Annotated in this window: 54 protein-coding genes and 4 tRNA genes (2 of these 58 only partly in view); 26 read left to right on the plus strand and 32 right to left on the minus strand. The window is 64.4% G+C overall.

The window, feature by feature from the left end; genetic code table 11:
* The 3 genes in view from KBX18_RS02480 to KBX18_RS02490 are tightly spaced (at most 52 nt apart) and all read right to left on the minus strand, a layout consistent with a single transcriptional unit that may run on beyond the window.
* Positions 1-17 carry the 5' portion of a hypothetical protein gene (locus tag KBX18_RS02480; RefSeq protein WP_005287512.1) on the minus strand. Its footprint begins 460 nt before the window's first position, so 17 of the gene's 477 nt are visible here — the first part of the coding sequence; its start codon is at positions 15-17; its stop codon lies off the left edge, out of view.
* 2 nt (positions 18-19) lie between these two features.
* A complete protein-coding gene (locus KBX18_RS02485) occupies positions 20-241 on the minus strand; it encodes a helix-turn-helix transcriptional regulator (protein ID WP_005287509.1) in 222 nt (73 codons plus the stop codon).
* Positions 242-293: 52 nt separating this feature from the next.
* Entirely contained in the window at positions 294-875 is a 582-nt protein-coding gene (locus KBX18_RS02490; protein ID WP_255994684.1) for a TetR/AcrR family transcriptional regulator, read from the minus strand.
* A gap of 43 nt (positions 876-918) precedes the next feature.
* On the opposite strand from KBX18_RS02490, the gene KBX18_RS02495 reads away from it, so the two are divergent.
* Complete coding sequence (locus KBX18_RS02495; RefSeq protein WP_255994685.1) at positions 919-2,136, plus strand: alpha-amylase family protein; 1,218 nt, start codon at positions 919-921, stop codon at positions 2,134-2,136.
* 183 nt (positions 2,137-2,319) lie between these two features.
* On the opposite strand, the gene KBX18_RS02500 is transcribed toward KBX18_RS02495, so the two are convergent.
* The 4 genes from KBX18_RS02500 to KBX18_RS02515 all read right to left on the minus strand — a co-directional run bounded on the left by KBX18_RS02500 (position 2,320) and on the right by KBX18_RS02515 (position 7,320).
* A complete protein-coding gene (locus KBX18_RS02500) occupies positions 2,320-3,252 on the minus strand; it encodes a hypothetical protein (RefSeq protein WP_255994686.1) in 933 nt (310 codons plus the stop codon).
* Between the two features lie 281 nt (positions 3,253-3,533).
* Positions 3,534-5,033, minus strand: a complete 1,500-nt coding sequence (locus tag KBX18_RS02505; protein WP_255994687.1) for a succinic semialdehyde dehydrogenase — start codon at positions 5,031-5,033, stop codon at positions 3,534-3,536.
* A gap of 56 nt (positions 5,034-5,089) precedes the next feature.
* Complete coding sequence (locus KBX18_RS02510; RefSeq protein ID WP_255994688.1) at positions 5,090-6,472, minus strand: M20/M25/M40 family metallo-hydrolase; 1,383 nt, start codon at positions 6,470-6,472, stop codon at positions 5,090-5,092.
* A gap of 8 nt (positions 6,473-6,480) precedes the next feature.
* On the minus strand, positions 6,481-7,320 hold the full coding sequence (locus tag KBX18_RS02515; RefSeq protein WP_255994689.1) for a class A beta-lactamase-related serine hydrolase: 840 nt from the start codon (positions 7,318-7,320) through the stop codon (positions 6,481-6,483).
* A gap of 41 nt (positions 7,321-7,361) precedes the next feature.
* Between KBX18_RS02515 and amn the strand changes: the two genes are divergently transcribed.
* From amn to KBX18_RS02535, 4 genes are all read left to right on the plus strand, one after another.
* Entirely contained in the window at positions 7,362-8,783 is a 1,422-nt protein-coding gene (amn, locus tag KBX18_RS02520; RefSeq protein WP_005287494.1) for an AMP nucleosidase, read from the plus strand.
* Complete coding sequence (locus KBX18_RS02525) at positions 8,780-9,727, plus strand: Sir2 family NAD-dependent protein deacetylase (RefSeq protein ID WP_255994690.1); 948 nt, start codon at positions 8,780-8,782, stop codon at positions 9,725-9,727. Before amn ends, KBX18_RS02525 begins: the two co-directional genes overlap by 4 nt.
* Positions 9,728-9,852: 125 nt before the next feature.
* A complete protein-coding gene (locus tag KBX18_RS02530; protein WP_255994691.1) occupies positions 9,853-11,214 on the plus strand; it encodes a glycosyltransferase 87 family protein in 1,362 nt (453 codons plus the stop codon).
* On the plus strand, positions 11,174-11,698 hold the full coding sequence (locus KBX18_RS02535; protein ID WP_255994692.1) for a gamma carbonic anhydrase family protein: 525 nt from the start codon (positions 11,174-11,176) through the stop codon (positions 11,696-11,698). The genes KBX18_RS02530 and KBX18_RS02535 overlap by 41 nt, the downstream gene beginning before the upstream one ends.
* On the opposite strand, the gene KBX18_RS02540 is transcribed toward KBX18_RS02535, so the two are convergent.
* Positions 11,654-12,733: an ROK family protein gene (locus tag KBX18_RS02540; protein WP_255994693.1), complete on the minus strand. Its 1,080-nt coding sequence runs from the start codon at positions 12,731-12,733 to the stop codon at positions 11,654-11,656. The genes KBX18_RS02535 and KBX18_RS02540 overlap by 45 nt on opposite strands.
* 30 nt (positions 12,734-12,763) lie before the next feature.
* Entirely contained in the window at positions 12,764-13,555 is a 792-nt protein-coding gene (locus tag KBX18_RS02545) for an NAD-dependent deacylase (protein WP_005287480.1), read from the minus strand.
* Between the two features lie 55 nt (positions 13,556-13,610).
* Here KBX18_RS02545 and KBX18_RS02550 point away from each other — a divergent pair, with 55 nt between their 5' ends.
* Entirely contained in the window at positions 13,611-15,290 is a 1,680-nt protein-coding gene (locus tag KBX18_RS02550; protein ID WP_255994694.1) for a DUF885 domain-containing protein, read from the plus strand.
* Positions 15,291-15,309: 19 nt separating this feature from the next.
* Here the strand turns inward: KBX18_RS02550 and KBX18_RS02555 are convergent, their stop codons facing one another.
* Positions 15,310-16,323, minus strand: coding sequence for an AbrB family transcriptional regulator (locus KBX18_RS02555; RefSeq protein WP_255994743.1), 1,014 nt, complete (start codon positions 16,321-16,323; stop codon positions 15,310-15,312).
* Positions 16,324-16,352: 29 nt separating this feature from the next.
* Between KBX18_RS02555 and KBX18_RS02560 the strand changes: the two genes are divergently transcribed.
* Positions 16,353-17,111, plus strand: coding sequence for a TSUP family transporter (locus KBX18_RS02560; protein ID WP_255994695.1), 759 nt, complete (start codon positions 16,353-16,355; stop codon positions 17,109-17,111).
* A gap of 43 nt (positions 17,112-17,154) precedes the next feature.
* On the plus strand, positions 17,155-17,454 hold the full coding sequence (locus KBX18_RS02565) for a hypothetical protein (RefSeq protein WP_255994696.1): 300 nt from the start codon (positions 17,155-17,157) through the stop codon (positions 17,452-17,454).
* Here the strand turns inward: KBX18_RS02565 and KBX18_RS02570 are convergent.
* Positions 17,429-18,910 (minus strand): amino acid permease, encoded by a 1,482-nt coding sequence (locus tag KBX18_RS02570; RefSeq protein WP_255994697.1) that lies wholly within the window; start codon positions 18,908-18,910, stop codon positions 17,429-17,431. The genes KBX18_RS02565 and KBX18_RS02570 overlap by 26 nt on opposite strands.
* A 54-nt stretch (positions 18,911-18,964) precedes the next feature.
* Positions 18,965-21,208, minus strand: a complete 2,244-nt coding sequence (locus KBX18_RS02575) for an ATP-dependent RNA helicase (protein WP_255994698.1) — start codon at positions 21,206-21,208, stop codon at positions 18,965-18,967.
* Between the two features lie 97 nt (positions 21,209-21,305).
* Between KBX18_RS02575 and KBX18_RS02580 the strand changes: the two genes are divergently transcribed.
* A complete protein-coding gene (locus KBX18_RS02580) occupies positions 21,306-22,091 on the plus strand; it encodes a hypothetical protein (RefSeq protein ID WP_255994699.1) in 786 nt (261 codons plus the stop codon).
* On the opposite strand, the gene KBX18_RS02585 is transcribed toward KBX18_RS02580, so the two are convergent.
* Positions 22,088-22,672, minus strand: a complete 585-nt coding sequence (locus KBX18_RS02585) for a sugar O-acetyltransferase (protein WP_005287457.1) — start codon at positions 22,670-22,672, stop codon at positions 22,088-22,090. The genes KBX18_RS02580 and KBX18_RS02585 overlap by 4 nt on opposite strands.
* A gap of 24 nt (positions 22,673-22,696) precedes the next feature.
* Between KBX18_RS02585 and KBX18_RS02590 the strand changes: the two genes are divergently transcribed.
* The 8 genes from KBX18_RS02590 to KBX18_RS02625 all read left to right on the plus strand — a co-directional run bounded on the left by KBX18_RS02590 (position 22,697) and on the right by KBX18_RS02625 (position 27,427).
* The gene (locus KBX18_RS02590; protein WP_255994700.1) at positions 22,697-23,401 is read left to right on the plus strand and encodes an SDR family oxidoreductase; all 705 of its coding nucleotides are present in this window, start codon (positions 22,697-22,699) and stop codon (positions 23,399-23,401) included.
* A gap of 16 nt (positions 23,402-23,417) precedes the next feature.
* Positions 23,418-24,092, plus strand: a complete 675-nt coding sequence (locus KBX18_RS02595; RefSeq protein WP_005287451.1) for a LysE family translocator — start codon at positions 23,418-23,420, stop codon at positions 24,090-24,092.
* A 118-nt stretch (positions 24,093-24,210) separates the two neighbouring features.
* Entirely contained in the window at positions 24,211-24,417 is a 207-nt protein-coding gene (locus KBX18_RS02600) for a hypothetical protein (RefSeq protein ID WP_255994701.1), read from the plus strand.
* Between the two features lie 24 nt (positions 24,418-24,441).
* Positions 24,442-25,044 carry a hypothetical protein gene (locus tag KBX18_RS02605; RefSeq protein ID WP_255994702.1) on the plus strand — a complete coding sequence of 201 codons (603 nt, stop codon included), beginning with the start codon at positions 24,442-24,444 and terminating at the stop codon, positions 25,042-25,044.
* Positions 25,041-25,361: a heavy metal-binding domain-containing protein gene (locus KBX18_RS02610; RefSeq protein WP_005287446.1), complete on the plus strand. Its 321-nt coding sequence runs from the start codon at positions 25,041-25,043 to the stop codon at positions 25,359-25,361. Before KBX18_RS02605 ends, KBX18_RS02610 begins: the two co-directional genes overlap by 4 nt.
* Entirely contained in the window at positions 25,361-25,633 is a 273-nt protein-coding gene (locus tag KBX18_RS02615; protein ID WP_255994703.1) for an RNA-binding S4 domain-containing protein, read from the plus strand. Before KBX18_RS02610 ends, KBX18_RS02615 begins: the two co-directional genes overlap by 1 nt.
* A 3-nt stretch (positions 25,634-25,636) precedes the next feature.
* Positions 25,637-26,491, plus strand: a complete 855-nt coding sequence (locus KBX18_RS02620) for a VOC family protein (protein WP_255994704.1) — start codon at positions 25,637-25,639, stop codon at positions 26,489-26,491.
* Positions 26,492-26,500: 9 nt separating this feature from the next.
* Positions 26,501-27,427, plus strand: coding sequence for a hypothetical protein (locus KBX18_RS02625; protein WP_255994705.1), 927 nt, complete (start codon positions 26,501-26,503; stop codon positions 27,425-27,427).
* A gap of 28 nt (positions 27,428-27,455) precedes the next feature.
* Here KBX18_RS02625 and KBX18_RS02630 read toward each other — a convergent pair whose 3' ends face one another.
* From KBX18_RS02630 to KBX18_RS02665, 8 genes are all read right to left on the minus strand, one after another.
* Positions 27,456-28,577 (minus strand): HNH endonuclease signature motif containing protein, encoded by a 1,122-nt coding sequence (locus KBX18_RS02630; protein WP_255994706.1) that lies wholly within the window; start codon positions 28,575-28,577, stop codon positions 27,456-27,458.
* A 97-nt stretch (positions 28,578-28,674) separates the two neighbouring features.
* On the minus strand, positions 28,675-29,727 hold the full coding sequence (locus KBX18_RS02635; protein ID WP_255994707.1) for an alpha/beta hydrolase fold domain-containing protein: 1,053 nt from the start codon (positions 29,725-29,727) through the stop codon (positions 28,675-28,677).
* On the minus strand, positions 29,727-31,667 hold the full coding sequence (locus KBX18_RS02640) for a M13 family metallopeptidase (protein ID WP_255994708.1): 1,941 nt from the start codon (positions 31,665-31,667) through the stop codon (positions 29,727-29,729). The genes KBX18_RS02635 and KBX18_RS02640 overlap by 1 nt, the downstream gene beginning before the upstream one ends.
* Positions 31,668-31,677: 10 nt before the next feature.
* Complete coding sequence (locus KBX18_RS02645) at positions 31,678-35,175, minus strand: arabinosyltransferase domain-containing protein (protein ID WP_255994710.1); 3,498 nt, start codon at positions 35,173-35,175, stop codon at positions 31,678-31,680.
* On the minus strand, positions 35,172-37,178 hold the full coding sequence (locus KBX18_RS02650) for a galactan 5-O-arabinofuranosyltransferase (protein ID WP_255994711.1): 2,007 nt from the start codon (positions 37,176-37,178) through the stop codon (positions 35,172-35,174). The genes KBX18_RS02645 and KBX18_RS02650 overlap by 4 nt, the downstream gene beginning before the upstream one ends.
* Before the next feature lie 51 nt (positions 37,179-37,229).
* The gene (locus tag KBX18_RS02655; protein ID WP_255994712.1) at positions 37,230-37,994 is read right to left on the minus strand and encodes a decaprenylphospho-beta-D-erythro-pentofuranosid-2-ulose 2-reductase; all 765 of its coding nucleotides are present in this window, start codon (positions 37,992-37,994) and stop codon (positions 37,230-37,232) included.
* Positions 37,995-38,034: 40 nt separating this feature from the next.
* Entirely contained in the window at positions 38,035-39,450 is a 1,416-nt protein-coding gene (locus tag KBX18_RS02660; protein WP_255994713.1) for an FAD-binding oxidoreductase, read from the minus strand.
* Positions 39,451-39,466: 16 nt separating this feature from the next.
* The gene (locus KBX18_RS02665) at positions 39,467-39,685 is read right to left on the minus strand and encodes a hypothetical protein (RefSeq protein ID WP_005287412.1); all 219 of its coding nucleotides are present in this window, start codon (positions 39,683-39,685) and stop codon (positions 39,467-39,469) included.
* A 41-nt stretch (positions 39,686-39,726) separates the two neighbouring features.
* On the opposite strand from KBX18_RS02665, the gene KBX18_RS02670 reads away from it, so the two are divergent.
* Positions 39,727-40,572, plus strand: a complete 846-nt coding sequence (locus tag KBX18_RS02670) for a plasmid pRiA4b ORF-3 family protein (RefSeq protein ID WP_255994715.1) — start codon at positions 39,727-39,729, stop codon at positions 40,570-40,572.
* Positions 40,573-40,596: 24 nt separating this feature from the next.
* Complete coding sequence (locus KBX18_RS02675; protein ID WP_255994716.1) at positions 40,597-41,055, plus strand: GtrA family protein; 459 nt, start codon at positions 40,597-40,599, stop codon at positions 41,053-41,055.
* Positions 41,056-41,073: 18 nt separating this feature from the next.
* Here the strand turns inward: KBX18_RS02675 and KBX18_RS02680 are convergent, their stop codons facing one another.
* Complete coding sequence (locus tag KBX18_RS02680) at positions 41,074-41,991, minus strand: glycosyltransferase (protein WP_005287402.1); 918 nt, start codon at positions 41,989-41,991, stop codon at positions 41,074-41,076.
* Positions 41,992-42,080: 89 nt separating this feature from the next.
* On the opposite strand from KBX18_RS02680, the gene KBX18_RS02685 reads away from it, so the two are divergent.
* Complete coding sequence (locus KBX18_RS02685) at positions 42,081-43,001, plus strand: hypothetical protein (protein WP_255994717.1); 921 nt, start codon at positions 42,081-42,083, stop codon at positions 42,999-43,001.
* A gap of 186 nt (positions 43,002-43,187) precedes the next feature.
* Here KBX18_RS02685 and KBX18_RS02690 read toward each other — a convergent pair whose 3' ends face one another.
* Both KBX18_RS02690 and KBX18_RS02695 read right to left on the minus strand, forming a co-directional pair.
* Entirely contained in the window at positions 43,188-44,006 is an 819-nt protein-coding gene (locus KBX18_RS02690; protein ID WP_255994718.1) for an ABC transporter ATP-binding protein, read from the minus strand.
* 10 nt (positions 44,007-44,016) lie between these two features.
* The gene (locus KBX18_RS02695) at positions 44,017-44,865 is read right to left on the minus strand and encodes an ABC transporter permease (RefSeq protein WP_255994744.1); all 849 of its coding nucleotides are present in this window, start codon (positions 44,863-44,865) and stop codon (positions 44,017-44,019) included.
* 118 nt (positions 44,866-44,983) lie between these two features.
* Here KBX18_RS02695 and KBX18_RS02700 point away from each other — a divergent pair, with 118 nt between their 5' ends.
* Positions 44,984-46,246, plus strand: a complete 1,263-nt coding sequence (locus KBX18_RS02700) for an aminotransferase class V-fold PLP-dependent enzyme (RefSeq protein WP_005287390.1) — start codon at positions 44,984-44,986, stop codon at positions 46,244-46,246.
* A gap of 11 nt (positions 46,247-46,257) precedes the next feature.
* Here the strand turns inward: KBX18_RS02700 and KBX18_RS02705 are convergent, their stop codons facing one another.
* On the minus strand, positions 46,258-47,217 hold the full coding sequence (locus KBX18_RS02705; protein WP_255994719.1) for an NAD(P)H-quinone oxidoreductase: 960 nt from the start codon (positions 47,215-47,217) through the stop codon (positions 46,258-46,260).
* Positions 47,218-47,265: 48 nt separating this feature from the next.
* Here KBX18_RS02705 and KBX18_RS02710 point away from each other — a divergent pair.
* A tRNA-Ser gene (locus KBX18_RS02710) sits at positions 47,266-47,353 on the plus strand.
* 65 nt (positions 47,354-47,418) lie between these two features.
* Here KBX18_RS02710 and KBX18_RS02715 read toward each other — a convergent pair.
* Genes KBX18_RS02715 through KBX18_RS02725 form a run of 3 tightly spaced genes read right to left on the minus strand, consistent with a single transcriptional unit; the run spans position 47,419 to position 49,300 of the window.
* The gene (locus tag KBX18_RS02715) at positions 47,419-47,802 is read right to left on the minus strand and encodes a phage holin family protein (protein WP_005287384.1); all 384 of its coding nucleotides are present in this window, start codon (positions 47,800-47,802) and stop codon (positions 47,419-47,421) included.
* Positions 47,803-47,832: 30 nt separating this feature from the next.
* A complete protein-coding gene (locus KBX18_RS02720) occupies positions 47,833-48,246 on the minus strand; it encodes a hypothetical protein (protein ID WP_005287382.1) in 414 nt (137 codons plus the stop codon).
* Between the two features lie 22 nt (positions 48,247-48,268).
* Complete coding sequence (locus KBX18_RS02725; RefSeq protein WP_255994722.1) at positions 48,269-49,300, minus strand: histidinol-phosphate transaminase; 1,032 nt, start codon at positions 49,298-49,300, stop codon at positions 48,269-48,271.
* A 78-nt stretch (positions 49,301-49,378) separates the two neighbouring features.
* Here KBX18_RS02725 and KBX18_RS02730 point away from each other — a divergent pair.
* The 4 genes from KBX18_RS02730 (at position 49,379) to KBX18_RS02745 (ending at position 51,129) form a co-directional block, all read left to right on the plus strand.
* Positions 49,379-49,468, plus strand: a tRNA-Ser gene (locus KBX18_RS02730).
* A 1-nt stretch (position 49,469) separates the two neighbouring features.
* Positions 49,470-49,545, plus strand: a tRNA-Arg gene (locus KBX18_RS02735).
* Between the two features lie 83 nt (positions 49,546-49,628).
* Positions 49,629-50,993 (plus strand): magnesium transporter, encoded by a 1,365-nt coding sequence (mgtE, locus tag KBX18_RS02740; protein WP_255994723.1) that lies wholly within the window; start codon positions 49,629-49,631, stop codon positions 50,991-50,993.
* Positions 50,994-51,053: 60 nt separating this feature from the next.
* Positions 51,054-51,129, plus strand: a tRNA-Arg gene (locus KBX18_RS02745).
* Positions 51,130-51,226: 97 nt separating this feature from the next.
* Here KBX18_RS02745 and KBX18_RS02750 read toward each other — a convergent pair.
* The 4 genes from KBX18_RS02750 to KBX18_RS02765 all read right to left on the minus strand — a co-directional run.
* Entirely contained in the window at positions 51,227-52,132 is a 906-nt protein-coding gene (locus KBX18_RS02750; protein ID WP_005287360.1) for a glycine betaine ABC transporter substrate-binding protein, read from the minus strand.
* A 203-nt stretch (positions 52,133-52,335) separates the two neighbouring features.
* Entirely contained in the window at positions 52,336-53,217 is an 882-nt protein-coding gene (locus tag KBX18_RS02755; protein WP_255994724.1) for a proline/glycine betaine ABC transporter permease, read from the minus strand.
* The gene (locus KBX18_RS02760) at positions 53,217-54,482 is read right to left on the minus strand and encodes a glycine betaine/L-proline ABC transporter ATP-binding protein (protein WP_255994725.1); all 1,266 of its coding nucleotides are present in this window, start codon (positions 54,480-54,482) and stop codon (positions 53,217-53,219) included. The genes KBX18_RS02755 and KBX18_RS02760 overlap by 1 nt, the downstream gene beginning before the upstream one ends.
* A gap of 146 nt (positions 54,483-54,628) precedes the next feature.
* Positions 54,629-55,602: the 3' portion of a prephenate dehydrogenase gene (locus tag KBX18_RS02765; RefSeq protein ID WP_255994726.1), read on the minus strand. The gene runs 70 nt beyond the window's last position; 974 of the gene's 1,044 nt are visible here — the last part of the coding sequence; its start codon lies off the right edge, out of view; its stop codon occupies positions 54,629-54,631.

Genomic DNA, 55,602 nt, shown 5'->3' on the forward strand with positions numbered 1-55,602 from the left:
GTGTCGCCGATGTTCATGGTCAGCTCCTTTGCTGGTCACCGAAGACTTCCTCAACCGTTTTGCCGAGTTCGCGGCAAATGTCGAGCGCCAGGTGAACCGAAGGGGAATAGTTTCCTTTTTCGATGTTGGCTACGGTCTGCCGGGAGACACCGACGCGTTGGGCAAGCTCGGCTTGCGAAAGCTCGTGCCAGCGCCGCCATTGGCGGACCATGTTCGGGTGTGGATCTATGTCGCGCGACATTTTCTAACCGTAAATAATCCCATTCAGAATGTCAAGGAAACTTTACAAACTGCTAACCCCAGTCGCCGAGCGCGCCCTCCAACGCGCCCAACGCTGCATCGATGATCGGCCGCCGTGCATCCTCCGGGCATCCCGCATCCGCCCAATCGAGGCACACAGCCTCCACGAATCCGAAGAACCCGGATACAGCGACAGCTGCGCGTTCACCGTCCGCGCCCACCAGCGCCCGCAGCTTATCGACGCCCGTATCCCGCCCCTCAATCCTCACAAACTGGACCTCCTGCGGCGTATCCCCACGCACCACCGCCGCCCACGCCAGCGGGTGAGCGGCAACGTGATCGAGGTAGACCTGAGCCGCCGCCCGGACCTTGTCGCGTGTCGACGTATTCGGTGGCAGCCCCTCGACCGCCTCCGCTACCGCCGCATCCAGCTCCTCTTCCCGCTGGGCAACCACAGCCGCGTACAGTCCCGCCTTCGAGCCGAAGTGGTGGAAAATCAACCCGACCGAGACGCCCGCGGCCTGGGCTATGTCCTGGGTGGATACCTCGGAGTAGCTGGAGGAGGCGAACAGGGGGCTGGCGACATCGATAAGCGTGTGGCGTCGTTCTGCGACGCTGAGCCGCGTGCGTGTCATGAAAACCACTATACTGAGTGGCGCTCAGTAGGAAAGGAGTCCCATGCTGGAGAACACGATCTGGTGGCACGTCTACCCGCTCGGCGCACTCGGTGCGCCCATCCGCGACCGCGCCGGCGACGATGCCGCGCCGCGTCTGCGTGAGCTTGAACCGTGGCTCGACTACCTCATTGAGCTCGGCTGCGACGGCCTGCTACTCGCCCCGATTTTCGAGTCCGTGGGGCATGGCTACGACACCCTCGACCACTACCGCGTCGACGCGCGCCTGGGCACGAACGAGGACTTCGATTGGCTCATGTCTGCGTGTCGCGAACGCGGCATCAAGGTCATGCTCGACGGCGTGTTCAACCATGTCGCCGCCACGCACCCCGCCGTCGCCGCTGGTCTGGCAGGCTCGACTTCCTGGGAAGGCCACGACGAGCTGGCCACCCTCCACCACGATGACGAGCGCGTCCGCGACATGGTCGCTGACATCATGAAGTTCTGGCTCGCGCGCGGCATCGCCGGTTGGCGTCTCGATGTCGCCTACTCCGTCCCACCCGCCTTCTGGGCCGACGTGCTCGCGCGGGTGCGCGCCGACTACCCCGACGCTCTGTTCCTAGGCGAGGTCATCCACGGCGACTACGCGCAGATCGCGTCTTCCGGCACTCTCGATTCGGTCACCCAGTACGAACTGTGGAAAGCCATCTGGAGCTCGCTTTACGACGAGAACTTCTGGGAACTCGACCACGCCCTTTCCCGCCATACGACCGTGAGCGAATCAATGGTGGCCAACACCTTCGTGGGCAACCACGACGTTGACCGCATCTCGAGCAAGATCGGCCAGGACAAGGCCATCGTCGCGCTGGCCATCTTGATGACACTGCCCGGCATGCCCTCCATCTACTACGGCGACGAGCAGGGCTTCGAAGGCATCCGCGGGGAAGGCTGGACCGCCGACGACTCCGTCCGCCCCGCCCTCCCCGCCAACCCTTCTGATCTGTCGCCGCTGGGTTCATGGATCTTCAACGAGCACCAAGCCCTCGTTGGGCTGCGCCGCCGCCACCCGTGGCTCACCCGCGCGTCCATTGAGGTGCTGGACAAGACCAATGAGACCATTAGCTACCGCGTGAGCGCGGGCCCCAATGCTGACATCGACTCGGGTTCCGCCGGCCCCACCGAGCTCCAGGTCGACGTGTGGTTGCAGCCGGCCCCCGGTGTGCGCATCCGTGCGTGCGAGCACGGGGAGACCGGTGAGACCCTCTACGAGTGGGCAGCTTAGACCCCGGGCGTCGCCACTGCGGAAAAGTTGACAAGCTTGGGATCGATCCGTATCGCGAAAACGCCCTGACCTGGTGCTTTGTTCCTAGGCAGAAATCGAGTTTGTCAACTTTTCCGCAGGCTCCATTGTCGTCGAGCCCGTGCCCTCGAGACTTAGCTCGGCCCTGCCGATTCGGCGGCTGTTCTAGGCAGCCATTCTCGAACGCACGGCATCCCTCAAGTGTTGCGGGATATCGGCGAGGGTGCCTGCTGTCACCCTGATCACTAGCCATCCGCGGAGAGCGCATTCGATGCCTATGCGCGAGTCCTTATCCCTTTGGGTCCGTTCGAGGTGGTGCTCACCGTCGTACATCAAGGCAATCTTCAGATCAGGGAGAGCGAGGTCGAAGACGGTGATGAGGCGGGATTCGTCGTAAAGCGGAAGCTGCTCTACGAGGAAAACCTGCAGCTCTTTGCACACAGCGACGCTTAGCAACCGCATCTCGGTCTCCTTCGGGGAATCGGCGAACCGGCTGGAATGGCCAATCAAAAGGGCGAGCCACCGCCTGTTTAATCTGCGTGCCGCTGCATCGACAACATCCTCGAGTCTGACACCGAGATGACGACGAGCCATGTCGAGCACTTGAATGCACCGCACCTCAACCGCTGTCAATCCCTCGACGTGCAGGACCCGCCATGAATGCAGGCCAGAACGGATATGGCGAATAGCCTCGACGACCGCATCCGCGGGCGGTGAGATCCGAACGTCAAGTCCGCGGTACGTCACGATCCACGGCACGGTCCCGCTGAGATGAGAAACGTGCGGGGTGAAAGCGGTGGCCGCCTGTTTCGTGCGAACCGGACCCGCGAGGGTCGTGTCGCAGTGGTCAGCGAAGAATGGGAGACCGAAAACGGCTAGTGCGCTGAGCCCGGATATCGAATGATTGGGCCGTTCCAATGCCATGGCGAGTGCTCGGGCAGCGGCAGGGGCCCGGTAAACAATTCGACGGGGGTGGTCCCACGACTGCGATTCAGCCAAGTCGAGCGGGCGACCGAGAGTTGGGTCGATCGCGTAGGTGGATGTGACGGTCAGGCCCTCGCCGGGTTCACGGAACCCCCGGCGAACGGCGGAAGACACATCCATCCCATTGAAAGCGTGCAGGGGTTGGTCTCTGAGCGAAGAGGGGTAGCGCGGGTTTCTCATGTCCTGTTGGACTGCGGTAACTGTTCGTTCGGTTCCCTCCCTTCGGCTGGGAGTGCGGAAAAGTTTACAAACTAGAACCAAGTTCAGACACCCAAAAGGCTATGACCAGCGCGTTTGTTTCTAGACCGAAATCCAGTTTGTCAACTTTTCCGCAGGCGCCGCTGAACGCCCGCCCGCCCACGCGGGCCCTGCCTCACCGCAGGGCCCCAAACCACTTACCGCAGCACGTCGCGCCCGTACTTCAGCGCCATGGTGAGCAAGTTGGCCCACTTCTCGGGGGCCAGCCCGTCTGGCCCGGCGATGGAGACGATGCGCTGTTCAGCGACGGTGCGGGCTTCGGTGAACTTGAGCAGGCCGTCGTCACCGTGGCGGCGGCCCACACCGGAGCGCTTCCAACCGCCCATGGGCGCACCGATGGAGGACCAGCCTGCGGCGTACCCTTCGTTGATGTTCACGGTGCCGGCTTCGAGCTGGCTCGCGATCTCGCGGGCTGTCGCGGGTCTGCCCCACACGGACGCGTTCAGGCCGTATTCGGTGTCGTTGGCGCGGCGGATGGCTTCTTCGTGCGAGTCCACAACCTCGATGTAGACGACGGGGCCGAAGACCTCTTCGCGGTGGAGGCGTGCGTCTTCGGGCACATTGAGCAACACGGTGGGGGCGTAGAAGTTCTCACCGAGGTCGGGCAGGCGCTTGCCGCCGGTGGCCACGGTTGCGCCCTTGGACACGGCATCCTCAACGAACGAAGCGACGGTGTCGGCCTGGTCGGAAGAAATCAGCGAACCCATGTCGATATCCCAGTCGTGGCCTGGGCCGATGCGCATCTTCTCGACGCAGCGCACAAACGCCGGGATGAACTTGTCGGCCACGTCGCGGTGGACGTAGATGCGCTCGATAGAAATGCACAGCTGGCCGGTGTTGGAGAAGCAGGCGTGGCGCACGCCGGAGACGACCTTGTCCACGTCGGCGTCGGAGGTGACGATGAGCGGGTTCTTGCCGCCGAGCTCACCGGAGAAGCCGATGAGTCGCTCGCCAGCCTGGGAGGCGAGCTTCGCGCCGGTGTCGGAGGAGCCGGTGAACATGAGGTAGTCGACCGAGTTGACTAGCGCCTGACCCACCTCACGGCCGGAACCAGGCACGACGGTCAGCACATCTTTGGGCAGGCCGGCTTCAGCAAGCAGTTCGGCGGCGCGCAGGGAGGTCATCGGGGTCGACGAGTCCGGCTTGAGCACGACGGTGTTGCCCGCCATGATCGCCGGGATCGCGTCAGAAATGGCCAGGACGAGCGGGTAGTTCCAGGGCGCGATGATGCCGACCACGCCGACGGGCGCGTGCTGCACCTGCGTTTTCGTCGCGATTGGCAGGGCGACCTTCGCGCGGTCCGGGGAGAGCAGTTTCTCCGCGCGGTAGGCGTAGTGGCGCGCGGTCAGCGCGTTGTCCAGCACTTCTTCGAAGGCGGCGCGGCGGTTTTTGCCGTTTTCGTCCTGGATGATGTCCAGGAGTTCCTTTTGGTGCTTGAGCACGAGGTCGTGGTAGCGCAGCATGATTTTCTTGCGCTCTTTGACTGCGGTGGCGGCCCATTCGGGCTGCTTGGCGCGGGCGCGCTCGACGGCTTCGAGTGCCGTGTCGGCGCCGTAGTAGTTGGTGGTGCCCACGATCGTGCCGTCGGCGGGGTTTTTAATGGTGATGGTCGTGTTGTTGTTCACGCTCGTCGTCATAACCCCCAAATCTAGTGCACCTGGCGGCGACGGTACAGGTAGTTTGCGCCAAAAAATTACTTAGCGACGTCTCCGCCCACCCCGACAAACCTGCGCACCAACGAGCGGTATGCCGCCGCAGTTAGGGCGACGTCTTCCACGTCAATGTACTCGTCGTGGGAGTGCAGCTGGTCGAGGACTTCGCCGAAACTGCGCTCGCGGGCGTGCAGCGCGAACCCGTAGCCGACTCCGCCGAGGCGCCGACCAAAGCGCAGGTCGGAGCCTCCTGCGGCGATGGTGGGTACGACGGGGACGCCGGGGAAGAACTCGTCAAGCGTATCGACGATAGCGTCGTAGAGCGGGCCCTCCGTCGGCGACACCGTGGCATCTTCGGTGATGAGGTGTTCGATGGTGACGCGGTCAGCGAGGTCACCCAAGGCGTTCCGCAGCAGCTCGTCGATTTCCTCCTGGGTCTGTCCCGGCAGCGGGCGAATATCTAGTTCGAGGTACGCGGTCGACGGCAGCACATTAATAGCGCCGCCGGCGCGCAGCACGGTGGGGGAGGCAGCTAGGTGGCTCATCGCGTGGGAGTAACGGGCCAGGTCGCCCAAGGCCTCGTAGTTCTCGCCGCGCAGCAGTTGTGCTTCGGTCTCGGGGTCGAAGCGGAACGCGCGGACGTAGCCCTGCCACAGCTCGTCGGAAACGACGTCGGGCTCGAGCGCGGCCAGCCGGCGCGCCACTTCGCCGATCAGCCCGACGGTCATCTCGCGGCCGTAGGGTGCGGAGCCGTGGCCCGCGTCGCCATGCACGGTCAGGCGGCGCTGAGCTGCGCCTTTCTCACCGACGACGACAACGATCGCGTCACCATCGCCAACCACCGGCAAGTGCGATCCTGCTGTCTCGGACAGGCAGTTGCGCCAGCTGAAGGCCTCGGGCTCGTTCTGGGAGATCCAGCCGGCACCCAGGCCGCCACGGGCTTCCTCATCGGCGCAGCCGACGAAGGTCAGGGTGCCGCGCGGCGGGTTGCCTGCCTGCGCCTCAATAGCGACTTCGCGGGTGACGGCGGCCATCGCTGCGGTAATGAAGAGCATGTCCATGGCACCGCGGCCGTAGATGCGGCCGTCGATAAGCTCGGCGCCGAAGGGGTCCTTGGTCCACTTCGGTTCGTCGACAGGGACGACGTCGGTGTGGCCGAGGAGGGTGAGCGGCTCGGCGGACGGGTCGGAGCCCTCAATGGTGAAGGCGACGGAGACGCGGCCCGGGTGCGGCTCGAAGCGGCGCACGGACACGACCGAGGAGTCCTCCCCGAGAGCCTCCGCGAAGAAAGCCTCGAGGGTTTCGGCGTTGCGCACCTCCTGGCCGGAGTCTGCCGTTAGGTCGTTCACGCAGGTGTTGCGGATGAGCTGCTGCAGCAGGTCGACGGTGGTGTCGGTCAGGTCGGTGGGGGTGCGGTCTGTCATTGGCGGTGTCAGTGCTCCTTCGGGCTTTGGGTGAGGGTGCCGGTCGGACTGGAATCCAGAATGTATTGTGCGAGCTTATCCAACGCGTTCTGGCAGTCTTCTTCCGAGCCGTCAAGTGAGCGGGCCGCAATAGCGATGCCGTAGGTGGTGTCGCCGATGGTGGTAAAGCCCATTTGGCGGGAGTGCCAGGAGCCGTCGTCGGCATCAGACCAGCCGCCCTTGAAGGGCATGTCGGCAATGCGCCCGAGGCCGTAAGAGTGCTCCGGGTTGATCTTGTGCATCTCGTCGATCACGGGGTGGTCCTCCGGCAGGGAGGCCAGGTGGCGGGCATAGCGGGCCTGGGCGGGAACGGGCCACACGGTCGTTCCAAAATACGGTCCCACCTGGACGGACATTCCGCCTTTGGCGATCTCTTCGCCGACGAGCTGGCTGGCTTCGTCGTCGGAGCCCAAGCACGACCACAGGCTTGAGGCTGCGTCGTTGTCGGAGTATTCGATGGAGGCGGATGTCAGCTCCGCAAGTGTTTCCTCGTCGTAGGAACAGTAGTCTTGCGCGGCCACAGCGATCGGGATTTTGATGGTTGACCAGGCGGGTAGCATGCCGACGGAGCCTGCGGAGGCGTCGGTGGTGCCGTCGAAAAGCGAAATGCCTGCCTGGGTGCCTGTATCTTCCTCGATGGCGGCGACGGCCTCAGCCATGTCGTCGAGGTCCAGGTGCTGTGGCGCAGGGGCCGGTCCGGGTGTGACGGGAGGAGCATCCTCAGGCTTGTTTCCGCAGGAACTAAGCCCCAGCGGGAAAGCGAGACACGTGGATAACAGCAGTGCCGCAGTCGGCGTGGGACGCTTCACAAGACTGATACTGTAGCCCCTTTTCAGTAGGGTTAACAGACATGGGTGATCTTGAGGTCGTAGGCAGTGTTGAGGAAGCCGTTGATAAGCTCATTGAGCTGTATCGCGCATCGTGCCTCCTCGCCCGCGAAAGCCTCGATTCCGGTGACGTTGCGCGCTATGAGGGCGTGAAGTACCCGAAGATCGCCGTGGAGGTCAAAGAGTGGCACCCCGTCGACCGCTCGCAGCCGTTCGGCTATGTCGATGAAGCTGGCGTGTACTCGGCGGTGCTGTCGCGGCCGGACATAATGGCCCGCTATTTGCGCCACCAGCTGCAGTGCTTGGTGATCAACTACGACTGCGAGATCGCCGTCGGCTATTCCGACGTGGGCATTCCGCCGGAGTACATCCGCGGGCTCGAAGGCATCAATGAAGCGCGGCGCTCACGGTCCGGCACCGTCATTCCGCGGCCGACGCTTGACGACGTCCACGATGCCATCATCGACGGCGACTGGGATGCCTTTCACGGACCGGAGAAACCCCTGTTCCACTTCGGGCCGCAACGCTTCGACATCGCGTGCGCGCGGATCGAGCACTACACCGGCATCGAGGTCGATTCGGTGCAGCGGTTCATCCTGTTCACCAACTACGAGATGCACACGCGTGAGTTCGTGAAATTCGGGTTGTCGCAGCTCGCGGGGGAGGAGACCCGTTACTCGGCGCTGATTCTGCCGAACGGGCGCACGATCACGCGCGGGGATGTCGCCGACATCGACCAACTGGCCATGGACTTGGCTTCGCGCTACCAGATGCCGCGCTTCGACTTGGCCGCCGAGGATAACTCCGGCGTGACCATGATCAACATCGGCGTGGGCCCGTCGAACGCGAAGACGGTGACGGACTGCCTCGCTGTTCTGCGCCCCGAGTGCTGGATCATGATCGGCCACTGCGCCGGCTTGGATGCCCGCATGCGCATCGGCGACCTTATTCTGGGCAACGCCTACGAGCGCCGCGACCACGTGCTGCAGAACCACATCAAGTCTGAGCTTCCCATTCCCGCCGTGCCGGAGATCCAGCGCACGCTAGAGAAATCGGTGAAGAAGATTTACGGCGAGGAGGAGCAGTCCCTCATGCGCACCGGCACGGTGCTGTCCACGGACGACCGCAACTGGGAGTGGCAGACCCCGCGCGAGCTGTGGGATTGGTTGCGGCACTCCACCGCGGTGGCCGTGGATATGGAGTCCTGCACCATCGCGGCGAACGGGTACCGCTACCGCGTTCCCTACGGCGCACTGCTCGCCGTGTCCGACTTGCCGCTGCACGCCGTGCCGAAGCTGCCGGCTGCGGCGCAGGCCTTCTACTCCAACTCGAAGGAAGCCCACGTGATGTGCGCTGTCCGCGCGATGGAACGCCTCGCCGAGCACCCTGAGCGCCTGCGTACCCGCAAACTGCGCCGTGCGCAGGGTGAGGTCCCGTTCCGGTGACTTTTCACGACCCGGAGTTCAACGACCCTGCTGTCGAGCTCGCTCACCGCAGCGCGATCCGCTCCATCGAGCGCGTCGTGCATGAAACAGCGCAGCCAACTCCGCCCGAGCAGGCACTCGCGGAGATTGCCCGCATGCTCAACCGCGGCCCCGCCCTCATCCTCACCGGCGCTGGCATGTCCACGGAGTCCGGCATTCCCGACTACCGTTCGCCCGGTGGCCGGTTGTCCAAGGGCCGCCCGATGACGTACCAGGAATTCGCCCATTCGCCGGCTGCGGTGCGCCGCTACTGGGCCCGCGCCTTCGTGGGCATGCGCTACATGCGCGCCGCTCACCCAAACCGTGCCCATTTCGCGCTAGTGGAGCTGGAGCGCGCCGGGTTGATCCGCGGCATTGTCACACAAAACGTCGACGGGCTTCACCTCGAGGCGGGTTCCCAGAATGTCATTGCGCTGCATGGCGACATGGAGCACGTCGTGTGCCTCGATTGCGGCCGCCGCGAAACACGCACGCTTTTCGACGCCCGCCTCGACGCCGCCAATCCCGGCTACTTCGAATCCGTCACCGTGACTGAGGGCATGATCAACCCCGACGGTGACGTGGAGTTGCCCGATTCTGCGGTGGAGCGGTTCACCATGTTGACGTGCGGGGCCTGCGGGGGCCAGCGGCTCAAACCGGACGTGGTCTACTTCGGGGAGAATGTTCCGCGGCAGCGCCGCGCCGAGGCGGGGCAGTGGCTGGCGGAGTCGACATCGCTCATTGCGGTGGGGACGTCCTTAGCCGTGATGAGCGGGTACCGCCTCGTGCTTGACGCACGCGCGCAGGAGAAGCCGGCCGCGGTGGTCAACGGTGGTCCCGGTCGGGCCGATCAGAAAGTGACCACATTGTGGCGCAGCAATGTCGGCGACGCGCTGGACAGCATTTTGGATGAGCTCGGGCTCTAGGTGCGGCCAGAGTGCGGGCCGGTTGTGCGGCGAATCTGTGAATCAGCCCTCAAAATGTGGTGACTTTTCGGGACTCGCGTAGATAATCCACGGTTTATGCGACGAGGGCAAGTAGCGTTTGAACCGTGAAACAGCTGGCTGGGCGGGTAAGCATCGCCGTGACACTCATCGTGGTGATTGTTTTCGCCCTGTACCGTTACTGGGCCAATCATCTCGAAGGCACAAGTGTCTTCGAAACAGATATTCCACTGGATTTGTGGATTTACCTCCGCGGTGGCGAGCGGGTGCTCGACGGGGTCAATGTCTACGACGCCCCGATCTATGACGACCTTCCGTTCACTTACCCGCCGCTTTCCGCCATGCTGTTCGCGGGGTTGAGCCTGCTGCGCGATGAGACCGTGACCATGTTGTGGCACATTGGCACCCTCATCGGTATCGGGTGGGTCATCTGGGCTTGCCTGAAACGGTTGAAGGTGCAGGTCACGCCGCTGCACGCTGTGCTCATCCCGCTGTTGACCGCCACGTTCGTGCTGATGGCCGAACCGCTGCACGCCACGATGTTCTGGGGGCAGATCAATGTCATGCTCATGGTGCTCGTCTGCCTCGACTTCCTGCCGACTAAGTACCGCCTACCGGGTATCGGGGTGGGTCTGGCCGCGGGCATCAAGCTCACCCCGGCGTTTTTCGGACTGCTGTTTCTTGTGCAACTGCGTTGGCTCGATGCCCTGATCAGCTTTGTGACGTTCCTGGTCACAGTGGTCGTCGGGTACCTCACCGTCCCAGATGCGCACGTGTTCTGGACGCGGGCGGCGTTCGATTCCGAGCGCGTCGGCGTGCACACCAACCCGGGGGCGCAGTCGCTGCGCTCCATCCTGATCCGCGTCTACGGGGTAGATTCCACCGCGGTGTGGGCGGCGATCGTCGTCGCCATGATGGTCCTGCTCGTCTGGACGTTGTGGCTGTGCGTCAAGCACGACAACATCCCGGCAGCGGTCGGACTGACCGGCATCGGTGCGTGCATGGTGTCCCCGTTCAGCTGGTACCACCACTGGGTGTGGCTCGTGCCGTTCGGCATCGCTGTGTTCGTCGCAGCCAACCGCGCCGGCGCCGGTTACGCGCAGAACAATCCGGTGCGCTGGCAGGCCGCGGGCGTGCTCTCGGTTGCGGCGTTGTTGCTGGTCATCCTGCCGTACTGCGCAACGAACGTGGCAACGGGGTGGCTCGCGGACGAAAGCTCCACGCCGCTGCAACTGTCTGAACGCTTCCACATGCTCCGCTACGTTGCTGGGGCACTGATCATGATGCTCGGCACGGTGGGGTACTACCTGTTGCAGGAAAAGCGCTACGGCCGCGTACCCGCCGACCGTGCCGCGACTCGCTCCCCAGGCGCAGACGCAGACGCAGGCGCAGGCGCTGACGGCTCCACTGTCACTACAGTGGAGGAGCATGATCTACAGCTTCGAGGGCACAACACCGGTCATCGCTGAATCGGCGTTTGTGGCGCCGGAGGCGACCATCATCGGCGACGTGGTGATCGGGGAGGACGCGGCGATCTTCCCGGGCGTGGTCATCCGCGGTGACGTTGGCGGCATCCGCATCGGTGCCCGCACGAACGTCCAGGACAACAGCGTCATTCACGTCCAGACCGGCACAACGACCGTGCTCGGCGACGATGTCACTGTCGGCCACATGGCCATGGTTCACGGTGAAGAAGTCGGAAACGGCACGATGGTCGGCATGGGGGCGACGGTGCTGGCCTACTCGAAGATCGGCTCAGGCTGCATCATCGGCGGCGGCGCTGTCGTGCTCGAAGGGGCAGAAATTCCCGACGGCTCGCTCGCCGCGGGAGTTCCAGCGAAAGTGCGCCGCGAGCTTTCCGACGACGAAAAGGCCGGGCTGGTCAATCACGCCGCCATGTACGCGGACCTAGGCCGTCGTCACGCTGAGGGGCTCACGGAGCACGAGGTCTAGCGCGACCGCGCGGGCGATGTCGCGCACCATTTCGCGGTGCGTGGGGATCATCCGCAAGCTGGCGGCCGCCCCATCCGGCAGGTTCGCCCGGACGGTGCGGGCGAAGACGGCGGGGGCGTGGGGGTCGTCGATAAACGCGCTGCCAGCGACGACCAACGTGGAGGCGTCATGCTGCGCCATCAAGTCCGCCGCGACGGCGCCCAGCTCCTCAGCCCTCTCGTCAAGGGTCTGTCGGGTGGAGGAGTTGGACGAGGCGTGGGATACAGCGTCGATAAGCGAGCTGGTGGGCTCCTCAATGCGCTCGAGCAGCCCGTGCGTGGTCAGGTCCTCGCGGTCGACCGCGATGGGCAGCACGCCTTTGTCTTCGGTGACGGCAGCGCCGATGGAGTCGTCGGCGAAAATCGCCATGATGGAGCCGCTGCCCGGGTGCTGGTCAGACTGGATCTCGGAGCCGATAATGGCAGCGACGGCCGAGGTCACGGTGACCGGGACGGAGAACTGTTCGCGCAGCTGGGCGGCGAACGGAGCGTCGTGCCAGCCGAGGTTCGGCGCTGTGACCGCGCCTTGCGGGCTGACTGAGCCGGACGTGGTCACCCCGACGGTGGCCAGCGGGCGGTCAAGATCCGCCATGAGCCGGTTCAACCCCGCCATGATGTGCTGGATGAAATCGTCCTGGCTGATGCTGGCGACATCGATCTCCACGTCTGTGTCGCGGATGGTGCGGCCTTTGATGTCGAACAGCGCGATGTACGTGGCCGCCGTACCCACCGAAATCCCGGCGTGGACGGGGTGCGTGTCGCTCAGCTCGAGCGGAATGATCGGGCGGCCGCGGCCTTTCGACTTCGATAGGTCCGCCCGCTCTGTCACATATCCGGCGCTCATGAGCGCCGCGATGGCGCGCGTGACGGTCGGCTGGGACAGCCCCGTCGCCGTGACGAGCTCACTGCGGGACGTCACGGGACTCAACCGCACCATGTGCAAGCATTTCGCCGTCGGGTTGTGGGGGCGCGAGAACGCGGACCACGAGGATTTCATAGTTTCCATCATAGAACGGAACTAGACCGGCTAGTCTAATCGAGGCCCCCGTAACAGCTCTGGCAGGGCTTTTGCTGCCGTGTCAACCAAAGTTACATTTGAAATTCTAGACAGCTCGGTATGCATTGGGGTGACCTCAATAATGGGAGTCCCCAATTCATGCGCGAGCAGCGGTAACCCGGCCGCCGGAAACACCACCCCGGATGTGCCCACGATGACGACCAAGTCCGCCTCAACCATGCGCCGCTCCGCCTCGTCCCACTCCTTCGGGGGCAACGGCTCACCGAACCACACCACCCCCGGACGCACCAGGTTCCCGCACAGCGGGCACGAAGGAGGCGTGAGCTTTTCGACGGGCTCTTCCGGCAGCTCAATCTCCCCCTTATACGGCCGCGAACAGATGGAGCAGCGGAACTCGAACAGGGAGCCGTGCAGGTGCACGATATCGTCCGGGTTGTTTGGGCCGTCAGGGGTGCTGTTGACAAGCACGGCGCGTTCATGCAGATTATCGATGTTCTGCGTGGTCACAGTGACCCGCACTCCCTCGCGGCGGCCCCATTCAGCGATAGCGAGGTGCCCGGCGTTCGGTTCGGCGCGGCTGGCCAGGCGGGCGCGCCAGAGGTACCAGGCCCACATGGGTTCAGGGTCGCGTGCCCAGGCATCGATCGAAGCCATTGCCTGCGGGTCGACGTTTTCCCACACCCCCGTAACGGCATCGCGGTAGGTGGCGATGCCACTGTCGGCGGACATGCCAGCACCGGTAAAGACTTCCACCCGTTTCGCGTCCCCGACAAGCTGACGTGCATATTCGAGTCCGTCCATGGGCCCCACTGTACCGTTACGTGCAAAGTGCCTTGAAGGGTTAGACTCTGCGTCTATGAGTTCATCCATCTCGGTTGGTTCTGCGGAGAGCGACCGCCAACCCTCGCTCCTCGACGCGACGTGTGAAGACTTCGTCTACGACCTCGCGGAGCTTTCACCTACGGTGGCCACCGAGATCGGCATTCCCGGTCACGACCACGGGTTGCAGGACTTCAGCCCCGAGCACTGGCACGCCATTGCTGACCGCATCCGCGACTTGATCGCCGACGTCGACGCGCTGAACGACGGCACCGACGACTCCGACGATGACGATGACTTCGATGGAGTCGATTACGTCACCGGCGCTATCTTGCGCGACCGGATGGCCGTCGAGCTGGAGTTGCACCACCGCGGGGAGGACCTGCGGATGCTCAACAATATTACCTCGCCGGTGCAGGTCATCCGCAACGCCTTCACCATCATGCCGAAGGTGACAGATGAGGACTTCGACAACATCGCCTCCCGCCTGGGCCAGGTGCGTTACTCGCTGGCGGGCTACCGCGAGTCCTTGGCGGAGGCGGCGAGCCAGGGTGATGTCGCCTCCCAGCGCCAGATCGATGCCGTGATTAGCCAGTGCGAGGCGCTGGCCGAAGACGGCTCGATGTTCGAGGAGCTCGGCCTCGAGGCTGATGCCGAGCCGGTGCGCCAGGCGAAGGAGGCGTTCGCGGAGATGGCGGACTGGCTCTCTTTGGAGCTCGCCCCGCTGGCCGCGCACACCGACGCGGTGGGCCGCGAGCGCTACGAGCTGTTCTCCCAGTTTTTCCTCGGCCGCACCGTTGACTTGGACGAGGCGTACGACTGGTCGCTGGAGACCCTCGCTGAGCTGGTCGAACGCCAGCAGAAGGTCGCGGACGAACTGTACGGCGAGTGCACGGCGCGCAGCGCTTATCGACGTCTCGACGAAGACCCCGACTACACCGTCAACGACGACGTTGCTCTGGTCGATTGGATGCAGGCGATGAGCGACCGGCTGATCTCCCAGCTCGACGGCACGATGTTCACCCTGCCAGAGGAGATCAAGACGCTTGACTGCCGCGTCGACGAGAACCTCGGCGGCGGCCTGCGCTACACCCCTCCGTCAGAGGACCTGTTGCGCCCCGGCATCCTGTCCTGGTCGGTGCCGGAAGGTCAAGAGTGCTTCCACGCCTGGCAGCAGCTGGCCCGCATCTGCCACGAGGGCGTGCCCGGCCACCACGTGCAGCAGGGGATTGCCATGACGCAGCGCAACACCCTCAACCTGTGGCGTCGCACCTTGAACTGGAACGCCGCCCACGGTGAGGGATGGGCCGTCTACGCGGAGCGCATGATGGAGGAGCTCGGTTTCTTCGAGGACCCGGGCTACCGCATGGGCCTTCTTGATTCCCTGCGCCTGCGCCTGGCTCGCGTCGCTGTCGACATTGGTGTGCATCTGCACAAGAAGACCCCGGACGGTGTCGGCAACTGGGACGTGTCCTACGCCAAGGCGTTCTTACGCGACAACACCGCCATGAACGAGCTGAACCTCACCTTCGAGCTCGACCGCTACATGGGCTGGCCGGCACAAGCCACCACCTACGCGCTCGGCTACCGTGACTGGATGGACCTGCGCGAAAAGGCCTGTGAGAAGGGCATGACACTGCTCGAGTTCCACGACAAGGCGCTGCGCCTGGGTTCCATGCCGATGGACATGTTGGCCCACCAGGTGCTGGGACATTAGCCAGCTACTGACCGGCCAACTAGCCGCGCGAAAGCCGCCGGAGGATCTTCGGCAGCGCTGCCGCGAAGACGAGAATGCAGATCAACCTGATCAGCTGCAATGACACCACGGCCGGCCCGCCGCCGCCTTCGCTAGATAGGGCGAGGACGGTTTCGATGGCGCCGGGGCTCGTGGCTAAGTAGCCCTCGAAATAGGTGATCCCGAGCCAGAGCGAGACGACCCACCCCATGGCTGCGCAGGATGCCATGACCACCACGATGAACGTGATGGTGGCGGGCAGCAATTGCGCGAAGCGTTTCAGGCCGGGCACGTCCAGGCCGCCGCCGCAGATCCACCCGACGGACATGAACGCCATCACGGCCAGCGGCTCGGGCGGGATGATCGGCACTGGCAACACAGCCGCCAGCACGGCGGTGAGAATGAGCGGGCCGAACACGCTCGCCGCGGGCAACCGCGCCCAGGAGCCGAGCCGGTTGCCCACCACCGAGATCGCGGGGATGAGCAGCCACATCCACCACTGTCCGCTCGCACCCGCGGAATGGTCGCCCCCGGGCGTGACCAGCAGGGAGGCGACGAGCGGCAGCGTCATCGACACCGCGAGCAGCCGCAGGTATTGGGTCAGGGCGACGTAGCGCATGTCGGCACCTAGCTCGCTCGCCAGCGCTGGCATGATCGACGCCCCACCGGACAGCATCGACAAAACGCCTGTTTCGCGGCTGACCCGCCCGCGGGAGTATCCGGCCAATGCGAGCCCGCCGAAGAACCCGATGCCCACGATCACCGCCGCCGACACCAACCCCGGCACCAGGTAGTGCAGCAGTTCGCGCGGTGGCACCCCGGCTAGCGGCACGGCGGCGAGCACGCCGATGATCCCGCGGCAGAACGCGTAGAACTGTTTGTTCACGTGCAGTTCGCGGCCCGTGCCCAGCGCGGAGATCCCGGAGACGATGATCGCGGCGAGGATCCATGCCGCCGGCACATCCCAGTGCGCGAGCAGCAGCCCCAGCGCCACGGACGCCGGGGCGACGATCATCCACCGCTGCCACTGCTTCACGTCGCGCTATGCTACTCCCCGTGACTGTCGTTCTCGTTCTCGCCGCTGCGCTCGCGGGCTGGGTGGACGCGGTCATCGGCGGGGGAGGGCTGATTCTCATTCCGGCGCTCATGGCCGGCACGTCGCTCCCGCCGGCGGCGGTGTTGGCGACGAACAAGATCGCGTCGGTCTCCGGCACGGGCACGGCGGCGGTCACGCTGGTCCGTCGCGTAGGCGCGCCGCGGCATATCTGGGGTTACGCGCTCATTGCGGGGTTACTCTCAGGGTGCGGCGCGGCGTTCGCCTCGCTTATCGACGCTTCCATCCTCCGCCCCCTCATCATCACCCTTCTTCTGACCGTGGGGGTGTTCGTGGCATTCAACCCGTCGTTCGGGACGGCGTCGGCGAACCCGATCTTGACGCGCCGCCGCGTCGTGTTGGGCGCGTGCCTGGTGGCGGCAATTGGGTTTTACGACGGCATTTTCGGCCCCGGCACCGGCATGTTCCTCATCATGGGTTTCACGGCGTTATTCGCCCAAGACTTTCTGCGCTCGGCCGCGATGGCGAAGGTGGTCAACACCGCCACCAACGTGGGTGCGCTGGTGGTGTTCATCTCGGCCGGGTTCGTGGACTGGCCGCTGGCGCTCGCCTTAGCGGCCGCGAATATCGTCGGCGCGCAGATCGGTGCCCGCACCGTCCTCGGTGGCGGGGCGCGGCTGGTCCGCTACGCCTTGCTGGCCCTCGTGGTGGTGCTTTCTGGCTATTTGATTTACCAGCAGATCGCGTAGCGGGCCACAGCTCGCGTTCAGCCCCCGGCGTTACGGTGAGTGTGTGCTTAGAACGATGAATGCGGTCGCCGTGACTGTCGGCCCGCTGGGCGGCGAGGACTGCGCAGACGTCGAGGACGTCGTGGAAGCGGCGTTATGGTTTGCGCGTCAAACCAGCGCGGAGAAACTTCGTCTTATTGCCGAGCCGGAGGAAATGCTGCAGCTCGCCGTCGCCCTGGCCACCCGGGAACACATCCCGGATAACCTCGTGCTTGTGGAGACCGGCCACGAGCTCAACGACGAGTTCGTCGCCGTCTCCTCCGACTTCGTCCTGAAACTTACTCGAGAACAAGCGAGCCGTTGACCAGACCGATCACGGCGAAGACAGCACCGACTGCAATGAGCGCCACCACGACCCATTCGAAGGTGTTGAACGGCTTTTCCTTCACGGCTAGGCGCGTCCACACGTAGGCGATGAGGCCCGGGATGACGGCCAACGCACCGAATAGGACGTACACCGGGTCAGCTGCGTAAATCAGCCACAGTGAGTAGATGAAGCCGATAATTCCGATGGCGAGGTGCCGGCGGTTGTCGGCTGCGGAGACTTCGGGGCCGGAGTCGTCGAAAAGCGTGCCGGCGTGCGGGTGTGTCAGCCCCTTACCGCGCACCGCTAGCAGAATGAGGTACAGCGTCGAGAAGATGTACGGCAGCAAGTACATGATCGTGGCTAGCTGCACCATCGCGTTGTACGACGTCTCGTTGGCGAAGAAGAGGATCACGCAGAACTGCACCACCGCCGTGGAGATCAGCTGTGCGATGTATGGCGCGCCCGAGGCGTTTGTGGTGGCCAGACGCTTCGGCAGCAGGCCGTCTGTGGCCATCATGACGATCGGTTCCGCGCACAGCATCTGCCACGAGATGTAGGCGCCGAGCACCGACAAGCACAGGCCGATGGAGATGAGCACACCGCCCCACGGGCCGACTGCAGCTTCGAGCACCGCGCCCATCGAGTTGTCTGGCAGCGCGGCGAGTTCTTCGCGGGTAAGCACGCCATACGACAGCGTCGACACCGCCACCAGCAGCGCCAGCACGGACAGGAAGCCGATCACGGTCGCCCGGCCGACGTCCTGGCGGGAGCGGGCCTGCTTGGAGTACACCGACGCGCCCTCAATGCCGATGAAGACCCACACGGTGAACAGCATGATTCCCTGGAGCTGCTCGGACAGTGGAATGCCGGAGTTCTCACCCCAGAAGTCGAGCGTGAATTTGTCCCAGCTGAAGCCGACGAACGCGATGAGCACGATGAAGGCGAGGATGGGCACGAGCTTGGCGATCGTCGTGATCAAGTTCATCGCCGCCGCCTGCTTGATGCCGCGTGTCAGCGCGAAGAAGATACCCCACGTCAAAAGCGACACCGAAATGGCCATCACCCACGTGTTGTCCGGGTCGAAGAACGGGATGTAGTGGCCCAGCGTTCCGAAGAACAGCGTGGCGTACCCCACCTGCGCGATCACCGAGCCGAGCCAGTAGCCCCAACCGGAGGTGAAACCGATGAAGTCGCCGAGGCCGGCGCGCACGTAGGAGTACACGCCGGAATCCAGGTGCGGTTTGCGCCGAGCGAGGGTCTGGAAGACGAAAGCAACGGACAACATGCCCACGCCCGCGATCGCCCAGCCGATGAGCATCGCGCCGGGGCTGGCCACCGATGCAATATTCTGCGGCAGCGCGAAAATTCCGGAGCCGACAGTCGAACCAATAATGAGGGAGACCAGCGTCCAAATCGTCACTGAGGGCGCGCGCTGGTTATGGGCAGTACTCATAGATAAATAACTTAACTCATAGATAAATAACTTACTGTGTTAAGCCTATAAAATTCACATCCGGTTCTTAGTCCGCGCTGTCGCAGGCGCAGTCCACGGGTCCTCCGGCCAGGGGTGCTTCGGGTACCGGCCGCGCATTTCTTTGCGCACGTCCTGGTAGGGCCCGTTCCAAAAGCTCTCCAGGTCGTCGGTCACAGCGAGTTCGCGGCCCGCGGGCGAGAGCAGGTGAAACAGCACCCTCTCATTGCTTATCGACGGGCTCACCCCCAAACCGAAGCACTCCTGCAACTTCACCTTCACCACCGGCCGGCCGCTGCTGTAGTCAATGCGCGGGTGCGAGCCGCTCGGCACCGCCAATTTTTCGGGGGCGAGCTCATCCATCCTGGCGGCTTCGGGCCACGGGAGCTGTCGGGTAAGGGCGGCGTGCATATCCAGCTTGTCCAGTGGGGTGCCGTGGGCGAGCTGCTGGGTCTCTGGCGAGTAGTCGCCCTTTGTAACGTCCGGCCACGGGTCGCCGTGCTGGGCGTGGAGGAAATCGAGCCGCTCTTTGAGTCGTCTGGCTTTGTCGTCGAGGGGGAACTGCTCGAAGCTCAGGTGCTTCAGCGCCTCCGCCGCTTCCTCGGCGGTGAGTTGAATGGGTGTTGAATCCAGCTCAATGGCGCCTATGGAACGAACCCGGCGGCCGCGCACTTTGCCGCCCTCGAGCGTGGCTGTGGTCTCGGTGGTGACGCGGTGTGCGGGGAAGTCAGTCGCCGCCGCCGCGCGAATGATGGCGCCCTTGTGCGTCAGCTGTACTTCGGCGGCGACGATCCAGTCGGCGGGCGGGATGGACGAGTCGAGAGTTGCGCGGGTGCCGCTGGCCAGCAAGTATTCACGCTCGTCGAGACGCTTCGCCACCCACTCCGGGTAGGCGGAGGCGACCACATCGCCGGCCGGGACGGGCGCAGAATCTGGCACCATCTTCGCTAGGTGTTGGACCTGGTTCTTCGGCGCGCGGGCGTGGGCGTGGGCAAGGTCGCCGCCGATTCCCTCGGCGAGCGCAGCGACGGTCGGGGCGGCTCCGGAGCCATGTTCTAGCAGCGCGGCACCGAGGCGCGGGTCGAGCGGGAGGCGGGATAGCTGCTCACCGAAGGGGGTGATGGCTCCGCCTTCGAGCGCGCCGAGCGCCTCCAACGTTCGATGCGCGGCTTCCAGTGCGCCGGCAGGTGGCTGGGTCAGTAGCGGTAGATCCGGTGAGCCCCACGCCGCCAACGTCAACGCCGCAGAGGTCAGGTCCGACGTGGCGATCTCCGGCACAATATCGGCGCTGAAGTGCTGGTAGTCGGATTCCGAGTACGCCCGCAGCACCTCACCCGGTCCGAGACGTCCCGCGCGGCCGGCACGCTGGTCTGCGCTCGTCTTCGCCGCTGAAACGGTGACCAGGCCCGTCATGCCGCGGGCAGCGTCGCGGCGGGGGACGCGCGACAGCCCGGCGTCGACGACGCGACGGACACCGGGGACGGTAATGGAGGACTCGGCAATGGATGTCGCCACGACGACCGGGGCATCACCGTTTAGCGCGTCATCTTGTTCTTTCGAGCTCAGCCGGCCATGGAGTGGCGCAGCGGAACCGTTCGGCAGGTGCGCGCAGACCTGGTCCACTTCGCGCACGCCGGGAACGAACACGAGGGTGCGTTCGCTAGCACCCCGCGCTAAGTCGGCAACATGCGCGTAGAACTCCGGCGACCCCTCAGCACGGCCCGGATGCGGGTGGTAGGAGACGTCCAGCGGATGGGTGACTGCTTCGGTGGAGAGGATCCGCGCACCCATGTGCTCCGCCAGGGCGGCCGCGTCGAGGGTGGCCGACATCGCCGCCAGGTATAAGTCCTCGCGCAGGAAAGCGACCTCCATGGCCATCGCCAGGACAAGGTCGGTGTCTAGCTGACGCTCGTGAACCTCGTCGATGATCACCGCGCCGACACCGGTCAGCTCTGGGTCGCGCAGCAGGCGATTGAGCAGGACCCCCGGCGTGACGAACTCGACTAGCGACCCATCACGGTGCTCACCGCGGATGGAGTAGCCGACGCGGTGGGGGGAGCCGTCGAGAAGCGAAAGGCGTCGCGCGGCCGCACGCACCGCAACTCTGCGCGGGGCCGTGACCAGCGTCAACCCTTCGACTTTGTTGCTGATCGCCGGCGGGACCAGCGTCGTCTTACCCGTGCCGGGCGGAGCCTCAACCACCAACGGGCCGTGCGCGGGCAGGTCACCGATCACGCCGGCGACGGGGAGGCCCTGGCCAATCACGGAGAGGTCGAACATGTCGGACCAGGGTAGTCGAAATGCACACTGTAGTGCGCAAAGCGCGGTTTACACGGGTCTGCGGGGCGCTTTAGTGTCAGGAAGCGAAGGGGGAAACATGACATTTCACAGCCACACATTCCACTACCAGCCAGACCTCAACGACGACTACAGCTACCCAGCCGCCATCATGGCCACCGACCTGTCCACGGGGGAGACAGTCAGTGCCATCCTGCGCGTCGACCATCCAGCCGCGCCCGCCGCGCACGACGCCCGCGCCGTCGCCGCATTGCACAAGCTTATCGACGAGTTCTACGCCAACTTCACCATCGGCATCCCATTCCACGAAGTGCCTACCGGCGACCACATCACCTGCGAATGCAACCCGGACGTCGAAGGCGACGACATTGACGCCGCGCTGACCATGCTCATGCAGGTCCACGTGACCGGCCCAGCGCAGCTCGCCGCCGGCGCATACGAAACGCTCACCATCGACTACCGGCCGAACCAGACTGAGCACTACCCGCTGGCGATCTTCAGCTACCACCAGACCAGCGGCCGGTTCACCGGTTTCGCACTTGCGGAACCGAACCCGTTCCTACCGCGCCTCAACCGCCAGCAAAAGCGGACAATCAAACGCGAAATGGACGCCTTCTTCCACCGCCTCAACGCCGGTAACGCCCAAGAGGCACTGAGCAGGCTCGACCGGCCGCGGTTCGGTGTATTCCGCATCGATCACTACCACACCCGCAACATTCACAAGGCCCTCCAGTTAGGAATCACTGACCTCTACGTGGCCCACTTCGGCGACAGCGCTGAGGAATTCGACGACGAGATCGAGGACTACTGGGACTACCTCGATGACTTCGACGACTTCGACGACTTTGAGGAGCGCAGCGCCTAGCCCGCGCTTTCCTCACCCGCACCGTTCAGCTTCCGCACGACCTTTCCCGGCACCCCGGCGACCAGCGAGTCGTCGGGGATGTCGCGCGTGACCACCGTCCCCGCCGCGATGACGCAACGGTCGCCGACGGTCACGCCGGGTAACACCATGGCGCCGGCGCCGAACCAGCAGTCGTCGCCGATGCGGACGGGGCGGCCGCGCTCCCAACCGTCGGCACGCTGCTGGGCGTTGTCGACCGGGTGCTCAACGGTGATGATCTGGCAGGCCGGCCCGAACAGCGTGCGCTCGCCCACCGTCACTTCGGCTACATCGAGGATGACGCAGTTGTAGTTGAGGAAGCAGTCCTCGCCGAAGGTGGTGTGGATGCCAAACTCGAAGTGGATGGGGGCGAAGACACCGGGGAGGGAGGAACCTTGGGCAAGCATTGCGCGCAGCAGCTCCTCGGCGCGGGCGGGATCTGTGTTGCCGAGCGCGTTGAATTCACGCATCAGCTTCCACACCTTTGCGTGCGCGGCCTCGGGCTCGGGTGACCCAGGTTGGTACCAGTTGCCGGCGGCGAGATCGCGGAGGGTGTAGTCCATGTCCGCCAGGGTAGACTTCCCCGCATGGAGAAAATTGCTGTAGTCACGGGCGGTTCCGCTGGCATCGGGGAGGCTGCGTGCCGGGCGCTCGCGGGTGACGGGTGGACCGTGTACGTTGCGGCGCGGCGCGCAGAGCGGTGCCGCGCTATTGCCGACGAGATCGGTGGTGTCGCGGTGGAGCTGGATGTGACGGATCAGGGGAGCGTCGATAAGCTTGCGGAGCTTGTGCCGCGCGTGGATCTGCTGGTCAACAACGCGGGCGGCGCGAAGGGCCTTGATTTTCTGCGCGACGCGAAGCCGGAGGATTGGGACTGGATGTACCAGACCAACGTCATGGGCACCGTGCGCGTGACCAAGGCGCTGTACCCCGCGCTCGTGGCGGCTGAGGGCCTGGTCATCAACGTCGGATCGGTCGCAGGATGGGACGCTTATGTCGGCGGCGCCGGATACAACGCGGCGAAGTTCGGTCTGCGCGCCCTCACGCGCGCTTTTCGACGAGAAGAAGCCGCCACCCCCATCCGCATCACCGAAATCGACCCCGGCCGGGTGGAAACCGACTTCGCCTTCAACCGCCTCGGCGATGAAGAAAAAGCCGCGCAGGTCTATGCCGATAAACTCAACCTCACCGCCGAGGATCTCGCCGAAGCGATCCGGTGGGTTGCGTCACTGCCACCGCACGTCAACATCGACACGATGAACATCATGCCGCGCGACCAAGCAGAACGCTAAACATTAGGAGCTAGTAGTGACTGTTTCGACCTATCTCGCCCTGATCGGCATTTGGATCGCCGCAATCGCCAGCCCGGGGCCTGATCTCGTGCAGATCATCCGCGTCGGTGCGAAGTCGCGCGCCGCCGGTGTCGCCTGCGCGTTCGGCATTATGGCCGGCAACGCGCTGTGGATCGCGGCATCCCTGCTAGGGCTTGGCGCCCTGATCCAGGCTGTGCCGCAGGTGCTCGCCGTGCTGCAGCTGATCGGCGGGGCCTATCTGCTGTGGATGGGTGTGGGCGCGGTACGTTCCGGGCTGGCAGCGCGCGGCCAGGGTGCTTCCAGTGTCTCCGCCGCCGCGACAGACACTACCGATGCGCCACCGGCTGGCACCGTGCTATCCGCGCGCCGGGCGTTCGCCACCGGTGTACTCACCAATCTTTCCAACCCGAAGGCGGTGCTGTTTTTCGGGGCAGTGTTCGCTCAGTTCATGACACCGGGGATGGGCTGGGGGTGGGTGGCCCTCATCCTCGTCACACTGGTGCTAATTGGGGTGGCGTGGTTTGTGGGGTTCGCGGTGGGCGTCGATAAGTTTGCGGGCGTTTTGGCGCGCTGGGGGCACATTGTTGACGTTGTGACGGGCGTGATCTTCGTGGCGCTGGCGGTGTGGATGATCGCCGAAGGCGCGCTCAGTATCGCCGCAAGCCTTTAAATTCTCACACCTAGACACACCTTCACCTCCAGTAACAGGTGAGCTGGGGAAGCTGGAACCGCGCTTGGGCCGCTGGGCAGAACGTGAGTCCACGGGGTACAACAACGCTGTGAGAACCATGGCAAAACGAATGTGCGCGCTCGTACTCGTGCTGGTGATAGCCGTCGGTCTGGCGCCGGCCGCACACGCAGTAGATGTGAAGCGCGGCGCGCCAGGCGGACGAACCGCGGTGGCCGTCTACCACCCGGACGGATCGTGGACCGGGTCGCCGGACGCGCACCAGCCGCGCGCGGCGTTGTCGCTGAGCAAGCTCTACCTCGGCTAGGGGGTACTCCAGCACGGTGCGCCCGTGGATAAGGCCCAGGTAGAGCACATGATTCGTGTGTCGTCAGACTCGATCGCGGCACACCTTGACCGCCGGTACCCGCAGGCCATTGACGCTGTCGCGCGGCAGTTCGGCCTGACCAACACCGCGCGCCGCGGCCGCTGGGGTAACACGGCGACCTCGACCTATGACGCTGCCAAGTTCGTCGAAAGCATCCGCCGCGACCCGCTCGCCGCGCCGATCATCCGCGGCATGCGGACCGCCTCCCCGATCGCGCAGGACGGCTTCCGCCAGGACTACGGAACGTCGCGTCTCCCTGGCGCCGAAGGGACGAAGTTCGGCTGGTCCGACGACCGCCGCTCCTACACCGCCACCGTCAGTTTCGGCCCCGGCTGGACCGCCGCCGCGATGACGGTCGGTGATGCGGGTGCGAACACGCACGACGCGCTGGCCATGATCGATCCGGCGCAACCGGCCCCGTCTGCACCGATGAGCTCGGTGGGCCCGTGGAGCATCCCGCTCGTCCCGCTCCGCGACATTCTGCCCCCGCAGGTGCCGTACCAGATCCGTGACGCCGTTCCGCGCGATGTCCTCGTGCCCGCGGGACCGGTACAATTCAGGCCATGATCCTTACAACGACGCCTACCGTCGAAGGCCGGCGCATCACGGAGTACATGCGCATCATCGGCGGCGAGACCATTGCCGGCATGAACATGTTCAAAGATATGGGCGCGGGTTTCCGCAACATGGTCGGTGGCCGCGCCAGCTCGTGGGAGCAGGAGCTGGTCCGTTCCCGCGATAGCGCGCTCAACGAGCTGTGGGAGCGTGCCCGCCAGATCGGTGCTGACGCGGTGGTCAACATTGAGTTGGATTACTCCCCGATGGGGCAGGGCAACACGATGATGTTGGTTGCGGCGACCGGCACTGCCGTGAGACTCGATTAATGGATCTGCCCATTAAGCTCGGCCAGTTTCTCAAGCTGGCCAATCTCGTCGAGTCCGGAGGCGAAGCGAAAGAGCTCATCGCCGCGGGTGAGGTCGCGGTCAATGGTGAGGTAGTCACGTCGCGCGGCTTTTCGCTTGACGACGGCGACGAGGTCTCCCTCCCCGGCCACACCATCACCGTCACCGGTACCGGTGCAGACGACGATGACGACTACTTTGACGAGCGCACCGCGAACGACGATTTCGACCCTGAGAAGTGGAGGAACCTCTAACCCATGCCCGCTTTCGAAGCCCGTCCGGGCATGCCGTATTGGATCGACTTGTTCTCGAGCGAGCTGCGAAAGTCCTCTTATTTCTACTCCCGCATCCTCGGTTGGGATGTGGAGGGTACAGACATGCCAGGCGCAGATAACCAGGGCGCTGACGACGGTTCCTACCGGGTTGCCCGCGTTCAGGGGCTGCCGGTTGCAGGTCTCGTCGCCCAGAAAACTGATTCCACCGGCACGGACATGCCCGACGCGTGGGTGACGTACTTCTATACCACCGACATTGAGCGCGACTCGGAAAAGGTGGCGCAGCTCGGTGGACGTGTTCTTGCAGAGCCGGCGCAGGTGTCCTTGGGGAAGATGGCTCTGTGCGCCGACGTTGCTGGTGGGTGGTTCGGACTGTTCCAGCCATCGGGAGAGGATGCGTTCGTGGCCGCTGGCGAGCCAGGAACCCCCGTGTGGCACGAGTACACCTGCACCGGGGATGTGCAGGCCGTGGTGGACTTTTACCGTTCGCTCTTCGAGTGGGGGGTTGACCACGACAACGGTTACCACCTCGCCATGCAGGACGGCGCCGCATTTGCCGGTGTGTGGGATGCATCCGACACGATTCCGGCGGAGGTGCCGAGCTTTTGGCAGACCTTCCTTGGCGTCGCCAACGTGGCTCAGGTGCGCGGCCGGGTCGAGGAGCTCGGCGGGGAGATTGTGCGCGGTCCGGAGAATTCACCGTTCGGGGTGCTGTTGACGGTGGCGGATTCGACGGGTGCCGTCGTCACGCTGTGCGAAGTCGATGAACCTGTCGACGAGGACGAACTCGACGAAGCCGAGTCCGTGCTTGAGGTTCTTGACCGTCACCAGGCATAATTGCGTGCTGTGAAGCGGTTTTTTGCCGCCGCGGCGACACGCGTAGCCAGAGCAGTCAGTACTGCCGGCGTAGCCAGTGCAACATGCGTAGTCGGTGCGGCCTTCGTAGTCGCGCCGTTGCCTCCTGCGGCGGCTGTCGATGTGCTGCCGGGGGATCCGGGTGAGCGCACTGATCTCGTCGTCATGCATGACGACGGCCGGTGGACCGGGTCCCCGGGCGCCCAAGACCCCCGACCAGCACTGTCTTTGGCCAAGCTGTACCTTGGCTACTGGGTCCTGCTCGAGGGAAAACCGGAGGATCAGGGGAAGGTCCTGCGGATGATTCGCACGTCGTCCGATGCCCTCGCCGGCGAGCTGGATGCTGCGTACCCAGAGGCGATCAACGAGGTCGCCGAGCTTTTCGAGCTGACCAACACCTACAGCAGTGGCTTTTGGGGCCGGTCGTCGACCTCGCCGTACGACCTCGCGCGCTTCATCACCGCAATTATCGACGATCCCGTCGCTGAACCCATCATCCGCGGCATGGCCAACCACGCCCCCTTTGCCGAGGACGGCTTCAAACAGGACTTCGGCACTGATCAAATGGCCGGTGTGATTGGCTCGAAGTTCGGCTGGTCCGATGATCGCTCCGGCGCGTTCGGCTCGGTGTCCTTTGGCCCAAGTTGGGTCATCGCCGCTATGTCCTACGGCGATGTCGACGAGCACACCAATGACGTCCATGACTGGATCGACCAGAGCGAGGACGATCTGATTTTCAACCTCGACCACGAGGAAGCCGAGGAGCGCGGGTTGACCGACGGCACCGACCGACTTCAGGTGTGGCTCAGCGACTACGGCCGCAGCGAACCAGTGCCCACGATCCGGCCGATCATCCCTGAAAACGACACCGACGACCGCGACACAGAGGACGCCGACGACCGCGACACAGACGACTAGACGGCGCTTATCGCTCTTGCTGGCCAGGTTAAGCCGCTAATGCTCGCTCACCAGGGGCCGCCCCGAAAAGGACGTCCATTGCCCCAAAGCGGTGTCGAGGGTTGATCCGTTCGTTGCCGTATGGGGAGATCCACACCGGCCTGCCGTCACGCATCTCGATGCGGCCGCGGGTGCGGCGGATGGAGGGGTCGTCGTCGTTAATGCGGTTGTGGTAGCGGCACAGCGGGACCAGGTTGGACACGTTGGTTTCGCCGCCGTTCTTCCAGGCGTCTGCGTGGTGGACTTGGCACAGGTCGGCGGCGTGGTGGCAGTCGGGATGCGCACAGACGGGTTGCACCGCGCGGGCGAGGTCGCGCTGCTTGTCGTTGGCCAGGCGCTGTGAACGGTACATGTTCACGGCCCCTTGAGTCGGGTGGAACAGCGCCGCCTCCAGGTGCGGGGTGTTGGATGCGATCTGGTTGAGGTATTCGGCGCCGGTCATGGTGGTGCCGTTGGTGAGGCCGAGGACGACGTCGTCCCCCTCGCCGTCCATGATCTTGGTGTAATCGGGCAACCCGACGAGCAGCAAGGGCCGAGGCACGGCCTCTGGTACACCGCCGCCGTCTCTGAGCAGTGCTATGAGTTTGGCGGCCATATGGCGACCGGGGGAAGTAACGCTGTCCAGCCCGGACATGAGCAAGTGCTTCAAGTCGGCCATGAACTTTTCCGACGCCGTCAACGTCAACGTCGCGTACCCGTCTTTCGGCTCGCTGATACTGGCGTGCTCCTGGCGAGCGGGCGGCTCCTTCGGCGGGACGATGTTCTTGAGCAGCTTCGACATGGCGGCGCATGTGCGTCCGATGCGGGAGGCCGCCGACAGCACTTTCATGCGCATGGTGTGCCGTCGGGTGGCGTGTTTGATGTGGCGGATGGCGCGCTCGATGGTGGCGAGCATCCCGATGGACAAGCCCAGCGCGGTCGCCTTCGCAACCGCTTTGGCTTGCTTGGTGTCCGATAAGCCTTCCCCGAAGTAGGCGTCGTGGACGAGTTTCCAGTTGTTGACCACCGACGGTTCCACGCCGGCGTTCAACGCTTGTTGTTTGTTGAAGTCTTTCAGCGCCCCCAACCTTGGGGCGCTGTGTGCGCTGACAAGGTCATTGAAAGTGTCCATGCCCGCAACACTAACCCCATTTTTGCAGCTAGGAAAGGGTTTTTGGAATACGTCACAAATCCCGGATTCAAGGAACCGGACGGGCCTCTACGGCAGTCTAATAAGGGTTTGTGGCGTCTACGGTCGCGAGGAAATCGGCGACGCCGCGGATGCGGCGGCGTGATTCCTCCGGTGTCGCAATGGTGTGTGTTGAGTGGTACTCAATGACAGTTGCGTTGTGGGCCTCGGTGGTGGTGGGGTGGGGGGTGGTGTCGTCGTAAAGCGCGAGTTGCACGAGCGTGCGCGGCCATGCGCTCGGAGCTGGCACGGTGCGGTTTCCACGCAGTTCCGCCGGTAGCTTATCGACGCTCCCAAGCCCCGGATTCGTCAGCACCAACCCATCCACACTGCGCTGCTCAGCAGCGAGAACGGCAAGCGCAGCGCCGGAGCCGGCACCCCAAAGGGTGACTGACGCCGGCTCTTGGGCTGCGACGTAGTCAAGCGCTTTGTGCACGCTGGAAACGACCTCGTCGAGGGTGGCGCCGGGCAGCAGCGGGTAGTCCAAGTCGAGGATCGTGGTGCCAGACAACTCCGCTGCCGCGGCAACATCGGGGCGCCAGTGCTGCTCAAGGGAGATTCCGGAACCGCGCCACAAGCCACCCGGGTGCAGTGAGACGGCCCACCGGCGGGTTGGGGAACTGGGGACGAACACGCGGGCAAGCAGTTCCGGCTCTCCGGGAGTGTCGGGGATGTCGGAAAGGGCGGGCAGATCGCGGATCTTGGCGATGTTCATCCCGTACGCGACCCCTGGCATCGTGTGGTCGAGCCCGGAACCGAGCATGAGCATGGACGCGTGGGTGATGCGGTCAGCGAGGTGTCCCATGTAGCGGTCTGCCTCGGCCGGGTCGCCGGTGCCGCCCTCCCACGGCGGGGGCGTATCCGGTGCGGGGTAGGTGGCGTTCATGTAGCTGATCAGCTGCTCGAGCTGCTCTTTCGGCGACAGGGCGCGCTCGACACCACCGACGTTGAACTCAGGCGAACCCTGATCGTTCAACGGCCCAGCCTCACCGGCGGGAAGTGGCGCGGCAGGTTCCTCGGGGGAGGGGGTGTGGCGCATCCGGTCCTGCGCCTCGCGGTACGGTTGGTCGGGTTGGCCAGGTTGGTCGGGCATCACCAGATCACCACGCGGTCCGCTTCCGCGACTGCGTCCGGGGCTTCGGCGGCGTCGGGGAAGGCCTCATAGAACTCGGCGATGTTGCTGGCGACGACGTTGCAGCGGAACTCAGACGGCGAGTGCGGGTCGATCGCCAGGTATTGCGCGGCCATTTCGGGCCGGATGGCGGTGCGCCACACGCGCGCCCACGCGAGGAAGAGGCGCTGCAGGCCGGTGAATTCCTGCCCGTCGATGGTGTCGCTGGCGCCGGGGGCGTGGAAGGTCCGCACGGGGCCCTGGTCGGTGGCGGGGTCGAGACCTTGCTCGGCCAGGTAGTCCTTGTACGCGACGACGGCGATGCCAAGCCCGCCCAAGTCACCGATGTTCTCGCCGAGCGTGAACTCGCCGTTAACCCCGCGGATTCCTCCGCGGCCGGACAGGACGGAGGGGACGAGACCGTCGTATTGCGAAATCAACTTGGCGGTCAGTTCCTCGAAGCGGGCACGGTCGGCGTCGGTCCACCAGGAGTTGAGGTTGCCGTCGCCGTCGTAACGCGAGCCTTGGTCGTCGAAGCCGTGTCCGATTTCGTGGCCGATCACGGCGCCGATCGCGCCGAAGTTCTCGGCGGCGTCCGCGTCGGGGTCGAAGAAGGGCGGCTGCAGGATCGCGGCCGGGAAAGTGATGTCGTTGACCACCGGGTTGTAGAAGGCGTTGACGGTCTGCGGGGTGGAGACCCATTCGCCGCGGTCGGCCGGCTTGCCGATCTTGGACAGCTGGTAGTCGTGCTCAAAGGCGGCGCCGGCGCGCACATTCGCTACGAGCTGGGCGCCGGAGCGGTCGAACGTCAGGCCGTCGTAGTTGCGCCACTTGTCGGGGTAGCCGATTTTCGCGGTGAACTTGCCCAGTTTCTCTAGGGCGCGCTCGCGCGTTTCGGGCGACATCCAGGTCAGCTGGCTGATCCGCTCTTCGTAAGCGCGCACGAGGTGGTCGACGAGGTCGAGCATGCGCTGCTTGTGCTCCGGCGGGAAGTGCTTTGCGACGTACGCGCGCCCCATATCCTCACCCACCAGCGATTCCGCGAGCGCAATGCCGCGCTTCCAGCGGTCGCGCTGCTGGGTCGCGCCGGAGAGCACGGTGCCGTAGAACTCGAAGTTCGCCTGCCCGATGTGCTGCGGGAGGAGGCCGGCGCGGGAGCGCAGGATGGCCCAGGTGGCCCAGAGTTGCCAGTCGGTGAGGGGGGCGTCGACAAGCAATTGCGCGAGCTCGTCGATGAAGCTGGGCATCATCGCGATGACCTTGCCGTCCTCAAGGCCGGAGGCGCGCAGGAGCGTCTGGATGATCTCGGGTAGTTCCGCCAGCTCAGTGGGGTTGTACGTTTTCACAGCGTCGCGCGTGGTCACCACGTCCCAGTGGTGCGAGGCGATGCGCTTTTCGACGTCCAACACCCGCTCCGCCGCGTCCCCCGCCCCGAATCCACGGCGCTGCTCGTCGGTGAGGAAACCGAGCATGCGCTCGACGTGCTCGCGGTACGCTTCGAGCGTCTCGGCGTGGGCGGGCTCGCGGTAGTAGGCCTCGTCGGGCAGCCCCAGGCCGGACTGGATCACGTAGGGCACGGACTCCTCGCCGAGCGAGTCTTTTTCCACCCAGTACGTCAGCGGGGCGCCCACACCGGAGCGCTCCAGCTCGCCGAAGACGCGGACCAAATCCTGGATCGTGTCCACGTCGAGCAGGGCGAAATCGTCGGTAAGGGGGTCCAGGCCGGCGGCGTCGATCGCGTCGACGTCCATGAAGGAGGCGTATAGATCGGCTGCACGGTCATCGCCAGCCTCAACGATGGCGTGGACGTCCTCCTCCGCCTTGTCGCGCAAGGCGTGGAAGGTGCCGTCCACACCGCGGTCCTCAGGGATGACGTGGCTTTCCAGCCAGGGGCCGTTGACTAGTTGGTAGAGGTCGTTCATGACCTCCAGACTAGTCTTCGTTCTCGTACGGATCCCTGATCTTCATGTCGGACGGGTGCCACAAGCCAGAGCGGGTGATCGTCTCGTGGTTGATCTCCGCCACGTCCGGTGTCTCACCGCGGGAGTTGGTCCGCGGGACGTAGCGGTAGGCCGAGCCCCAGTCGCGGTGCCAATCCTGGTTGAGGTAGCCGGGCATCTCGTAGGCGGAGTTGACCGCCTCCGCAGTAGCCATGGCTCCTCCGCCCAGGAAGTCCTGGAAGCCGGAGAGCTGCTCCTTCGCCTTCGCGTCGGCGGCGATGCGGAACTCGGGGATCTCTGTCACACCGGCGTAGTGGTTGAAGGTGCGGTTGCAGGGGAACTGCATCGCGACCGGCCAGTCGAGCAAGCCAGGGACGTCGGGACCGAAGACCTCGGTGAGCGGCTCCAACGTGGGGTTGCGCAACGGAGTCAGGGCCATCCACTCCTCGGGGTCGAGGTTGACGTCTTCGCCGACGAGGCGAACGACGTTTGCGCCCTCCGGTAGATCCGCGATGGGGTAGCGCAGGTTGCGCCACTTCGTCGTCGGGCCCGGATCCAGCATTTCGACGTCGCCGATCTCGGTCACGTTGCCTTCCTCATCGCGCGTGCCGTACTCGAGTTTGAGGGTCTGCCCCTCCTTTTCCTCGCCGCTGATGTTGCGGTGCTCCAGCCGGCCAGCGACGGAGGTGACCAGCAGCGGGGCTTCCTCGGTGGCGTCGGGGAGTTCGAACCAGGACGTCTTGATTTCCGAGGCGCTCAACGCGTTCTCGCTGAACGTGCCCAGCACCGGGATGCGGTTGTAGTCCAGGTTGAACGGAAGGCGGACCGTGGAGCCGTTGACGCCGATCTGGTCCGACGGGCGGTTGCCCTGGGTGGTGGCGCGGGAGGTGGACTGGACCGTGTCGGAGCCGGCGTCATCGCTCTGGGTGTCGGAGCCGGTATCGGTCACCGCGGTCGATGCGTTCTGGTCGCTACCGCTGGTTGCGCCGGTGGCGCCGGTGGCGGGGCTGCCGGCACCGCTGTCTGTCGCCGGGGTGTTCTGGATGGCGCCGACGTTAGCGGCGCCCTCGTTGTCCGAGTTGATGTAGGCCGGGACACCCTCCGGGTGGAACCCGCGCACCGTGCCGGATTCCAGTGACTTGCCCAGCGGCACGCCGTCGACGGGGGTGAGGAAGGAGTCGTTCGTGTTGGCTTCCAAGAGCACGTCGGCACTCATCTGGCAGGTCTCGCCCTTGAGCGAGCGCACGTTACCCATGCCGACGGAGTAGGCCGGCGACTGGTCCATGAAGGACTTCAGGAAGGTCAGGCAGGAGAACGCCACGATGAGAATGCAGGCGAGCGCGATCGGTGCGGTCATGGCGCGAGAGATCCGGGTGCTGCTGGTGCCGCCAGCGCCGGCTACGGGGCCTTCGCCCGCACCTGGCCGCGGCTTGTGCCACAGGGACTGCACAATCCCGACGACGAGCGTGAGCAGGAACAGCGCCAGCATGACCGAGCTGGCCTCCACACCCTTGTACTGCACTGTCTTGTCCCACCACGGGACCGCGAAGGAGGAAACGTACCACCACGCGTTCCATCCGCCGAGTGCTAGCGCGAAGACGAACATCACCGCTGCCAGGGCGAAGGTCCTTGCGCGCGGGGAGCGTGCCGCAACCTGTGCCAGCACGATCGCGCCTAGGGCTGCAGCGGCACCGGCGATGCCGGCGTAGATGCCGAAGTGGTGGGTCCACTTCGTCGGGGTGAACATGAGGAAGAACATCGACAACCCGAAGATCGCCAGCATGCGGCGCGTCGGTGCCGGTTTCGCGCCGGGGACCGCGCCGTAGTGGGACATGCTCCACAGCACCAGCACCAGGCAAAGGACGAGGATGAGCATGGGGAAGCGGCGGGTCAGGGAGCCGTCGACGGTCGCTTCCAGCAGTGTCGCGTAGCGGACGTACTCGTTGTACCACTCCAGAGCGGGGCCGACGGCGGAGCGCACGGATGTGGACTCCAGCACGGTCGCCAGTGTCTGGTCCTTGAACACGAGCACCATGACGGCGAAGCCAGCACCGAGGAACGGGAAGACGTAGGACACCAGCGGGGCGATGACGCGCCGCTCCGACAGGATCTTCAGCACTTGCGGCAAGCAGACGAGGAAGACGCCCACGGCCGTCAGACCCGTCGGCCCGCAGGCCAGGGTGACGGCGGCGAAGATGGTTCCTAGGGCGGCGGGGAGGAGGCGTCGTGAAGCAATGGCGCTTTCAAACGACGCCCAGGTAGCAAGGGTGCCCAGGGCGATGATCGGCTCCGGGCGCAGGCCGTTGTCGTACGGCAGCCAGAACGCGAGGAACATGAACGCGGCGGTCCAATAGGACACGCGCCGCGTCGCGATGGTGGCTCCGAGCCGCGGCAGGATTTCCCGCGAAAGGATCCACCAGATGAGGATGCCGGCGATGAGCGTGGGCAGGCGCATCCAGGCTGACGCGGTACTGACTTTCGACAGCAGCGACAGTAAGTCGTAGAACGGTGAGCCGAACGGAGCCTCGGGCACGCCGTACCAGCGGTAATAGTTGGCCATGTAGTCCGACTCGTTGGCCACCCGCGCCATGGTGAGCAAGAAGCCGTCGTCGGAGGTGTTCGCGCCGAAGAAGTGCCAGAACAGCAACAGCGTGACGACGACCCCATCCAACGGCTTGAACGACCTCCACTCCGGGCGCAACACGCTCAGGCGGCGGCCGTCCAACAAATCCATCCGAGCGATGGACCACAGGGCGATCAGGGCGGCGATCGTGCCGGCGATCATGGCGAACCACTTCACCAGCGACGGGCTGGAGGTGAAGCGGGAGTTGATTTCGACGTGGGCGGTCAGGCCAGTGTCGATAAGCGCTTGAGCGTCGCCCGTGAGCTCGCTGTAGATGCCTGTGACCTGGGGACGCATGTCGTCCTCAGTTTCTTCGCTGAGATCGGTGCCCGGGACGGAAACCGTTAGCGCTTCGTCGGTGGCGGAGACTTCGAGCACGGCGTCGCCGTCCAGTGTGGCTAGTTCCTCGGCGGTGAGCTCGAAGACGACCTCGTTGAGCGAGGAGACGTTGACGCTGCCGTCGGAAGGCGCGGTGACGAACAGGCCGCGGTCGAGCGCTTCCGTGGAGTCCACAGGCAGCGTGGACAGCACGTTCGACTGGCCGGGGGCCAGCTCCTCCAGCACGCTGATGGGGATGGTCAGCTCGAGCGATTCCGGCGCCAGCGAAATCAGCGGCGCGTTGACGGAGTTGAGCGAGCCGTTCTGCGGCCAGTCGAACGAGGACTGCACCTGCTTGACCGGCAAAAACGGCAGCAGCGCGAAGAAGATGAAGGCGAGCAGGCCGGACATCATCGCGGTGAGCGCCAGATTCCGGGGCGCGCGTTTGGAATGCGCCAGCGGGTCGGATTCGGGCGTGAACGCGGTGGACCCGCCAGTCGGCTCAACCACGGTTTGCGTCTCGACGTTATTCACTCGTCTACCTTTCATCGGTTCCGGACCACCACCACGAAGGGGCCGAACTGCTGGGTGTCCCACTCGGGCGAGTTGAAGGCTGCCGGGTTGAAGAACAAAGCCTCATAGTGCACGTTGGGCTGGCTGGGGAAGATGTCATGCGCGATGTGGGTTTTCCACGGCGCTTCCGGGTCGGTTTCGCTGCCGCGGAAGATGAAGGCTTGGGGCGGGGCCCAGGGTGCGTCGTCAATAGCTGCGGCGAACGCCTGCGGGTTCGACAACTCGTTGAACGATCCGTTCGCCCACTGCTTCAAGGACTCGTTGCGCGCGTCGAATTCACCGAGCGGGTTGGCGTAGTGGCTGGTGAACGCGTTGAAACCACGGTAGGGGTGGTAGGCCATGAAGTTGATCTCGTCGGTGAACAGCACGGTCTCGCCCGGTGTGTAGCCGCGGGATTGGATGTATTCGTCCATCTGCTTGTAGTAGCGGCCGACGTCAGATTCGCGCAGGTCGGAGCGCTCACCGTTGCCGTCGGTGCTGGCGTAGGCCTCGTCGATGAAGGATTCATTCTCCGCCGGGATCTGCTGCACGTACCCCAAGGTCGCCGTAGCGAGCAGCAGGACAAACAGCGTTGTCAAGAGATGGCTGCAGCGCTTGCTAATCGAGTTGGGGTAGAGCACGGCCAGACCGGACAAACGCAGATCTGCGATCGCGAGGATGCCCGCGGTGGACAGCAGCAGCGCCACAAGCACCTCCACACGGAAGCCGAGCAGCGTGGTGCCGGCCAGCGTGATCACCATTGAGCCGACCACCCAGACGTAGCACACGCCCACGGCAATGCTGATGTGTGCGATCTCCGGACGGCGGAACCGCACCACAAGAAAGACCAGACCCGCCAGGCTGAGCAACCCGACCAGGGAGAGGTCAAAGAACGGCAAGGGTACTTCCGCGCCTTCAGACGGCAGGAAGTGCTGCGCCGTTGAGCGCGTGGTCTCCGGGCTGCGCAGCACGGCCATGAGGTACGGGCCCCACGCGATGAGGGCAATGAGGATCGAACCGAAGCCCATCAAAGCGAGTTGTCTCAGGGGCACCCAACGCTGCTTGCCTTCCATCGTCAAGAACCCCGTCAGGGCAAACGCCATCATGGTCACAGCAACAATGCCTGTGTAGAGGGTGTACAAGCAGGCCGAGAGACCCAGGTAAAGAGTCAAGGTGATAGTCGGCGCCCACGATCCCCGCATGGCGTAGTAGCCGAGGACAGCTGCGGCGGGCACGAACATGCCGACGATGGCCGCATACGGCTCGTCGGGGGTCTGGGTGAGGATGATCGCGATGGTTACCAGTGCAATCGCCGTGGCGATCGGGAGCGAACTGGTGAGCTTGCGCCACAGCGGGACCAGCTGCGACGCGGCGGTCGCCAAAGAAACAAGAGCCCACGGCTGGTACACCTCCCAGCCCGGCATGCCTAAAACATCGGACAGGCGTCCGCCCAGCCAGAACCAGCCGATCGGGTAGAACGCCGGCAAGTCGGCGTAGTTCATGTCCTGGTTGGACATGGTGTCGGCCATGCGGGTGAGGAACTGGGTGCGGAAACCCTGGTCCACCTGGATGCCGTCGAGATAGAGCTTCGTGGAGGCCAGCGGGATCCCCAGCGTGGACACGACCAACCCCGCAGGGGCGAACGAGCAGACGAACTCAGTGAGCCAAACGCGCCAGGTGGGGCGCCGGCGGGAGGTGGATTCGTCGCGAAGCCACGCGAGCAACAACGCGCCCACCGCAAGAATCACCACGAATGAGCACGCTGTGGCCAACGCGCGGGGGACCATGGAGACGTTGAACGCCGCCAAGCTCGACGCACGCAGTAAGTACCACGCGGCAAGCGTGAGTGCCCCTCCTACCAGGGGGTAGACCAACATGCGCACGGTCGTGCCAACCGTGTCGATGCTGTCCGGTTCGTAGTCGTAGACGCGGATGGCGCGCGTGCTGCCGCGAAGCTCTTCCTTGGGCTCTTTCTTTGTGTCCGTGACGGCCGTGGTCATACCGAACAGTCTCCCACAGACTCGGCCGCAAACAGGTATTAGAAGAAGCGATTAGAAGCTCAGCTTCCGCATAATCGGTGCCGGGATGTGCTGGAGCACCAGAGAGATCGGGCCGAAGAGCTTGTGCACGAACACGTGGCTCTTACCGTCGAGAGCTGCGGAGACGGCAGCCTTGGCCACGTCTTCCTTGTCCACGGTCAGTGGTGCCTCGTCCAGGCCGTCGGTCATCTTAGTGCGCACCTGGCCAGGGCGGACAACGGTGACGTGTACACCGCTGCCGCGTAGCGCCTCCCCGAGCTGGGTGTAGAAGCCGTCCATGCCGGCCTTGGTGGAGCCGTAGACGAAGTTGGATCGGCGCACCTTCATGCCCGCGACCGAGCTCATGGCGATGATGGTCCCGTGGCCCTGCTGCTTCATCTTCTGGCCCAGCAGCACGCCGACGGAGATCGGCGCCGTGAAGTTGGTCTGGGCGGACGCGACGGCGGCCTGCTGGTTCTGCCACAGTTCTTCCTGGTCGCCGAGGGTGCCGAAGGCGACGATGGCCACATCGACATCGCCGGCCGCAAAGGCTGCGTCGATGACGGCCGGGTGGGAGTCGGTATCAAAGGCGTCAAAGTCGACGATGCGGACCTTGCCGGCGCCGTGGCGGGAGACCTCTTCGACAGCGGCGTCGATACGCGGGCTGTCTTGGCGGGCAGCCAGGGTGACGGTCGGGTTGCCTCCGCGCTTGGTCAGCTCGGAGACGATGGCCAGGCCGATCTCGGACGTGCCGCCGAGAAGGAGAATATTCTGTGCTTGTCCTACTGCGTTCAGCATTGCGGTTCCTTTCGGTTTCTTGAGCGGGCTACGCAGCCAACTAGTGCAGCTCGAGTCGGCGGGACATGTCGGAGGCGAACACCCCGGTCGGGTCGATCGCGTTGCGGGTTTCCAGCCAGCCGGCCATGCCGGGGTACATCTGGTGGAACTTCTCGGCAGACGTGCGGGACTCCTTGGCCAGGTAGAGGCGGCCGCCGAATTCCATCACCTGGTCGTCCAAGCGATCCAGGAAGGAGTGCAGGCCGTCGCGGATGGGGAAGTCCACGCACACGTTCCAGCCGCGCATCGGGTAGGACAGCGGGGCTTTGTTACCGTCGCCGAACAGCTTGAACACGTTCAGGGCGGTGTAGTGGCCAGAGGACTGAATGTCGTAGATGATCTGCTTGAACGGCTCGACAGCGTCGGTGGGCACAACGAACTGGTACTGCAGGAAGCCGGCCGGGCCGTAGCCGCGGTTCCATTCCGCGATCATGTCCAGCGGCTGGTAGAACTGCGTCAAGTTCAAGATGTCGTTCTTCGAGTCTTTGCCCATGAAGTAATAGGCCTCACCGATGGCGCGCAGAGTCAGCTGGTTCATGGTCCAGGACGGGAAGATGTCCGGCACCGTCATCAGCTGCGGGGCGGAGAACTTCAGCGGGTCCTTCGCCAGCTTCGGCGCGAACTCCTCGAGCTGCGCCAGTGTGGCCAGCGATCCACGGGAGATGGTGGAGCGGCCGGTCTTCGGCGGGGCGGAGATGGCGTCGAACCATGCAGAAGAATAGGTATATCCCTCTTCTTGGCCGTGGGAGTGCTCCTCGATCGTTTCGTCGAGGGTGGAGGTGCGGACCGTGTCGGAGATGAAGTAGGCCGTCTCGGTGCGCGTCATCTTGATGCGGGCGCGCAGGATGATGCCGGTCAGGCCCATGCCGCCGACGGTGGCCCAGAACAAGGTGCCGTCCGGGTCATCCGGGGTGCCAGCAGGCTCGAGGTGCAGGACGCGGCCGTCGGCGACGAGCAGCTCCATCGACACGACGTGGTCGCCGAAAGAACCGGCGGAGTGGTGGTTCTTGCCGTGAATGTCCGGGCCGATCGCGCCGCCGATGGTCACCTGGCGGGTGCCGGGCAGCACCGGGACCCACAAGCCGTAGGGGATCGCGGCGCGCATCAGTTGGTCGAGGGTGACGCCGCCGTCGACGTCCACGATCGCGGTATCGGGGTTGATCTCGTGAATCTTGTTCAGCGGCTGCATGTCAATGACAAGGCCGCCACCGTTTTGGGCCGGGTCACCGTAGGAGCGGCCCATTCCGCGGGCGATCACACCGCGGCGCTTGCCTTCCGGCAGGGTCGCGTTGTCTTCGGCGACGTGGCGCACTGCCTCCTTGATCGCGTCCACGTCGGCGGTGGCTAGGACTTGCGCGGTGGACGGTGCGGTGCGGCCCCAGCCGTAGAGGGACTTGGTGGTGGTGTGGAGTTCCATAAACCCCACCCTACCGCTAGAGTTCCATGATCTCCCGGATCCTTTTTGGCAGCTCCCCCTGATTGGTGATCACCGGTTTGCCTGCATTTTTGTGTGCCCGGAGCTCTTCGTAGACGATGCCCCGGGAGGTGCTGTCCAGCAAGGGTAGTTCTTGGGCGATCAGGCGCGTCATGAAGTCGTCGAGGGGGACGTCGGCAAGTTGCGCCGACATGTGGGGTTTGTCTGGTTGCTGCATGGCTGACATCCTACGGGGCGTGCAATCGCTAGGGTGGGGTCATGTCGGTCGTGGTCGAGCTCAAGCGCACCTTGCTCGTGCGCTGCGCCACAATGCTTGCCGACGAATCCGTCTTCCGCCACATCGGCCTGAACTCCGAAAGCACTCTCGAGGATGCACAGCGCGTCCTGGAAGTCTGTTTCGCGATGCCGGACGGCCCGCCGAGCCCGACGCGCTTCACCGCGGACGCTGAGGACCCAGGCCGCCTAGATGCTGGCGTGCAGATCGGTTCCTACCTGCGCCGGGGCGGCGACCGGCTGTTTTTCCACTGGGGGCTGTGGCAATTCGAACTCACCTTGCTGGATATCTACCCGCGCGATAGCGCGACCCCGAGCGCGCTGTGTGTGGCCGGGCACGGAGACTTCGCCGATCAGCCCTTTGACATCCCCGCCATCAACGCGGAGCTGCTCGGGCCGTCCGCAATTGAGAATGTGCTCGCGGGCGCGCGCGATGATGTCGTCGACATCGTCGACCGCTCCCACACTCTCGACTTCCTTCCCCTGTTGCAGGCAATTGACCTGCCGCGGCCGTGCGAGCTCGACCCGCTGGTGGCCGACACGCTGGCCAGCCTGCCGCGCGAACGCACCCCGCTCGCCCGCGATGCCTTCTGGTCCACCGTTCTCGCCCTGTCGTGCTTGGCTGACGACGACACCACCGACGACGTCATCGAAACCACCATGAGCGCCCTGAACTGGGCCAACCCAGGCGGCGAGAGATACTCCGCCCGCCAGATCCGCTCCCTGTGCGCCGGATCCCTCGTGCGGCTGGCGTCGGTGGGCGGGTACGGGGCCGGGGGCGTGAGTGCCGTCGATAAGCTGGACATGTACCGCGCTTTGCTGCGACGGTGACTGGTGGGGGTAAGGTGAACCGCTGTGACCTCCAAGGTTGAAACGACACACCCGATGAGCGCGAAGCGGCAGCTGCTGCGGTTCGTGATCATCGGTATCTTCTGCGCAATGCTCGACTTCGGGCTGACGTACCTGCTCGACCACTCCTTCGGTTTCACGCGCGTGTCCGCGAAAGTGGTCGGCTGGTGCTTCGGCACGCTCGTCGCGTACCTGCTCAACTCGCGGTTCACGTTCCAGGCGAAGATCACCGGCAAGCGGGCGCTAGCCGTGTTCATCCTCTACGCCTCCACATTCGGCATCCAAGTCTTCCTCTACTGGATCACTAACCCGCCGCTCATCGCGCTCGGCGTCGAGGACCCGTGGAAAGACTTCATCGCCTTCGTCATCGCCCAAGGCGTGGCGACGATCACCAACTTCATCCTCCAGCGCGTCCTTATCTTTAAGCAGCCGACGAAGGTCGTGGCCGAGACTGATCCATCTTGATCCGGACGTCGGCCCGGATCAAGGGCGGCGGAAGTCCTCGTTCGCGCCCATCCGCAGCAAGCGCAGCCACTCGCGGAACTCCCGCGGGTTCTTGCGTTGGATCAAGAAGAACCAACCGAAACGCACCAGCTCCTGCAGCTGCATCTTCTTCATGCCGCGCTGACCGATGATGTAGCCGCGGTTGCGGTAGGTGAAATAGCGCTTGACCTCATTATCCGGCCACTGGGCGTGCGCGCGGCCGCCCATGATCGGGTGGAACTCGGCAGAGCCGTCCGGGTGCAGGTAGCTGGTGGTCAGCGCGGTGCCGTATTTCATGCCGGACTGGGCCAGGCGGCGGTGGTATTCGACCTCGTCGCCGCGGATGAACAGGCGGTAGTCGGGCACGCCGATGCGCTCCATCGCCTTTGCGCTGATCAGAGCGCCGTTGAAGAGGCTCGCGTACTGCGGGAGGTAGTCTCCCTCCAGCTCGCTGCGGCGCCGGTGCCAGATCAGGCCTTGGCGCAGCGGAAAAGCGAGCTGGTCAGGGTCATCGATATTGGCCACGACGGGGGAGACCTCAGTCAGACCCTCCCGCGCGGCGACGCGGTAGAGCTCCTCCAGCACGCCCGGGTCGGCGGGGCGGCCGTCGTCGTCGGCGCACCAAATCGCGTCCGCGCCGAGGGCGAGCGCGTGCAGAAAGCCGTATGCGAATCCGCCCGCGCCGCCGAGGTTCGTGTGCGACGCCATGTAAACGCCCTTGTCGCCGGCAAGGTCTTGGATCAACTCACGGACTTCGTCTTCTGCGCCGTTATCCACCACGATCACCCAATCGACCGGGTGAGTCTGATTCGCCACCATCTCCAGCGAGTGCCTGAGCAGCCCAGCGCGCTTGTGCGTGACAATCACCGCCGCGGTGGTGCCGTTCGGGTTCAGCAGCGCATCGGTGGTGGAAGTCATGGGGACTATTGTGCCACGGCGGAGGGAACGGATAAGGGAAGCGCTGCGGTGAGGGAACCGTAACGGGGTCAGCGCCTGTCTAACAGTCCATGGCATTGCGCAACAACATGGACATCACCGCCAATGTGCACGGCGGCTTCTACCTGGACGGTCCTGGGGTGCAGGTTTCGCGGCGGTTCTGGATGGCGGAGCCGTTCGCTTTGGCACGTTCTTCGGAGCTGGGGCACCGGGCGCCCGCAGCCACACGGGCCGTTGCGATGGTGTTGGAGCACCCCGGTTGCTCAGTCAGCGGATTCAGCGCGTTAGCCGTGTTCGGCCTGAGGTTCTTTGCGGATTCGTTCCATACGACACTGCATGGTGCTGTCCGAAAAACCGTCGAAGCGACCCAATACACACCGCGGATTACCCGAGCCCGCCCACGAAATACATGGACTGTCCGCTACCAGGGGCAGCCGATTCGGATCTCAGAGCCAGGGTCCGCCGTCGTGGAAGCCCTGCAGTGCATCCGCGCCGGGGAGATCCGGTGGCCCGTCGCCACGGTTGACGGGTGGAGTCCAGCGGACCTCAGAGCCCTGCAGCTTATCGACGCTTCCCGCCGCCACCTCAACATCCACCCCGACCTCATTTACAACGCTGCCCGGAACCGCCTGCCCCGCGCATGGCTGAAAAGGATCGTCGAAGCGTCCAGTGATCTCGCCGATTCCCCGAAAGAGACCGAAATGCGGCTGATCGCCCAACAGATCTGCGAAGAACTCGGGGTCGAACTGTGTGAGCAGGTGACGGTCTCCGATGACAACGGCATCATTACTACCTTTGACCTGGCTATTACCGAACTAGGGATCGGCCTCATGTATGACGGCGAGCACCACCTGCAGCGTAGTCAGCGCGACCGGGACTCGGCCATCAACCTCAGGTGCGTCATGCAAGGGTGGACAGTACTTAGATTCACCGCCGGAACGATGGGCAAGATCGCCCAGTTGCTGAGGGAGCTGATCTCCCAGCGGTTGTGAACCAGGCGGTTATGGCCCGGGCGGCGGCCGCGGCGGGCGGTGTGAACGATTTAGCGCACCGACCTATAAGCCCCGAGCAGTAAGTGCAGGTCAGGGGGTTATGGCCTGAACGATACGGGGCCGAAATGCTCACATCGTTCACCGCTGGTGCTTTGGCTGGGGCCCGAGGCCCTGGAGTTTAGGTCCCTAGTCCTCCTGGTCTGCCTGATCGTCCCGGTCCTCATCGTCGAAACGGACGAGCAGGTCGCGGACGTAGTCGCCGGCTTCTTTGCCTTCGTAGGCTTCGACGACGTCGTCGACAAGCCCGGCCTGGCGTACTTCCCCTTTGTCGATCCACAGTGCGGTGTTGCACAGCTGCGCCAAGAAGTCGTTGGAGTGGGAGGCGAAGACGAGGATGCCGGAGCGTTTGACCAGTTCAGCCAACCGGACGCGGGCTTTGGCCATGAAGGCGGCGTCGACGGCGCCGATGCCTTCGTCGAGAAGCAAAATCTCGGGCTCGATGGATGTGACCACTCCGAGCGCCAACCTCACGCGCATACCGGTGGAGTAGGTGCGCAGGGGCATGGCCAGGTAGTCGCCGAGCTCGGAGAACTCAGCGATTTCGTCCATTTTGGCCTTCATTTGTTTGCGGGTCTGGCCGAGGAACAGTCCGCGGATGATGATGTTCTCGTAGCCGGAAATCTCCGGGTCCATGCCCACGCCGAGGTCGAAGACGGGGGCGACGCGGCCGCGGACATCGGCGACGCCGCGGGTGGGTTCATAGATGCCCGAAAGAAGGCGCAGCAAGGTGGACTTGCCGGCGCCGTTGTGGCCGACTAGACCGACGCGGTCGCCTTCGCGCAGGTGCAGGTTAATGTCCTTCAACGCCTCGACGACGACCGTGTTGGAGGCGTTCTTGCCGATCGCCCCTCCGGCCGAGGACATGACGGCCTTCTTCAGGGAGCGGGACTTGGCATCGAAGATAGGGAAGTCGACGCAGGCGTTGTAGGTGTCAATAGAAACCACGTGAAACTCCTTACACCCAGTACGGTACGCGGAAGCGCCACTGGCGCATCACCAGCAGGGCGGCGAGCAGGCCGACAGCAGTGAAGGCCAGCACGATCCACCAGTGATAAGCGGCCAGGTCGCGGCCGATCAGGGGCGCGCGGACGATTTCGAGGTAGTGGTAGAGGGGGTTGAGCTCGGCGAGCATGGCGCGCTGGGCGACATCGCCGCGTTGCTCCTTCAGGGTCTGGGTGGTCCAGACGATCGGGGTGACGTAGAACAGCAGCTGTACCAGCGCCTCCAGCAGAGGCGCGACATCGCGGAAACGCGTGGCGATGATCCCGAACAGCATGGTCACCCACACCCCGTTGAGGATCATCAGGGCCAGTGCCGGGATGAACAGCAACAGATCCCACCCCAGCTCGAGGCGGAAGATCAGCACGAGCACGAGCCAGATGACCATGTTGTGCGCGAAGAACAGCAGCTGGCGCCACACTAGGCGGTACACGTGGACAGACAGCGCCGACGGAAGCTGCTTGATCAGCCCTTCGTTCTCAATGAATACATTCGCGCCGTCTTTTATGCACCCGGAGATGAAGCCCCACACGATGAAGCCGACGGTGACGTGCGGCAGGAACTCGCGCACCGGAATCTGGAACAGCATGGAGTACAGCAGGCCCAGGGCCAGCGCCATCACGCCGGTAGCGATCGTGATCCACAGTGGGCCGAGCACGCTGCGGCGGTAGCGCTGTTTGATGTCCTGCCAGCCCAATTGCAGCCACAGTTCGTACTGGCCCCACCCGCGGGTGAGGTCGGCTGCCGCAGCGCGGAAGGTTTTGGACTTCGACGCTGGGGTGGTCTCGTCGGCGGAGGACGTCATGCGGGAGACGTCGGAAAGCAATGTTGCCTTGTCTTGCACACTTAACAGCTTAGTGCCAAGATCCTTAAATATTGCTAAGGGGCCGATGGTGCGTCCCGCCTGGTATGGGTGCATACTAGTGAAACACTTAGTTCGGAAGGAGGAGACCGTGGATTACGGTGCGGAGTATGACGTGTACCGCGTTCGCGGGCTGTACGCCTCGCTTTCCGACGGCTGGACTTACCTGAATTCCCACGACTGCCCACAGATCCCAGAGCGAGTCTCCGCGGCTGTGTCTCGGTCGTTCCGGATGGCGCCGCAGGTGCCGGCGCGTGAGTTTCACTCCGGTTCGCACTCGGGGCAGTCTGTCGGTCGTCCTGAGGGTGACAATCTGCTGGAGGCCGCGCGTCATGCTGTGGCGGACCTCGTGGGGGCGAGCGCGGACCGGGTGATTCTCGGTGCCAGCCTGCCGGTGCTTTACAGCGCTCTGGTCACGTCGATGGAGCCGCAGTTCCGGTACGACTCGTCTGTGGTGGTCAGCAGCCTGGACCGGTGCGAGTTGCGCACGGCCGTGTCGCGGGCGCGGGCGCAGGTCCGCACGGCTCACGCTGAGCTGGGCACGGGCGAGCTTCCATCGTGGCAATACGAGCAGCTTGTCGACGGCTCCACCCGCCTCGTCTCCATTCCCGCCGCCCACGCAGAACTGGGGTCGGTGACGGAAGTGTCCGAGATTGCCGAGCGTGTCCGCTCCCGTTCGCGCGCCTGGGTGCTTGTCGACGCGACGGCGTACGCCCCGTACCACCGCATCGATTTTGATAAGTGGGACGCCGACATTGTCGCCTTGGATATGGCGGCGCTGGGTGGGCCGCAGGTCGCAGCGCTCGTCTTGCGCGACGCGGCGATGCTTAAGCGTGTCGACTCGCAGGTGCTGGGCATCGTCAGCGCCGGCGTGGCCCCCGGTCTTGCCGGCGGTGTCACTGCTGCGGTGGACCACTTGGCGGGTCTCGCGCCGGAGCTGCCCGGCCGGGGCACGCGCCGGGCGCGCCTCGACCGTTCGATGGCTGAGATGTCGACCTACCTGGGTGGCCTGCGCGATGACCTGTACACCTTCCTGGGTACGTGGCCGCACGTGCACATTCTCGGCAGCTCCGGGGAGGCGGCAGCGGATGCGACGACGGAACGCCTGCCGCGCCTGACTTTCGGCGTGCAGGGCGTGCCGGCACCGACGGTGTATGAGCGGTTGTTCGACAACGGCATCGTGACCACCCTGACCCGGCCGACCCCGCTTTTGACGGATATGGGCCTGGAGGAAATCGGCGGCGGCGTGACCGTCGGCCTCGGGCCGTTCAATACCTACCAGGACATCGAGCAGGTCATGCGCGTCGTCGCGTCGCTGGCGTAGCTGGCTTCGGGCTAATCGACAACAAGGACGACCTTCCCGGTGGAGGTGCCGGAGTCGAGGTGATCGTGGGCTGCTGCGGCTTCGGCAAGCGGGAACGTCTTAGTCAGCTGGTGCTTGATCGAACCGTCCTCAATGAGCGGCCACACGTGCTCCTCGGTGGAGCGGCAAATATCTGCCTTCATCGCCCGCGGGCGAGCGCGCAGGGTCGTGGCGTGCACCGACAGGCGGCGCGGCATCATCCGGCCCAACGAGAGCTCGCCCTTCGGGCCACCCTGCACAGCGATGACGATGAGCTTGCCGTCGGTCGCCAGGGATTTGATGTTGTCCTCGAGGTACGGCCCACCGACGACATCGAGGATCACGTCGCAGGATCCCTTGAGCTCGTCGACGAAATCCTGCTCTTTGTAATTAATGAGGATGTCGGCGCCAAGCTCCTTGCAGTACTCGAGCTTTTCTGCCGAGCCCGCGGTGACCGCGACTTCCGCACCGAGTGCCTTGCACAGCTGGATGGCAAACGAGCCGATGCCGCCGGAACCGCCATGAATAAGGACGCGGTCGCCCTCGCCGACGCCGGCGAGCATGCCCAGGTTGGACCAGACGGTGGTGGCCACCTCAATGACAGCAGCGGTTTCGATCAGAGACAGTCCGTCCGGGATGCGCATGAGCTGGCCCTCCGGCACAGCGACGTACTCGGCGTAGCCGCCGCCGGCGAGCAGGCACGCTACCTCGTCGCCGACCTTGCGGTCAGTGTCGCCCGCGTCGACGATCTCACCGGTGCATTCCAGGCCGATAATCTCAGACTCGCCCTTCGGCGGTGGGTAATTGCCCTCCGCCTGCACAAGGTCGGCGCGGTTGACGCCGGTCGCGTGAATTTTCACGAGGACTTCGCCTTCGCGGAGGACGGGGGTGGGGGCGTCGACAAGCTCGAGCGAACGCGGGTTCTCTGGGTCCGTGACGGTAATTGCTTTCATGGTGCCCCAGGGTAGTAAAGTTTTGTGGGCGCCCTGATCGGGCAGCAAGGAGACGTGGCAGAGCGGCCGAATGCACTGGTCTTGAAAACCAGCGAGGGTCACACCTCCAGGGGTTCAAATCCCCTCGTCTCCGCCAGAATTTTCGCTCAAAGACGAAAGGCGCCCCAGCGGGGGCGCCTTGTGTGGGGGAGTGGACGTTACTTAAGCGTCAGTCTTCACCTTGTCGCCGCCGATGGCGCGGAAGATGCCGCCGACGATCCAGGACGCGATCGCCATGACGATGGCACCGAAGAACGCGGACCAGAAGCCGTCAATCTGCAGGCCGTTACCGATGCTGTCGGAAATCCAGCCGGTCAGGGAGAATAGCAGGGTGTTGACGATCAGGGAGAACAAGCCCAGCGTGAGAACCTTCAGCGGGAAGCTGATCAGGTTCACCAGCGGGGAGATGAACGCGTTGACGAACATGAACACCAGGGCGACCCAGATGAACGCGCCGATGCCGCCGAAGATCTCTACGCCCGGGACGATAACGGTGACCAGCCACAGGGCCAGTGCTGTAACTACGAGGTCGACAATGAAACGCATGAACTTACCTTTTCTTTAGTGGTCTTGTTTTTACTGTTCGAAGAACTCGTGGATGATGTGGAACTGGCGCTCACCGGGGATCTCGGCGAACTCGCGCTGAGCTTTCCGTCGCGTCGGGCCGTCTTTCGCGACCACTACCTTCACCTGCTCCAATGCAATCGGCGAGGCTACCTCTACCGTAGCGTGTGCGTCGGGCTGGCCGTAAGAGAGCTGCTGCGGGTCGATGTTCCGCCCGGCCAGCGCATCTGCCACGCCGTCTAGGTCGCCGACAGGGACACCGAGGAGCACGGTGTCGTCGTTCAGCGCCATCGCGCGCGGGGCCAAGTAAAGAGTCGTCGCGTCGGGCGCGGGGGCCCACGCGATCCAGGCGGAAACGTTGTCGCGGGTGGGGGCAGAGCCGTCGCCGGTGGCGAAGCCGGAGTTCAAAGAGTAATTCAGCTGCATGAGCACCAGCGTACGGATTTTTCTAGGTGACCGCGTCCCACGCGGAGAGGAACTCGTTGGCTTCTTCGCAGTTAGTCACCGTGACGCGGAGCCCCTCGGGGAAGGCGCGCACGAGCACACCGCGCCGGGCAAGATCAGCGGCGATGTCGGCTGGTTCGCGCTCGCACTTCTCGGCGGGGAGCCACACAAAGTTGGCCTGGGAGCGGGCGGCGCCGATGCGGTCGGCGACCTCGTCACGGACCTCGACGGTGTCTTCGAGGCGGGCCAACAGCTCGTCGGAGTGGTGCAGCGAAGCCAGCGCCCCGGCTTGGGCGATGGCGGAGACTTGGAAGGGGACGCCGACTTTGTTCACGGCGTCGATCAGGTCCCGGTGCCCGAAGGCGTATCCGATGCGCACGCCCGCCAGACCGTACGCCTTGGAGAAGGTGCGCAAACACAGGACATTGTCGTGCTCCCGCCAAACGTCGCAGCCGTTGACGGCATCGGGGTCGCGGTTGAACTCGACGTACGCCTCATCGAGCGCCACGGTGACATGAGCCGGAACGCGCGCCATGAAGTCGTCGAACTCGGCGCGGGTCACCACTGCGCCCGATGGGTTGTTGGGGGAGCAGAGGTAGACCAGGGACGTTCGTTCGTCGATGGTGGACGCGATGGTGTGCAGGTCGAGGTGGCCGTCGTCAAGCAAAGGCACCGGTCGCGGCTCGGCCCCGGCGATGCGGCAGAAGATGGGGTACGCCTCGAAGCTGCGCCACGGGAAGACGATGTTGTTCTCCGGTGTGGACGTGGCCTGCGCGAGCTGCTGGCACAGCGCAGACGAACCGCATCCGACGGCGATGTTGCCCGGGTCGACGCCGAGGTGTTTGCCCAAAGCTGTGCGCAGCTGCGTCGTGCCCATGTCCGGGTAGCGGTTGCCGGTGATCGCGGCCTTGGCCATCGCCTCTGCAGCCGCCGGGAGAGGCTGGCCGGCAACCTCGTTCGAGGACAGCTTCAGCGCCTCCGGATCAGACGTGCCGGGGACGTAGGCGGGGATGGCGGCGAGGTCAGGGCGGATCATGCTCAAAGATTCTAGACAGGTGTTTTGGCCGACCGCACGAATGTGGGTAATGTAAGTCCAGGCCTGCTGAAGGCCGTTGGAGATGTGCCAGAGTGGCCGATTGGGGCTCCCTGCTAAGGAGTTGACCTTTCACGAGGTCCGCAGGTTCAAATCCTGTCATCTCCGCCACGCGCCCGTAGCTCAACGGATAGAGCATCTGACTACGGATCAGAAGGTTGGGGGTTCGAATCCCTCCGGGCGCACCATTTTTAGCTCCTACTCGGACTTCGCTGGCCGGGATATTCCGCTACCCTCAAGCTTCGGAATATCCCGAGGTGAAAGGACCAGCATGGCCACCGTTGAGCAGCACGATGCCCTGGTTGAGCTCGAGCGCATGATCGACTCGCACGACATCGACGGCGACCACGCCGAAAAGATCTCCGGCCTATTAGAAGAGGCCCAGCTCAACGACATCATCTGGCTGATTGAACGCTCGCCCGTCAAGCGCGGTGCCGTGCTGTTCCGCCTGCTGTCGCCCGAGCGCGCCGGCGCTGTCTTCGACGCGCTCGACCCCAACCACCAGGCCGACATGGTGCGCGCGCTTGGCGACGATGAAGTCGCCGCATTCTTCGAGGAGATGGGTGCGGAAGACCGCGTCATGCTTCTCGACGAGCTTCCCGCCCCGGTGGCCGACCGCCTCCTCAAAGAGCTCAACGAGCAGGACCAAGAGAACACGAATGTGGTCCTCGGCTACGAAAAGGGCTCGGTCGGCCGTGTCATGTCTCCGGAGATCCCGGAGATCTACGGGGACATGACCGCGCAAGAGGTCGCGAACCTGCTGCGCGAAGAGGCCGAGGAGCTGGAGACCATCTACACCATCCCGGTGATGGATGAAGACCGGCAGCTGGTGGGCATTGTGAAAATGCGCGACCTGTTCCTCGCGGACGCCAACGACCTCGTGTCTGACCTAGTGCAGGATTCGCCGTGGGCGCAGGCGGAGGATGATGCAGAAGACACCGCCCGCTGGTTCCTCCCGCTGGCGCTGCTGGCCATCCCGGTGGTGGACAACAACAACCGCCTGGTGGGCATTTTCACCTTCGACGAGGCTCAGGCCGTGGTCGAGTCCGAGGACACCGAGGACAGCGCCCGCCAGGGTGGTTCGGAAGCACTGAAGCGGCCGTACCTGTCCACGCCCGTGTTCACCCTGATGCGTTCGCGCATCGTGTGGCTGCTGGTGCTGGCGATCTCGGCGATTCTCACCGTGCAGGTCCTGGACGTGTTCGAGGGGAAGCTCGAGCAGGCCGTGGTGCTGTCCTTGTTCATTCCGCTGCTCACCGGCACCGGAGGAAACACCGGCAACCAGGCGGCAACGACCGTGACGCGTGCCCTTGCGCTTGGCGACGTCCACAAGTCCGACATCCTCAAAGTCATGTGGCGTGAAATCCGCGTCGGGTTCATGCTGGGGGCCGTTCTCGGCTCGATCGGTTTCGTGCTGGCCTCGTTGGTCTACGACTTGGACATCGGCATCATCATCGGGTCGACCCTGCTGGCCATTTGCACAATGTCGGCGACTGTGGGCGGAGCCATGCCGATCGTGGCCAAGACCGTCGGGGCGGATCCGGCGGTGTTTTCCAACCCGTTCATCTCCACATTCTGCGATGCGACGGGTCTGATCATCTACTTCCTCATCGCTACCTCGGTCCTGGGCCTGTGACCTGCTGATTTTGCCTGCTGTTCACCGTGGTGTACCGTTACATCTCGTTACAAAAAGCACGCGCCCGTAGCTCAACGGATAGAGCATCTGACTACGGATCAGAAGGTTGGGGGTTCGAATCCCTCCGGGCGCACCAATAAAATGAGGGCCCTACCTGGTGTTTCAGGTAGGGCCCTTCGCTTTTGCCTACCCCTGCGCTGCAGCGAGCGCGGAGCTGCTAGGAACTCAAAAGACTAGCTCTCGAGATCCTTGACAATGTCGGGGTTCTCGCCCAGCCATGCCTCGATCGCTTCAGGCTCCTTGCCTTCGCCGTACTCGTTGACCACGGTGTCCTCGAGGGAGCCGTACTCGTCGTCGGAGAGCTTCAGGTCCTCGAGCCACTTGGCCACCTCGGGGTTGTCCTCGGCGAAGCCGCCGCGTGCGAGCCAGTGCAGGGACTCCGGCTCACCGAGTGCGCCCTTCGGGTCCTCCAGGTCCTTGACCGGGAACTTGGAGTTGGCCCAGAACGGGCGCCACAGGGTGACGACGATGTCCTTCTCGCCGTCCACCGCGGTCTGCAGCTCGGAAAGCATAGCCGGGGTGGAAGAGGTGGACAGGGAGTATCCGTCGGCATCCAGACCGTACTCGGTGATGGCCTCCTCGGAGGCCTTGGTCAGGCCGGCGCCCGGCTCGATGCCGACGACCTTGCCGCCGAAGTCGTCCGCCTTGCCCTTCAGGTCCTCAATGGAGTTGATGTCCTCCATGTACTCTGGGACAGCCCAGGTGAGCAGTGCATTGTCGTAGTACGCGCCGAGGTCCTCGATGTCGTCGGAGTACTTGTCCATGTACTGCGCGTGGGTCTTCTCCGGCCATGCGGACGGGTACAGGTCGATATCGCCCTTGGCCAGGCCGGCGTAGAGGACGGCGGCGTCGGTGAGGGTCTCGTGCTCGACGGTGTAGCCGGCGGCCTCGAGCTTGTTCTCCAGCAGGTAAGCGGTGGACAGGCCGTCGGTCCAGGACGGCAGGTAGCCCAGGGTGATGGTGCCCTTGTCTCCGTCGCCCCCTTCGCTCGAAGCGGTGTCGCCAGAGTCGGAGCATGCCGTCAGCCCGAAGATGAGCGTGGCGGCAGACAGCGTAGCTAGCGTTTTACGGATGGTCATTGAAAGTAAGTCCCTTCTTCGACTGTGTAAGACAAAATCTCCGTGCCCCCCGTCCCCGCCAGAAAAGGCGGCGCCGCCTCACCCCGAGTGATTCAGCGGTGAAGCGGCGCGCGCATTTCTCCAGCAGATGTGGGGTTATTCCACCAATTATAGAGAATGATCCAATCTTCAGCCAAGGAAAATTACAGGTAGGGCGGAGTGCGCTAGTTTTTTCGATTCCGGATCTGGGTCAAAAGAGACGACTTATATGCATTCAAATCGCCCAGTGCGGCGGTGAGGCGGTCGAGGTAGACCGCCAGGATGACCACGGCCAGACCCGCTTCGACACCCTGGGCGACATCCAGAGTGGAGATCGCGGCGGTGACTTCTTTGCCCAGACCGTCGGCGCCCACCATGCCAGCGATGACAGCCATGGAAAGCGAGAGCATGATGACCTGGTTGATTCCGGCCATGATCGTCGGCACTGCCAGCGGCAGCTGGATGCCGCGCAGAATCTGCCACGGGGTCGCGCCGTAGGAACGGCCGGCCTCGACGGTCTCCTCGTCCACCTGGCGGATGCCCAGCTCCGTCATGCGCACGCCCGGGGGCAGCGCGAAGATGATGGTGGAGAACACGCCCGGCACGACACCGATGGAGAAGAAGGTCACGGCCGGAATCAGATAGACGAATGCCGGCATGGTCTGCATGAAGTCCATGATCGGGCGGACGATCTTGCTCACCGTCTCCGACTTCGCCGCCCAGATGCCCAGCGGGATCGCCATGATTACCGCGGTCAGGGTGGACACGAGCACCAGCGACATTGTCTGCAGCATGGTCTCCCACTGCCGCATGCCCATCACCAGCAGGAAGCCGATCAAAGCGCCGAGGGCCAAGCGCCAGGAGCGGACGAACCAGGCGATGAGCACCAGGATGGCCAGCAGAATGAAGACCGGGATGGACAACAGTGCGTTGGAAAAGCCCTCGACGAGGAATGTCATGACGGCACTGAAGGCGTCGAAAAGCACTGTGGCATTGTCTGTGAGCCAGTCGATGCCGTCGTTGACCCAGTCGCCGACGTTGATGCGGGGAATCAAAGTCTGGTCCATTACTCGTTCACCTCGTTGGTCGTGGTGTGTGCAGTGGTTGCAGCGCGGGCATCGGCATCGTCGGCGGCGGCCGCCGCGGCGGGATCGCTGCTCTCAGTGGATGCGGCGGACAGTAGCGTCACGCGTGGGACGACACCGCAGAATTTGCCGTCGTTGTCCGTGACCACGATCGGGGTCGGGGAGTCCGCGGCGAGCTGGAACAGCTCGTGAAGGGGGGTGTCTTTGTGGACGGTGTGAGTTGCCGGGCCGTCGTTAAGCGGAAGCGCGTTCTCGCTGTTGCGCACGGCGCGCGCGACAGCGTCTTCCCACACGATGCCGGCGGGCGTGCGGTCGCGGTTGAGAACGACGAGCCACGGGTTCTGCGTCTCGCGCAGGAGTTTCTGCGCGGCGAGCGGGCCGTGGGCTGCGCCGAGGGTCTCCTTCGGCTGCTCGGCGATGTTGTCGGCGGTGAGCACGCGCGCACGGTCGACGTCTTTGACGAAGTCGGCGACGAAGTTATTCGCCGGGTTCTGGAGGATTTCTTCGGCGGTGCCGATCTGCTCGATGCGGCCGGACCGCATCATCGCGATGCGGTCGCCGATGCGCATTGCTTCGTTGAGGTCGTGGGTGATGAACAAAATGGTCTTGTTCAGCTTGCCCTGCAGCTCGATGAGCTGGTCCTGCATGTCTTTGCGGATCAGCGGGTCGAGCGCGGAGAATGCCTCGTCCATGAGCAGGACATCGGTGTCCGCAGCGAGCGCGCGGGCGAGGCCGACGCGCTGCTGCATGCCGCCGGAGAGTTCGCCCGGCATGTAGTCGGCCCATCCGTCGAGGTCGACCATGCGCAGCGCCTCGTGCGCCTTCTCGTCGCGCTCGGCCTTCGGCACGCCCTTGATTTCTAGGCCGTAGGCTGCGTTCTGCAGCACGGTGCGGTGGGGGAGCAGCGCGAAATGCTGGAAGACCATGGAGATCTTGTCGCGGCGGAGGTCGCGCAGCTGGGATTCGGACATCTCCGTCAACGGGGTGCCGTCGATCTCTAGGGTGCCGCCGGAGGCGGGCAAGAGTCCGTTGACCATGCGGATGAGCGTGGACTTGCCGCAGCCGGACAGGCCCATGATGACGAAAATCTCGCCCGGCTCCACATCGAAAGAGGCGTCGATGACGGCGGCTGTGCTGCCCTTTTTCATTAGTTCTTCGCGGCTCACGCCGTTTTCAAGGGCGGCGATCGCGTTCTGCGGATCTTTGCCGAAGACTTTATAGAGTCCCCGAGCTGAAATCGTTGTCATGCATGCCTCCAGAAAAATTACACTGAAAATTCAGGTTCTTCAGGGATTTCATCTTTCCACATACTTCACCCAGTATCGAGCTCAGAGAGTGGAGATCACGACATGCCGCACGATGAAACAGGGGCATAGACGAGGGCACGCGTGGACTAGAAGACGTCGATGCGCCCGCCGAGCGACTCGGTTTGCCGCAGTGCTTTGACCCAGCCGTGCGCACCAAGCTGGATGCGCATGACGGGGCGGGAGGAGATTTTCACCGGGGACACGGATTCGGCGCGGGCGCCCTTGCGTGCGCCCATCCGGGTGGCGGCGCGGTAGCCGGCACCGGCGAGCTGCTCGATGGAGGGGCGGTCCGGGTCGGCGAGGGAGTCGCGGGCATCCTGCAGGAGGACCAAGATCTCGTCGATAGTTTTCACCACGGCATCGGCGTTGGTCTCGCACATCGCGCGCACGAGTCCGGGCTCGGTACCGGCGACGCGGGTCGCTCCGCGGAAGGACCCAGCCGCCAGCGACTGGGCGAGGGTGCCGCCACGGTCACCGACGATGGCCAGCGCCTCGGCGAGCACGTGGGGCAGGTGGGAGACCCGTGCGACAGCTTCGTCGTGGGCAGCCACAGACACCGGCACGGCTTCCGCGCCGCAGATGCGGGCGAGCTCGCAGACGTCGGCAAACAGCTCGATCCAGTCCGCCGGCACCCGGCGACCTGCGTTGTCGCACTCGACGGCGTAGTCGTAGGTGACGGCCCAGGCCGCGCGGGTGAACAAGCCTTCGCGTGAGGCGCCCCAGCCGGAATCTTCGGTGCCGGACATGGGGTGCCCGCCAACGTAGCGCAGCTGCATGCCACGCTCGCGGATCAGATCGTAAACGGACTTCTTCACGCTCACCACATCTGTCACCCCGCAGTTCGGGGCGTACAGGGCGATGCCGTCGAGCACATCTTCCACGGCATGCATCGGCACGGCGACAATGATCAAGGCGTTGTCGGAGGCGGCGCGGGACAGCACGCTGGAAAGGTCATCGTGGACGTCGAAACCCTCGCGGGAGGCGGCGCGTGCGCCGGAGCGGGAGTGGTTGTAGCCGTAGACATCTACGCCGGCGGCGGCCAGATCTCGCATGATGGATC

The sequence above is a fragment of the Corynebacterium sp. CCUG 69979 genome, assembly GCF_024454095.1.
GTDB classification, from domain to species: Bacteria; Actinomycetota; Actinomycetes; order Mycobacteriales; family Mycobacteriaceae; genus Corynebacterium; species Corynebacterium genitalium.

Coding starts and splice junctions, on each gene's coding strand:
- KBX18_RS02485 (WP_005287509.1), bottom strand. CDS start 241: ATGTCGCGCGACATAGATCCACACCCGAACATGGTCCGCCAATGGCGG.
- KBX18_RS02490 (WP_255994684.1), bottom strand. CDS start 875: ATGACACGCACGCGGCTCAGCGTCGCAGAACGACGCCACACGCTTATC.
- KBX18_RS02495 (WP_255994685.1), top strand. CDS start 919: ATGCTGGAGAACACGATCTGGTGGCACGTCTACCCGCTCGGCGCACTC.
- KBX18_RS02505 (WP_255994687.1), bottom strand. CDS start 5,033: ATGACGACGAGCGTGAACAACAACACGACCATCACCATTAAAAACCCC.
- KBX18_RS02510 (WP_255994688.1), bottom strand. CDS start 6,472: ATGACAGACCGCACCCCCACCGACCTGACCGACACCACCGTCGACCTG.
- amn (WP_005287494.1), top strand. CDS start 7,362: ATGGGTGATCTTGAGGTCGTAGGCAGTGTTGAGGAAGCCGTTGATAAG.
- KBX18_RS02535 (WP_255994692.1), top strand. CDS start 11,174: ATGATCTACAGCTTCGAGGGCACAACACCGGTCATCGCTGAATCGGCG.
- KBX18_RS02540 (WP_255994693.1), bottom strand. CDS start 12,733: ATGAAATCCTCGTGGTCCGCGTTCTCGCGCCCCCACAACCCGACGGCG.
- KBX18_RS02545 (WP_005287480.1), bottom strand. CDS start 13,555: ATGGACGGACTCGAATATGCACGTCAGCTTGTCGGGGACGCGAAACGG.
- KBX18_RS02550 (WP_255994694.1), top strand. CDS start 13,611: ATGAGTTCATCCATCTCGGTTGGTTCTGCGGAGAGCGACCGCCAACCC.
- KBX18_RS02555 (WP_255994743.1), bottom strand. CDS start 16,323: ATGATCGTCGCCCCGGCGTCCGTGGCGCTGGGGCTGCTGCTCGCGCAC.
- KBX18_RS02560 (WP_255994695.1), top strand. CDS start 16,353: ATGCTACTCCCCGTGACTGTCGTTCTCGTTCTCGCCGCTGCGCTCGCG.
- KBX18_RS02570 (WP_255994697.1), bottom strand. CDS start 18,910: ATGAGTACTGCCCATAACCAGCGCGCGCCCTCAGTGACGATTTGGACG.
- KBX18_RS02575 (WP_255994698.1), bottom strand. CDS start 21,208: ATGTTCGACCTCTCCGTGATTGGCCAGGGCCTCCCCGTCGCCGGCGTG.
- KBX18_RS02580 (WP_255994699.1), top strand. CDS start 21,306: ATGACATTTCACAGCCACACATTCCACTACCAGCCAGACCTCAACGAC.
- KBX18_RS02585 (WP_005287457.1), bottom strand. CDS start 22,672: ATGGACTACACCCTCCGCGATCTCGCCGCCGGCAACTGGTACCAACCT.
- KBX18_RS02590 (WP_255994700.1), top strand. CDS start 22,697: ATGGAGAAAATTGCTGTAGTCACGGGCGGTTCCGCTGGCATCGGGGAG.
- KBX18_RS02600 (WP_255994701.1), top strand. CDS start 24,211: ATGGCAAAACGAATGTGCGCGCTCGTACTCGTGCTGGTGATAGCCGTC.
- KBX18_RS02610 (WP_005287446.1), top strand. CDS start 25,041: ATGATCCTTACAACGACGCCTACCGTCGAAGGCCGGCGCATCACGGAG.
- KBX18_RS02615 (WP_255994703.1), top strand. CDS start 25,361: ATGGATCTGCCCATTAAGCTCGGCCAGTTTCTCAAGCTGGCCAATCTC.
- KBX18_RS02620 (WP_255994704.1), top strand. CDS start 25,637: ATGCCCGCTTTCGAAGCCCGTCCGGGCATGCCGTATTGGATCGACTTG.
- KBX18_RS02630 (WP_255994706.1), bottom strand. CDS start 28,577: ATGGACACTTTCAATGACCTTGTCAGCGCACACAGCGCCCCAAGGTTG.
- KBX18_RS02635 (WP_255994707.1), bottom strand. CDS start 29,727: ATGCCCGACCAACCTGGCCAACCCGACCAACCGTACCGCGAGGCGCAG.
- KBX18_RS02640 (WP_255994708.1), bottom strand. CDS start 31,667: ATGAACGACCTCTACCAACTAGTCAACGGCCCCTGGCTGGAAAGCCAC.
- KBX18_RS02645 (WP_255994710.1), bottom strand. CDS start 35,175: ATGAAAGGTAGACGAGTGAATAACGTCGAGACGCAAACCGTGGTTGAG.
- KBX18_RS02650 (WP_255994711.1), bottom strand. CDS start 37,178: ATGACCACGGCCGTCACGGACACAAAGAAAGAGCCCAAGGAAGAGCTT.
- KBX18_RS02655 (WP_255994712.1), bottom strand. CDS start 37,994: ATGCTGAACGCAGTAGGACAAGCACAGAATATTCTCCTTCTCGGCGGC.
- KBX18_RS02660 (WP_255994713.1), bottom strand. CDS start 39,450: ATGGAACTCCACACCACCACCAAGTCCCTCTACGGCTGGGGCCGCACC.
- KBX18_RS02665 (WP_005287412.1), bottom strand. CDS start 39,685: ATGCAGCAACCAGACAAACCCCACATGTCGGCGCAACTTGCCGACGTC.
- KBX18_RS02670 (WP_255994715.1), top strand. CDS start 39,727: ATGTCGGTCGTGGTCGAGCTCAAGCGCACCTTGCTCGTGCGCTGCGCC.
- KBX18_RS02680 (WP_005287402.1), bottom strand. CDS start 41,991: ATGACTTCCACCACCGATGCGCTGCTGAACCCGAACGGCACCACCGCG.
- KBX18_RS02685 (WP_255994717.1), top strand. CDS start 42,081: ATGGCATTGCGCAACAACATGGACATCACCGCCAATGTGCACGGCGGC.
- KBX18_RS02695 (WP_255994744.1), bottom strand. CDS start 44,865: ATGACGTCCTCCGCCGACGAGACCACCCCAGCGTCGAAGTCCAAAACC.
- KBX18_RS02705 (WP_255994719.1), bottom strand. CDS start 47,217: ATGAAAGCAATTACCGTCACGGACCCAGAGAACCCGCGTTCGCTCGAG.
- KBX18_RS02715 (WP_005287384.1), bottom strand. CDS start 47,802: ATGCGTTTCATTGTCGACCTCGTAGTTACAGCACTGGCCCTGTGGCTG.
- KBX18_RS02720 (WP_005287382.1), bottom strand. CDS start 48,246: ATGCAGCTGAATTACTCTTTGAACTCCGGCTTCGCCACCGGCGACGGC.
- KBX18_RS02725 (WP_255994722.1), bottom strand. CDS start 49,300: ATGATCCGCCCTGACCTCGCCGCCATCCCCGCCTACGTCCCCGGCACG.
- mgtE (WP_255994723.1), top strand. CDS start 49,629: ATGGCCACCGTTGAGCAGCACGATGCCCTGGTTGAGCTCGAGCGCATG.
- KBX18_RS02750 (WP_005287360.1), bottom strand. CDS start 52,132: ATGACCATCCGTAAAACGCTAGCTACGCTGTCTGCCGCCACGCTCATC.
- KBX18_RS02755 (WP_255994724.1), bottom strand. CDS start 53,217: ATGGACCAGACTTTGATTCCCCGCATCAACGTCGGCGACTGGGTCAAC.
- KBX18_RS02760 (WP_255994725.1), bottom strand. CDS start 54,482: ATGACAACGATTTCAGCTCGGGGACTCTATAAAGTCTTCGGCAAAGAT.